The 54827-nt window shown below is 36.7% G+C and carries 46 protein-coding genes and 2 pseudogenes; 38 read left to right on the top strand and 10 right to left on the bottom strand.

Features of this window, described 5'->3' with window-relative positions:
* The 4 genes from K1I56_RS08120 to K1I56_RS08105 form a co-directional block, all read right to left on the bottom strand.
* Window positions 1–871 (bottom strand): site-specific integrase (locus K1I56_RS08120; protein WP_223325719.1); only part of this gene is annotated, 871 nt, incomplete at its 3' end.
* Window positions 872–940: 69 nt separating this feature from the next.
* Entirely contained in the window at window positions 941–1201 is a 261-nt protein-coding gene (locus tag K1I56_RS08115; protein WP_003013637.1) for a helix-turn-helix transcriptional regulator, read from the bottom strand.
* Window positions 1202–1434: 233 nt separating this feature from the next.
* Window positions 1435–2781, bottom strand: coding sequence for a hypothetical protein (locus K1I56_RS08110; RefSeq protein ID WP_003010082.1), 1347 nt, complete (start codon window positions 2779–2781; stop codon window positions 1435–1437).
* Between the two features lie 151 nt (window positions 2782–2932).
* Window positions 2933–3898: a phage integrase N-terminal SAM-like domain-containing protein gene (locus tag K1I56_RS08105; protein WP_155199301.1), complete on the bottom strand. Its 966-nt coding sequence runs from the start codon at window positions 3896–3898 to the stop codon at window positions 2933–2935.
* A 787-nt stretch (window positions 3899–4685) separates the two neighbouring features.
* Between K1I56_RS08105 and K1I56_RS08100 the strand changes: the two genes are divergently transcribed.
* Together K1I56_RS08100 and K1I56_RS08095 are read left to right on the top strand one after the other, a co-directional pair.
* Window positions 4686–6034 (top strand): IS3 family transposase gene (locus K1I56_RS08100; protein WP_129299871.1). Its coding sequence is split into 2 segments (ribosomal slippage): window positions 4686–5127 and window positions 5127–6034, totalling 1350 coding nucleotides; the frame shifts between segments, so codons are not numbered across the junction.
* A gap of 81 nt (window positions 6035–6115) precedes the next feature.
* Complete coding sequence (locus tag K1I56_RS08095) at window positions 6116–6535, top strand: hypothetical protein (RefSeq protein ID WP_049489383.1); 420 nt, start codon at window positions 6116–6118, stop codon at window positions 6533–6535.
* 68 nt (window positions 6536–6603) lie between these two features.
* Here the strand turns inward: K1I56_RS08095 and K1I56_RS08090 are convergent, their stop codons facing one another.
* Window positions 6604–6930 carry a helix-turn-helix domain-containing protein gene (locus K1I56_RS08090; RefSeq protein ID WP_003010093.1) on the bottom strand — a complete coding sequence of 109 codons (327 nt, stop codon included), beginning with the start codon at window positions 6928–6930 and terminating at the stop codon, window positions 6604–6606.
* 160 nt (window positions 6931–7090) lie between these two features.
* On the opposite strand from K1I56_RS08090, the gene K1I56_RS08085 reads away from it, so the two are divergent.
* The 13 genes and pseudogenes from K1I56_RS08085 to K1I56_RS08030 all read left to right on the top strand — a co-directional run bounded on the left by K1I56_RS08085 (window position 7091) and on the right by K1I56_RS08030 (window position 21827).
* Window positions 7091–10921, top strand: a complete 3831-nt coding sequence (locus K1I56_RS08085) for an SEC10/PgrA surface exclusion domain-containing protein (protein ID WP_223325718.1) — start codon at window positions 7091–7093, stop codon at window positions 10919–10921.
* Window positions 10922–11062: 141 nt separating this feature from the next.
* Complete coding sequence (locus tag K1I56_RS08080; protein ID WP_003004846.1) at window positions 11063–11434, top strand: hypothetical protein; 372 nt, start codon at window positions 11063–11065, stop codon at window positions 11432–11434.
* A 207-nt stretch (window positions 11435–11641) separates the two neighbouring features.
* Window positions 11642–12578: pseudogene (locus K1I56_RS08075) on the top strand (IS30 family transposase).
* Between the two features lie 469 nt (window positions 12579–13047).
* The gene (locus K1I56_RS08070; protein ID WP_023919397.1) at window positions 13048–13908 is read left to right on the top strand and encodes an Rgg/GadR/MutR family transcriptional regulator; all 861 of its coding nucleotides are present in this window, start codon (window positions 13048–13050) and stop codon (window positions 13906–13908) included.
* Window positions 13909–13986: 78 nt separating this feature from the next.
* A complete protein-coding gene (gggA, locus tag K1I56_RS10035; protein ID WP_023919395.1) occupies window positions 13987–14094 on the top strand; it encodes a streptosactin in 108 nt (35 codons plus the stop codon).
* Window positions 14095–14151: 57 nt separating this feature from the next.
* Complete coding sequence (gene gggB, locus K1I56_RS08065; RefSeq protein ID WP_223325717.1) at window positions 14152–15351, top strand: streptosactin maturase GggB; 1200 nt, start codon at window positions 14152–14154, stop codon at window positions 15349–15351.
* Window positions 15344–16885, top strand: a complete 1542-nt coding sequence (gggC, locus tag K1I56_RS08060) for a streptosactin export ABC transporter GggC (protein ID WP_023919391.1) — start codon at window positions 15344–15346, stop codon at window positions 16883–16885. Before gggB ends, gggC begins: the two co-directional genes overlap by 8 nt.
* A 176-nt stretch (window positions 16886–17061) precedes the next feature.
* Window positions 17062–17213, top strand: a pseudogene (locus tag K1I56_RS08055) (IS630 family transposase); the annotation flags it as partial.
* Between the two features lie 92 nt (window positions 17214–17305).
* Window positions 17306–18178, top strand: a complete 873-nt coding sequence (locus tag K1I56_RS08050; protein ID WP_023919388.1) for a helix-turn-helix domain-containing protein — start codon at window positions 17306–17308, stop codon at window positions 18176–18178.
* 203 nt (window positions 18179–18381) lie between these two features.
* The gene (locus tag K1I56_RS08045; protein WP_155167719.1) at window positions 18382–18519 is read left to right on the top strand and encodes a hypothetical protein; all 138 of its coding nucleotides are present in this window, start codon (window positions 18382–18384) and stop codon (window positions 18517–18519) included.
* Window positions 18520–18664: 145 nt separating this feature from the next.
* Window positions 18665–18958: a hypothetical protein gene (locus K1I56_RS08040; RefSeq protein ID WP_023919386.1), complete on the top strand. Its 294-nt coding sequence runs from the start codon at window positions 18665–18667 to the stop codon at window positions 18956–18958.
* A gap of 6 nt (window positions 18959–18964) precedes the next feature.
* The gene (locus K1I56_RS08035) at window positions 18965–21166 is read left to right on the top strand and encodes an ABC transporter permease (protein ID WP_023919384.1); all 2202 of its coding nucleotides are present in this window, start codon (window positions 18965–18967) and stop codon (window positions 21164–21166) included.
* Window positions 21167–21170: 4 nt separating this feature from the next.
* Window positions 21171–21827, top strand: coding sequence for an ABC transporter ATP-binding protein (locus K1I56_RS08030; protein ID WP_023919382.1), 657 nt, complete (start codon window positions 21171–21173; stop codon window positions 21825–21827).
* A 906-nt stretch (window positions 21828–22733) separates the two neighbouring features.
* Here the strand turns inward: K1I56_RS08030 and K1I56_RS08025 are convergent.
* Complete coding sequence (locus K1I56_RS08025) at window positions 22734–23633, bottom strand: tyrosine-type recombinase/integrase (protein WP_023919380.1); 900 nt, start codon at window positions 23631–23633, stop codon at window positions 22734–22736.
* Between the two features lie 94 nt (window positions 23634–23727).
* Here K1I56_RS08025 and K1I56_RS08020 point away from each other — a divergent pair, with 94 nt between their 5' ends.
* Genes K1I56_RS08020 through K1I56_RS08010 form a run of 3 tightly spaced genes read left to right on the top strand, consistent with a single transcriptional unit; the run spans window position 23728 to window position 25717 of the window.
* Entirely contained in the window at window positions 23728–24291 is a 564-nt protein-coding gene (locus tag K1I56_RS08020) for a hypothetical protein (RefSeq protein ID WP_023919373.1), read from the top strand.
* Window positions 24292–24348: 57 nt separating this feature from the next.
* Complete coding sequence (locus K1I56_RS08015) at window positions 24349–24726, top strand: TIR domain-containing protein (protein WP_023919374.1); 378 nt, start codon at window positions 24349–24351, stop codon at window positions 24724–24726.
* A 10-nt stretch (window positions 24727–24736) separates the two neighbouring features.
* Window positions 24737–25717 (top strand): caspase family protein, encoded by a 981-nt coding sequence (locus K1I56_RS08010; protein WP_023919376.1) that lies wholly within the window; start codon window positions 24737–24739, stop codon window positions 25715–25717.
* A 22-nt stretch (window positions 25718–25739) separates the two neighbouring features.
* Here K1I56_RS08010 and K1I56_RS08005 read toward each other — a convergent pair whose 3' ends face one another.
* Window positions 25740–26981, bottom strand: coding sequence for a hypothetical protein (locus tag K1I56_RS08005; RefSeq protein WP_023919378.1), 1242 nt, complete (start codon window positions 26979–26981; stop codon window positions 25740–25742).
* 244 nt (window positions 26982–27225) lie between these two features.
* On the opposite strand from K1I56_RS08005, the gene pezA reads away from it, so the two are divergent.
* The 5 genes from pezA to K1I56_RS07980 are packed head-to-tail and all read left to right on the top strand — an operon-like array spanning window position 27226 to window position 33057.
* Window positions 27226–27702 carry a type II toxin-antitoxin system antitoxin PezA gene (gene pezA, locus K1I56_RS08000; protein WP_046165028.1) on the top strand — a complete coding sequence of 159 codons (477 nt, stop codon included), beginning with the start codon at window positions 27226–27228 and terminating at the stop codon, window positions 27700–27702.
* A complete protein-coding gene (gene pezT / locus K1I56_RS07995) occupies window positions 27702–28487 on the top strand; it encodes a type II toxin-antitoxin system toxin PezT (protein WP_223325716.1) in 786 nt (261 codons plus the stop codon). The genes pezA and pezT overlap by 1 nt, the downstream gene beginning before the upstream one ends.
* On the top strand, window positions 28477–30516 hold the full coding sequence (locus K1I56_RS07990) for an ATP-dependent nuclease (RefSeq protein WP_003010113.1): 2040 nt from the start codon (window positions 28477–28479) through the stop codon (window positions 30514–30516). The genes pezT and K1I56_RS07990 overlap by 11 nt, the downstream gene beginning before the upstream one ends.
* Window positions 30498–32420: an ATP-dependent helicase gene (locus K1I56_RS07985; protein WP_003010115.1), complete on the top strand. Its 1923-nt coding sequence runs from the start codon at window positions 30498–30500 to the stop codon at window positions 32418–32420. Before K1I56_RS07990 ends, K1I56_RS07985 begins: the two co-directional genes overlap by 19 nt.
* 46 nt (window positions 32421–32466) lie before the next feature.
* Window positions 32467–33057, top strand: coding sequence for a hypothetical protein (locus tag K1I56_RS07980; protein ID WP_003010116.1), 591 nt, complete (start codon window positions 32467–32469; stop codon window positions 33055–33057).
* A 670-nt stretch (window positions 33058–33727) separates the two neighbouring features.
* On the opposite strand, the gene K1I56_RS07975 is transcribed toward K1I56_RS07980, so the two are convergent.
* On the bottom strand, window positions 33728–34606 hold the full coding sequence (locus K1I56_RS07975) for a LysR family transcriptional regulator (protein WP_223325715.1): 879 nt from the start codon (window positions 34604–34606) through the stop codon (window positions 33728–33730).
* A gap of 121 nt (window positions 34607–34727) precedes the next feature.
* Window positions 34728–35078 carry a helix-turn-helix domain-containing protein gene (locus tag K1I56_RS07970; RefSeq protein ID WP_223325720.1) on the bottom strand — a complete coding sequence of 117 codons (351 nt, stop codon included), beginning with the start codon at window positions 35076–35078 and terminating at the stop codon, window positions 34728–34730.
* Window positions 35079–35438: 360 nt separating this feature from the next.
* On the opposite strand from K1I56_RS07970, the gene K1I56_RS07965 reads away from it, so the two are divergent.
* Together K1I56_RS07965 and K1I56_RS07960 are read left to right on the top strand one after the other, a co-directional pair.
* Entirely contained in the window at window positions 35439–37064 is a 1626-nt protein-coding gene (locus K1I56_RS07965) for a malolactic enzyme (protein WP_223325714.1), read from the top strand.
* A gap of 83 nt (window positions 37065–37147) precedes the next feature.
* Window positions 37148–38095 (top strand): AEC family transporter, encoded by a 948-nt coding sequence (locus K1I56_RS07960; RefSeq protein WP_049518049.1) that lies wholly within the window; start codon window positions 37148–37150, stop codon window positions 38093–38095.
* A gap of 348 nt (window positions 38096–38443) precedes the next feature.
* Here the strand turns inward: K1I56_RS07960 and K1I56_RS07955 are convergent, their stop codons facing one another.
* Window positions 38444–38647, bottom strand: a complete 204-nt coding sequence (locus K1I56_RS07955; RefSeq protein ID WP_009732209.1) for a CsbD family protein — start codon at window positions 38645–38647, stop codon at window positions 38444–38446.
* 310 nt (window positions 38648–38957) lie between these two features.
* On the opposite strand from K1I56_RS07955, the gene K1I56_RS07950 reads away from it, so the two are divergent.
* From K1I56_RS07950 to K1I56_RS07890, 13 genes are all read left to right on the top strand, one after another.
* Window positions 38958–39554 (top strand): rhomboid family intramembrane serine protease, encoded by a 597-nt coding sequence (locus K1I56_RS07950; RefSeq protein ID WP_223325713.1) that lies wholly within the window; start codon window positions 38958–38960, stop codon window positions 39552–39554.
* Between the two features lie 137 nt (window positions 39555–39691).
* The gene (locus tag K1I56_RS07945) at window positions 39692–40813 is read left to right on the top strand and encodes a VanZ family protein (protein WP_223325712.1); all 1122 of its coding nucleotides are present in this window, start codon (window positions 39692–39694) and stop codon (window positions 40811–40813) included.
* A 281-nt stretch (window positions 40814–41094) separates the two neighbouring features.
* On the top strand, window positions 41095–41361 hold the full coding sequence (locus tag K1I56_RS07940; protein ID WP_003004214.1) for an ACT domain-containing protein: 267 nt from the start codon (window positions 41095–41097) through the stop codon (window positions 41359–41361).
* An 18-nt stretch (window positions 41362–41379) separates the two neighbouring features.
* Window positions 41380–42717 carry a PFL family protein gene (locus K1I56_RS07935; protein WP_223325711.1) on the top strand — a complete coding sequence of 446 codons (1338 nt, stop codon included), beginning with the start codon at window positions 41380–41382 and terminating at the stop codon, window positions 42715–42717.
* A gap of 81 nt (window positions 42718–42798) precedes the next feature.
* On the top strand, window positions 42799–43488 hold the full coding sequence (locus tag K1I56_RS07930; protein WP_223325710.1) for a histidine phosphatase family protein: 690 nt from the start codon (window positions 42799–42801) through the stop codon (window positions 43486–43488).
* A gap of 123 nt (window positions 43489–43611) precedes the next feature.
* Complete coding sequence (locus K1I56_RS07925) at window positions 43612–44313, top strand: histidine phosphatase family protein (RefSeq protein ID WP_223325709.1); 702 nt, start codon at window positions 43612–43614, stop codon at window positions 44311–44313.
* The gene (locus K1I56_RS07920; RefSeq protein ID WP_317627950.1) at window positions 44297–45076 is read left to right on the top strand and encodes a M15 family metallopeptidase; all 780 of its coding nucleotides are present in this window, start codon (window positions 44297–44299) and stop codon (window positions 45074–45076) included. The genes K1I56_RS07925 and K1I56_RS07920 overlap by 17 nt, the downstream gene beginning before the upstream one ends.
* 168 nt (window positions 45077–45244) lie before the next feature.
* On the top strand, window positions 45245–46279 hold the full coding sequence (gene hrcA / locus K1I56_RS07915; RefSeq protein ID WP_003013962.1) for a heat-inducible transcriptional repressor HrcA: 1035 nt from the start codon (window positions 45245–45247) through the stop codon (window positions 46277–46279).
* A 24-nt stretch (window positions 46280–46303) separates the two neighbouring features.
* Window positions 46304–46828, top strand: coding sequence for a nucleotide exchange factor GrpE (gene grpE, locus K1I56_RS07910; RefSeq protein ID WP_317627951.1), 525 nt, complete (start codon window positions 46304–46306; stop codon window positions 46826–46828).
* A 244-nt stretch (window positions 46829–47072) separates the two neighbouring features.
* Complete coding sequence (gene dnaK, locus K1I56_RS07905) at window positions 47073–48896, top strand: molecular chaperone DnaK (RefSeq protein ID WP_013904674.1); 1824 nt, start codon at window positions 47073–47075, stop codon at window positions 48894–48896.
* A 214-nt stretch (window positions 48897–49110) separates the two neighbouring features.
* Window positions 49111–49743: a DJ-1/PfpI family protein gene (locus K1I56_RS07900; RefSeq protein WP_223325706.1), complete on the top strand. Its 633-nt coding sequence runs from the start codon at window positions 49111–49113 to the stop codon at window positions 49741–49743.
* Between the two features lie 158 nt (window positions 49744–49901).
* Window positions 49902–51035, top strand: a complete 1134-nt coding sequence (dnaJ, locus tag K1I56_RS07895; RefSeq protein ID WP_003004734.1) for a molecular chaperone DnaJ — start codon at window positions 49902–49904, stop codon at window positions 51033–51035.
* A gap of 161 nt (window positions 51036–51196) precedes the next feature.
* Entirely contained in the window at window positions 51197–54718 is a 3522-nt protein-coding gene (locus K1I56_RS07890) for a family 20 glycosylhydrolase (RefSeq protein ID WP_223325705.1), read from the top strand.
* The last annotated feature ends 109 nt before the right edge of the window (window positions 54719–54827 follow it).

The raw sequence follows: 54827 nt of genomic DNA, 5'->3' as shown, positions 1-54827 counted from the left end.
TCTTCCAAGAATTTAACAAGTCGGTAAGTTCTTGTGGAATCGAAAAAATCGTCTTTTTATTCCCTTTAGTTGACTTTCGATTTTTATATCGATCTAAGGCTTGAAGCAATTGAATTTGTTGATTTTTGAAATCAATATGTTTCCATTGCAAAGCGTAGCTCTCTGACTTTCTATCTCCTAAAAAGAAGGTAGTATAGAACAAAACATAGTCTTTGAATAGAATTTTTTCAGTCTCCAAATCCTTTTCAAAAGCTGTAAACCATGCTTGAAGTTCTTCTTGAGATAGATATAAATCTTCATCTTTTTTAGATTCCTGTAACTTGATTTTCTTAGTGGCTTTGATACGGCTTATAGTTTTTGATAGGCGATTAGTTTCGATATACTCTAATTCTTCTGCCCAATCAAAGATAGAGTTAACGTAGCTCCTGATAACTTTGAAATTTGCATATTCTTCAGCCTTTTGAGTCAATAGATTTAGTACAACTTGCTTATTTTGATTAAGAAAGTCTATTGAATAATTCCCAAGTAAGGGTAAGATGTGTTTTCTAAAAGCAATTTCTGTTCCAACTATGGTTGCTTGAGAAGGTGGTTTAGCAGTAGAAGTAGTCTGACCTGCTTTGTAAGATTCCCACCAAATGTTTTGGTAGAATTCTGAAAATAGCATTGAACCGTTGTTTTCTAACAAAGCTGATTCACCATTTAGGATTCTATCAATCTTATTTTGTAATTCGAGTTCGTATTTTTTAGCATCGCTCCTTTGTTTGAATCGTTTTTCTATCACTTTTTTATCAATTCCAAGAGAAGATTTGACTTCTTCAGGAATGTAGATACGTAAGCGATAAGTTCCATTTTTAGTTTTTGAAATTGACATAGTATTCTCCTTTTTGAAATGAGCTAGAAAAATACCGTGGCTTAATTATATCAAACCACGGTTATAATGCTACTGATTTTGTAACCAGCGATTGATTTCTGTTTTATCAAATCGAACGGTTTTTCCAACTCGAATAACGGGTAATCCCTTTTTTATCCAAGAATCCAGTGTATTGTTTGAAATTCCTAGATAGTCACAGGTTTGTTTCTTATTTAAAAAAGGGCTGTCAAAATGACTATTGTGCAATTTGTTTTTAATTTCTTGTTCAATTAGATTGCCTATCAACCGTTTAATTTGATGAATTTGTTCATCGGGTAGGATAACTTGCATATTGCTCACCTTTCTTGAGTAATCTTTAATATTGTGAGATAATAGCAACAACAGAAATAGTTGTGCTATTTTTGTTGATTTTTGGGGTTATCAATGTTGGTTTGGACGCTAGAATTGATAACCTTTTTATTTTCCGCTGATTCATTTTTTTCCTCCTTATGTACACCACCTTTGTGTACATATTTTTAAATGCTTGCTGAAATGCAGGCGTTTTTGGGATTATCTACTCTATTTTAATTATCTAAAATAGCGATAAATTTTTTCTTTGAAAATCTCTCTTTAAGTTTACAATCAACTTGATATTCAATATTTCTTTTCATTTTTTTAATTGTTTTTTCAAAAGTTTTAAGTTTTTCTTTCTTAGAAAAGTTCTTAAATCTTATTTTATGGAAAATAACTGACGTAGAATTGGTATGAAAACCTAGACCAGTATTACGAGCGTCTTCTAAGCTTATAAACATTAAATTAATAATATCTAGAACTTGCCACGAAACCATTGGGGGTGATTGACAGTTTTCTTTTTGAAATGTTTTTAATAACGTTCTTTTTGTTCTAGCTTTATTTTTAATAAAAGTTGGATTCATGAAAGTTATAATTTCTTCATCGATCATCAGTGGTTTTAATTCCTCACTACTATAATTTTCTAACTCGAGAATAAATTGAGGAATATATCTTTGAGAACTATAGTTTGAAAAAGTGTCGTGCAGTTTTTTTTCACATTCTTTTATTGAACTTTTAATAGCTTTGATATATTGCAAAGAAGCCAACATTAAGTGATTCTCTAAATATTCTATTATTTTTTGATCTGTTAGATCATTGATTGTATTTAGACCCAATTCCTGTTTGATCTTTTGATTTTTTAGTGTTAATTCAAATCTTTGAACATCGACGTTCTCTAAACTAGAATTTTTTCTTCTGATCTGACGATTAACCTTAGCTTTTTCAATTTTGTTGTAAAGTACATATGATGCGTCTTTTCTACTTTTGCAAGTGAGAATTGAGTACTCACTATTATTTTTTTTATTCTTATGCTGAATAAAATTCGGGCTCCTTCCTAAAGATAGACATTCTATTAAAAATCGTCTTACCTGTAAATGTGGCTTCTTCTCAAATGAAACAGTAAATGCTAGTTCGATTAATTTGAAGATAGCATCTTTGTACGTAATACTAATTCCATATTCATTTTTAATCAATAGGATTGCATTTGCTAACCTTTGCTTTATTCCGTGAATACCGACTGTTCCGAAATTTAATGTCGGATTAATTAATTCTATCCTAGCATATTCTTTCTTATATCCCGATTCATCAAAAGAAATAGTAAGTTTACCAAATTTTTCAGATTTAATTTCTATTTGAAGAAGTTTGTGGTTAGAGTTGTAGAATACTTTTGTATCTTTTTTACTATTAATAGTAGTAAAGTTGAGAATGTCAATGTTGAAATCAATGAGAGATAATTCACATTTGTCGATTCCCCAAAAGTTAGATTTTTTTGAAAAACACTTTTTAATTTCTTTCTCATTTTCCAACATTTTTGCTTCTTTTTCTAGTTTTTGTATGGATGAACTTTTATTGTGAATCATATTTTTAAATTTCCTTTCTTTTTTTCATAAAATATCACTAATAAATTTGGATAATATTGGATAATAATAGTATGCCGCAAAAACGTTCCAAAATTGTTTTTTTCCGTTTTTTTTTCTTCATTTTTCATTTTTTAGTCGAAAATGAGATACTTTAAAGAATATAGTTAGTCACTGTGACGGATAGACGCCAGTGGGAAAGATGGAAGACCGAGACAGCCATCAAGGCTAAACGATTATATTTTGTAGGCAGTGCTGAATTTAAGGCTTTTTTATAGTTTGATCCACGAATTTTATAAGGTTCATCTCTTAGTTCATTAATGAAGTTTTTCTTTTGTTTCTCAAATTTCTTTAATGATTTATCCCTTAAATTTTGGTGGCCAACCTCCCAACGTTCTATTAAAAAATTTTTTAAATTCACCTTGAAATTAGGATTATCTTGGAGTTTCTTCAAGTAGAAGTAATAACACTCTCTTGCATGTTGGGCTCTCATCCCATGTAGATTGATTAGATTATTCATTTCTACATCTGTAAAGATATAATCATCCTCTTGTTTATTTTTAAAGGTGTCGAGGACGACTGGAACATCTTGAGGAAGAATAAGTTGAGGTTGAAATTTTCCTCCCTTTCCACGCTGAACTAAAACATAGTAATTTCCATTATTATCTTTTCGAATATCTTTTCCTTTTAATTTTTTTAATTCGGATCTACGAATCCCAACTGCCCGCTGAAAATTAACCAGCCGAGAGAAGCGAGAGTCTGTTTCTTGATGCTTACCTTGTGAGTTTTTTGATTTTACACGACCTCGGATAATTTTGTCACTGGAACGCTTGTCTTTTCTAATTCTATTCATGTTGATATCAACTGCTTTGCAAATAGGTGCTAAATAAGTATGGATGGTAGCAACAGAGTATTGTTTTGGATCATCGTTTAGATCTAGTTGATATAATTGAATCACTTCTTCTGTAATATCTGAAATTTTCTTAATATTGTGTTCTTTAGCCCACTTTGTGAATCGAGTAATTGCTCTTTTATAGCTTGTCCTCGTTCGATTGTTTGTGATATTTTTTGAAGCTGCAATAAATAAATCGTGCTTGAGAGAATTCCTTTTTCTTGGCATTATACATTCCTTTCTAAAATAATTACATATTATTGTTAAACTGCCTCCCACCCTTTTTTTAAAAGCTGGGTATGCTTTTGATACTTCCCATCGAGGCTAACTCTTGAAGTTTAATGTTTGCGATAGATTTTCAGTACTCACCGTGATCTATGTTTGGAAGGATCATAAAGATGTCATTGCTTGTTCGAGCTTATAAAACTTTTCTATTTTACTTTTTTTTTACATTATTCTTTTGCTTACTAAACTAGTTATTTTTTTAGTATTTACTTTTATTTTTACCTTTTTTATTTTACCTTAAACACGTTTTTCTTTACTTTTTTATCTACTAAATGGTTATTCTTTACTTCATGTTATTCAGTAGAGAATAACCATTTAGATTTTCTTTCTTTTTTTCTTAGTTTTTTCCTTTGCAATGACTAGCATATGAGAGATAAGTACGTTTACCGTGCCCAGTAACAAACTTTCTCATCATATGACTAATGGCTCTACTTGCTCAATTTAATTTACAATAATAGTATGCCATATTTTGATAAAAAAAAAGATAGAAGAAAAACATCGTTATTTTAGGAACGGAAATGTTGTTTTTATTTTTACAAAAAAATGGCATAATAATAGTGAAGAAAAAAAGGCAGTGGTGAACTGTCTTTTTTTTTGTTCCTTAAAAAAGGGGGTAGCAGATGCTCAAGAACAATCGTTTAATAATATTAAAGAGAGTAAGGCCACCGTGAAAATGAACCGCACCCCAAAAGTTAGACAGAAAAAATCTAACTTTTGGGGTGTTTTTATTATGAAATTGACATATAAGGATAAGGTTCAGATATATGAACTTAGAAAACAAGGGCGAAGCTTCAAAGAGCTTTCAAATATATTCGGGATAAATATTCCTAATCTTAGGTACATGATTAAATTGATTGATCGTTACGGTATAGAGTTCGTCAAAAAGGGGAAGAATCGCTATTATTCTCCTAAATTAAAACGAGAAATCATTGATAAAGTTCTGCTTGAAGGTCGTTCACAAATAAGGGTGTCTCTAGATTATGCTCTCCCAAACCAAGGAATGCTTCCAAATTGGCTGGCACAATACAAGAAAAATGGGTATACTATTGTTGAGAAAACAAGAGGGAGAGCACCTAAAATGGGACGCAAGCCAAAGAAAAAACCTGAAGAAATGACAGAGTTAGAACGTCTTCAAGCAGAAAATGAATTCTTGAGAGCGGAGAATGCTGTTCTAAAAAAGTTGAGAGAACTCCGATTGAAGGAGGAAAAAGAGCAAGAAGAAAAACGGAAATTGTTCAAGGATTGGTAACAGAGTTTTCTTTAGATATCCTTCTAAAGATTATTAAGCTTGCCCGTTCAACTTATTATTATCACTTAAAACAGCTGGATCAAAGCGATAAGGATGATCAAGTTAAAGCTGAAATTCAGTCAATTTATACTGAGCATAAAGGAAATTACGGCTATCGTCGCATGACTCTAGAATTACGAAATCGTGGCTTCGTAGTGAACCATAAGAAGGTGCAGCGTCTTATGAAAGTACTTGGTTTAACGGCTCGAATTCGCCGTAAACGGAAGTATTCTTCATACCAAGGAGAGGTTGGCAAGAAAGCAGATAACCTTATTCAACGTCAATTTGAAGCAACCAAACCAATGCAAAAGTGCTACACAGATGTGACAGAATTTGCCATTCCAGCAAGCAGCCAAAAGCTTTATTTATCACCAGTTTTAGATGGCTTTAACAGCGAAGTTATCTCCTACAATCTTTCTACTTCGCCGAACTTAGTACAAATGAAAGCTATGCTAGAACAAGCCTTTACAGCGAACCATTATGAAAATACAATTCTCCATAGTGACCAAGGATGGCAATACCAACACGATTTCTATCATCATTTTTTAAAGAATAAGGGAATCCAACCATCTATGTCACGTAAGGGAAATAGCCCAGATAACGGTATGATGGAATCTTTCTTTGGCATTCTTAAGTCTGAAATGTTTTATGGTTATGAGAATACGTTTCAGTCACTTGAGCACTTGGAACAAGCTATTGTCGACTATATTGATTACTACAACAACAAACGAATTAAGGTAAAACTAAAAGGACTTAGTCCTGTACAATACAGAACTAAATCCTTTGATTAAATTAATTGTCTAACTTTTTGGGGTCAGTACAAAATTCACGAATGAAAAATCTTTTTTTAATAATAATCGGAGGAAAACAAAATGAAAACGTATAAAAACCATGTGATTAATTTAACTCAACAATATCTTACAGAGTTAATTAATCACAATGAAGAAATTAATATTAGAATGTTTTATTCAACATTTGATGAGGATCAGTATATTTCAATCTTGAATGATCAAGATCAAGAAGTATCATTCAATTTTGTAAATGATAGTATTGAAATTGAATTAATTGATCCGTTGTGTGAGAAAATTTTGATTACATTTGATACTGTAGAACAAACAGCCAAAACCCATCAAGTAATTAAATTTCTCTTAGATTTGTTTTTTAAATTCAATTGGCATGAATCAGTTGCAGCGTTATCAGTTGCAGATTTCTGGGAATTGATCAAGAATTACGAGGTAGATAACCTCGATATGACGTTTGGTTACCCAAGAATCGCATATTCTAATAGCTAATAGCCATATTTTTAGGCACAAAAAAAGTGGGAAAGGAATCGTTTTTTTACTTATCCTTTTCCACTTTTTTATTTTGTCTCGTTAATAATTGTATTAATAGCTGAAATGACTTTATTTTGTTTGTACTCTGGTAAAGATTTGATAGTGTCAATAAGCTGTGCTAAATCAGTACTTTCTTCTTTAAGTGTTAAATCAAAAAAGGTTTGTAGATCAACATTTAACGCTTCTATAATTTTCTCAAGCGTACTAATTTTTATATTGGGCTCTAAATTTTCTAACTTATACGCGTAATTGGTGCCAAGATCTGCTTTTTCTTCTAATTGTTCCTGAGTCATTCCTGACTGGGTCCGCAGAATCCGTATTCTTTTGCTTATATACTTTTGTAATTTTGACATTTGTAACCTCGTAAGACTATTTTACAGTCTTAGAAGGTTAGATTCTAGTTCTTAAAAGGTTGGATACAACTTTACAAAGTTGATAAAATGTAGTATAATTCGGGTGTTTATAATTAGATAGTGATAAATTGCTCAATACTTAATCATAAAGGTGGGAATTATGAAAAAGAAAACGATCAAAGCAACTGTATCCGCTGTATCAATAGCTGCGGGATTTTCTGTTGTACAAGCGGATGAAGTAACTGCAACTCAGCCAAATGAGTCAACATTAAGTGTTGAATCGACGTCTCCTTCGTCTACAAATATAAAACAAGTAGACGGGGTATTTGTCCATAATGGAATTGCAACTGTAACGAAAACGCCAACTTCTGAAGTTGTAGAAGAAGCAAGAACGATCAAGGAAGAAACGGATCAATCGGTTTCAAATCAAGAAAGTGCATTAGAAAACGCTAAGGCTTCGGAAGCAACCGCTGCATCAAAAGTTTCCGATGCAAATGTTGACTTAAAGAATGCTGAGGCGAATAAAGAATTAGCTACGCCTGAAAAAATTGAAAAAACGAAGAATGAAATATCAGAAGTAAAAGCTGATATTGAGAAAAAGGAAACATCACTAAAAGATGCATCTGATAAAGTTCTAGAAGCTGAGAAAGAACGTAATCAGCAATCAGAAGTTATTAAAAAAGATCAAGATAAAATTTCAGAGCAAGAAAAGAAAGTTTCGACAGCTGAGGAAGCAGTAGCAACTGCACAAAAAAATCTTGATGGTACTGGAGCATCGGAAATCATTGCTGAAAGAGACAAAGCAAAAAGTGATGTAGCTGAAAAAGAATCAGCAGAATCAGCAGCGAAAGAGGCTTTGGGAAATGCCATTAACGAAGACAAAAATAAGGCTGAAGAACTCAGTAAAGCTTCTGCTGATGAAAAAACGCAACTTAGTGCTAGTCAAGTTTCTGCTAAACAATTAGCAGATGCTAAAAAGGTTGCAGAAGAAGCAGCGAGTGCATTAGTGAAGGCTCAAAAAGAGAAAGAAACTGCTCAGAAGGTTTTAGACGGTACAGGCGTCGAAGAAATAGTAGCAGAACGTGATGCGGCTAAGAAAAATTTAGATGCTAAAACAGCAACTGAAAATACAGCGAAACAAGAACTTGATCGTGCCAAAGAAGCGGACGATAAAAAAGCTACTGCACTAAAAAATGCAAAGTCTGTTGAAGCGGATCAAATAAAGAAAAGTCAAGAAACAGCAGCAAACTTGTCATCTGCTGAAGAAAAACAAAAACAAGCACAAGAGAATCTAAAGAAAGCTCGAGAAAATAAGGTTTCAGCGCAAAGTAATCTTGATGCTTCTGAATCACAACTTGCCCAAACAATCGCAAATCGTGATAGTAAAGCAAATGATTTAGCAAATAAACAAAATAGTAAGATTAGTGCAGAAGAAGAGCTCAAAACAGCTAAAGAAAATGATGCTAAAAAAGCTTCGGAAATTTCAGCTTTAACTACTAAGAAAAACCAAGAAGAGGCTAAAGTAAATGAAACTTCAAATGAGCTAGCGAGTGCAACATCAGTAGCTCAGGAAGCAAAAGAGAATAAAGAGAAGGCTGATCAAGCAGTTGAAACGATTAATAAACAAATTGCAGCAATTAAAAATCTCACTATTCCTCAATTGCCTCAGGATGTCATTGATGCCTACAAGGCTTATCTTGCTGATGACTCAGACGCAAATAAAAATGCCTTAAACGACGTTATTCAAAAATGGTTCAAAGATAGTAAATATGATTTTGGAACTGCATTAACAGAATATTCCCCTGAACACCAAAATATATTCATAAAGGAATGGTCAAACAAGGATATTGTTTTGCCGATCGATGATTCAGTCGTAGATTTAGACAATTTAACTGACAAGCAAATTGAAGCTTTGAGCCAATATTATGCACTTCTCGCCAACAATCTGCAAGACCAAGTTTGGGGTAGTCATCATTATATTGTCACTGAAGAATCTGTTCAGGGTGTCAAAAACATTGCAAAAGCCTATGCTGAAGAAAATAAACCATATAGCACAAGTCACAGCGATACTGCTTTAGCGAAAGATGGATTAGATTCCATCGTATGGACTGGAGAAAACATGAGCTATGATAATACTTTGCTTGGTTATGGTGCGTATTATTCAGAAGCTAAAGAAACTCGTAAAGCAACAATGTCTCAATTGTATCGTGAGGTATATGATGCTGTAATTAGTTTTATGACAAATGATGTTCATGCTTATTTTGGACATATGAAACTTATGATTGGGCAGAAAGCTCCTACAAATATTCGGGCAATTGGAGCTGCAAATAGTTTCACACCAAGTGGTGTTGGACGCATGCACTTTATTGAATTCAAAGGTCAAGATGCACATCTTGAATATGTTAAAGATGAACAAACTGGTGAATACCATTTTGTAACTGTTGACGATTATTATGATAAAGGGATTGCTAAACCTTTAGCTACTCCATTTGATACTTCAAAAATGGAAGATGAATTAACAGCTGCTAAAGCTAAGCAGACTACAGCAAATACGGCAAATGATTCTGCACAGAATCGTTTGAAAAAAGCTAAATCAGAAAACGATAAAAGTACAAAAGCTCTCAAAGAAACGACAGCAAAATTAGATGCTCTGGAAGCTACTCCTGACCAAACACCTGCCGCTACTATTAAATTGGAGAACGCTACACAAAACTATAATGAAGCACAAACCCAATTTAATAAGGCTCAAAGTGCACTTGATCAATTAAATGCTGATATTCAAAGCAAGCGTCAATCTTTAGCAAGTGCAAAAGATAATTTAGACCAAGCTACAAAAGCAGAAGTAAAAGCTAAATCTGATCTTGAAAAAACAAAACTAGAAAATCAAAATGCGAATCAAAATCTGAAACAAACTCAAAAACTTGTAGAAGAATTAATGTCAGTTCCTGATCAAACTCCAAGTGCACAAAAGAAATACGACACTGCGAAACAACTAAAAGAAGAAGCTGAAACAAGATATACCAAAGCTCAAACTGCTTTGGATAACTTAAATGCAGACCTTAAAGTTAAGCAAAAAGCATTAGAAACTGCAAAAGAGGAGCTTGAAAAAGCAAAAATAGCAGATAAGACTGCAAGAAAAAATTTAGATGAAGTAACTAAAATTCATGAAAAACATTTGGCAGCCTTAACAACTACACGTCAAACGATTGCAAGATTAAATTCAATCTCAGATAAGACACCTCTTGCACAAAAGAATTTAGATGAAGCTTCTCAAAAATTGATTGCTGCCAAAACTCGTTATGTCAAAGCACAAACAGCAGTTGATAATCTTAATGCAGATATTCAAACAAAACAAAAAGTTTTAGCAGATGCGCGTGCAGAATTGGATAAAGAACTTAAAGTTCTTTCAGATCTTAAAGCTAAAAAAGCTACGGATGAAGCAGAACTCAGAAACCGTCAGAATAAAGTTGAAGAGTTAAAAGCTAAAGAAAGTCAAATTAAGAATGAAATTTCTAAATTAAAGACTAACTTAGTTGCTTTAGAAACACTTTTGGATCATCTTGAAAATGCAGATGCATATTTGATGAAAGCAAAAGGAGCATATGACAATGCAGTTGAAGAGCACCGTTTAGCACTTGAGAATGTAGCAAGAGAGGAAGCTAAACTTAAAACACTTCTACAAGATCAATTGGATGCAACTGCCCAATATGAAGCTGTTAGGGAAGCCTATTTAAATACTCGTACAAGACAAAGCGAAGTATTTAACGATAAAGTAGATCACAAGATGATTTCTCTTAATCCTGCGTTAGAAAAGAGTATATCAGAAAATACTTCTAACGAACAAGTATATAGCTATGCTGGAAATCAAGCTAAATATGCTGCAAATAGAGCCTTGCCTAATACAGGTTCAATTGAGAATTGGTTAGTGTTTGCAATGGGAATTGTTCTTTGTAGTTTTGGTATTTCAGTATCACGGAAACAGCGTGATTAATAAAAGCTGGTAAGTATTTCTTATTGTAGTAATGAATAAAAGTTTATCATTCAAAATTTGATTTTTTACTAATGATTTTAGTGAAACTAGGTATATGAAAAAAATAATTAATATCTTTAGATATTTATAGGAGGAAAAATAATGAAAAAAATTATTGCTTTAGTTGTTTTAGTACTTGCGGTTGCCGGTGGGGTATTCTTTTTCTTGAATCAAAATTCAGGACCAGAGAAGCAAATTATTGGTACTTGGTATGATAGTAAACACGATTCAACTATCGTTTTCAATAGCGATAAAACACTAGAAGTAACAAATAATAAAGACGAATCTAGAGATGGAACTTGGAAAATCGCTGGAAAATATGTCAAATTAAAGGTTTCTAGTGCAGCGAGTGCTAAAGCTGAATTACCTGGAAAAGATGAAAAAGAAGTAAAATATTTAAAGATTCAATTTAATTCAATTGAAACTGTTAACAGTGATTTTCGTGTAGCAGACGGAACTTTTGAAAAACAGTAATATAATTTAAGTATCTATCTTAAATATAGTTAGAAGATAAATAATAAAAGGATTTGGAATTAATGTTATTGTTAACATGATTCTAAGTCTTTTTTATTGAGATTTTATCAAATGATAAATTGTAAAATATAGTGCAACAAAAAAACTCATAGCGTTTCATTGGTGTAAACTGTAAGTAACCGCACAAACAGAACCCGAGGAAAAACTATGAGCTACTCCCATCTTACCATAACCGACCGAATAAAGATAGAAACTTACTTGGATTTAGGTTTAAAATCTTGCCAAATTGCAAGTAAACTTGACTTTCATAAGTCTACCATTTCAAGAGAGTTAAGACGATGCCAAAATGGTTACTACGCCGTCTTAGCACAGGAACAGTACGACCACAGGGCTAAGCAAAAGGGTCGGAAGTCTTGTTTGACACCAAAGTTGAAAAAGGAAATTGAGAAGGGGTTAAAAGCCTCTTGGTCACCTGAACAGATTTGTGGTCGCTATCAGCTTGAACAAAAGCCAATGGTAGCTTTTAAAACCATCTATAACTGGCTCTATGCTGGTTTGATTGATCTGGATTTAAGCGTCCTGCGCCGAAAGGGAAAAAGTCGACAGCCCAAAGAAACACATGGGGCATTTAGGATTGGCACGTCGATTGCCAAACGTCCTAAAGAGGTCAGGAATCGTGAGACTTTTGGCCACTGGGAGCTCGATACTGTGGTGTCTTCCAGAGGCAAAAGTAAGGGCTGTTTAGCGACCTTTCTAGAGCGAAAAACTCGTTTTTACTTAGCTTTCAAGATACCAGATAGAACAGCCCAAGCCATGTTTTCAGCTATCGAACAACTTTGTAGGCTATTTCCAAAAGAGGCTCTTAAAACCTTCACTTCAGACAGGGGGAAAAGAGTTTGCCTGCTATCCTCTGGTGGAGAACTTAGGAATTCCCTTTTTCTTTGCGGACGCCTATTCTTCCTGGCAGAGAGGAAGCAATGAAAACGCAAATGGCTTACTAAGAGAATATTTCCCAAAGAAAACAGATTTAGCCGTTATCTCTGATGAGGATTTGAACAAGGCTTTATTTGATATCAATCACCGACCACGAAAATGTTTAGCTTACAGAACTGCTTGTGAAGCTCTAGAGGATGAGTTCAAGTAAATGTTGCACTTATTCTTGCAATTTATCATATAAAAAAGACCCTTAAAATAATTGATTTTAAAAAGATAGTTTTCGTTAGGTTAATTTATTTGCACGTCAAACACTATAAAAAGAGAGTGGGACAGAAATCGGTAATTCGTTAGAATTCGATTTCATCGTCCCACCTCCGCACAGTTGAGTAGGGCTGTAAAAGCTGATGAAATCAGCGTAGTAGAGCCCACTCAACCACTACGTATTGCTGACAATCCAAAGACAATTGAGAGGCTAGGACTTTTGTCCCAGCCTCTTTTTATAAGAGAGTGAAATTATCCAACTCCTATAACTATGATTCCTCCAAGTATTACTAAAGATAAGTAAAAAAATAATTTTTTATTCATAATAGCAACCTCTTTTCTTTTTCTCCTATGATATAATGTTATTCAAGATATTGTAATAAATTCCCTTATACACAATTTAAGAGGTACTTTAAATGAAATACGGAAAAATTTTTAAAAAATTTAGAGAATCAAGAGGACTGTCACTAAAAGATGTTTCTAAATGTGGAGTATCAAGTTCTCACCTGTCAAGGTTTGAGCATGAAGAAGCTGACTTAACTATTACAAAATTCATTTTAGCACTTGAAGCAATTAATATGCCAATTGAAGAATTTATATACGCAGCGCGCGATTTTCATAGAGATGACTTTAATGAATTGTTAGAGAAAATTCGTTTATTAGTAGCAAAGCGAGATATCGTTGGTATGGAAAATTTACTGATTAGTTTGTTGGAAAATAAAAAGAAGAAAGGCCCTTTTTATGAGCTAAATACGATTTTGGTTAAGATTCGTTTACAGGACTTATCAGGAAAGATCTATGTGACAGATCAAGATATTAGTTTTATCAGTGAGTACTTATTTTCTGTAGAATACTGGGGGTGTTATGAATTGTTGTTGTTTATGAATACATTAGATGTTTTAAATCATGAAACTATGATGGTTTTATCAAAAGAAATGTGCCATCGCTCTGAATTTTATAGAGATATTCCAAATAATCGTCGTTTACTATCGACCATGTTGTTAAATGCCTATATAACATGTATTGAACGAAACGAGCTAATAGATGCTCTTTATTTTGAAAAACAACTAAAATTTTGTAACTTCTCAGAAACTGAAATTTATGAAAAACTAGTGTTTCATTATGCGAAAAATTTGTACGATTTAAAGAAAACTCATAATCAATATGCTTTAATTGAGATGAGAAAATGTATCGCAACAATGAAATTAGTAAATAGTCAACAGTTAGCATGTACGTTTGAACATCATTTAGAACAAGTGTTGAACGATTTAGAATAAATTGTGTATAAGGGAATTTTTTATAGCGCTCCTAAAATGGTAATATGATATCTATATAAAACATAGGAGGTGAAAATAATGGAAGAACTACAAGTTATTAACCTTGAAGATCTTTTAGAGTTTGATCAAGGTTATGTTGTTAATAATAACTGTGGACCAAGTCATTCTTGTGGTGGCGGTCGATAGTTTCTTCCGAGGTGGGGAAAAATTTCCCCATCTCTGTTTTCATTAATGAGGATTGCTATGATTAAAAAAATTGATACTGATTTTGGTACATATTATTTTGATTCCATTTCTTTTACTTTGTCTTCTTCACCTGAATATAAAAATACGTCTAATACTTTGGATAATCTTGATGATGGAATCTTGAAGAAAGTTGTAATAAATATTTCAAATAGCTGTAATCTATCGTGTTCGTACTGTTATGCTGATGGTGGAAACTATGGCATGGACAATCGAGTAATGGATTTTGATACTGCTGATAAGATAATTCAGGAAATTGTAAGTAAGGGAATAAAACAAATTAATCGATTAATACTTTTTGGAGGAGAGCCTTTTTTAAATATTGAGTTGTTTGTATATTTTATTGAGAAATTATCTAAATTTTTAAATATAATAAAAGTTGAGACTGTTACTAATGGTACTGTTTTGAATCATCGAGTAAAGCATATGTTAAATAAATTTCATCCATTTTTAACAATTAGTTTAGATGGACCAGAGGTTGTTCATGATAGGTTAAGGGGAAAAGGAAGTCACAGAAAGACTCTGAGATTCATTAAGTATTTAAAAAGTATTGATTATGATAATTTCGAAATTGCATCAACGTATACTCGTATTCATCAAAAAAATGGTATTAGTAGAGAAGCTATTTTCAAATATTTTACTGAGATGGATGTTCATTTTAATGTTAATGATGTCTTCAGTAAAAATAAAGTACTTATTGTTAAAGAAATGGAAAAAAGTTTATCGGAAAGAAAAACTTTTATAGATACATCTATTCAGAATGTAATTGATTGTAATGAGAAAGCATTTATTAGCCCAATCTTATACGATGTTTTAATATCTATGATTTACAAGAGTACAAACCATACTTTCTGCGATGATATTGATCCTTCCAATACAATTACTTTTGACGTAGATGGAAGTAAGAAGTTGTGCTTTAGATTCTGGGGGAGTCATAATAGTCCAAATGTTGAAACATTTAATAATAAGGATAATTTTTCTAAGTGTAAAGATTGCTGGTGTAGAGGTATGTGTATAGAATGTGTTGCCAATGTAATTGATGGTTATTCCACTGTCATTAACGAGAATGGAGAATTCATAGAATGCCACAAGCCAGAACTTATGGAATACTGCATACAACAAATTATATACCTTTCTAGAGATAAAGAGCGACTATCTAAGTTGGTAAATAATTTCAGGAGGTTTATACGTTATGCTTAGATCTTATGTAACCAAGAAGCACTTATTCTTCTATTTTGTGGCGATTATGATTACTTGGCTGGAGGCTATCATTACACCAGCTTTGATTCAGTATATTGTCTCTAGTTTTACCAATCACCAGTTGCATTTGCTATGGCAAGTCTTGGTTTGGGGGATTATTGGAAATTTGATTCTCTTGCTGGGTTTGGCGGGGAAACGTTATTACTATGCACGAGTACTGACAGACTTCAAGTTGGGTATTAAGAAGGATATCTTTCAGACTTTCTTATATAGTCGTCGGATTGCGGATGAGGAAGTTTTGTCAGACTTGGAAAATGATGTAAAACAGCTAGAAGATAATTATATTGAGTCGACTGTTATTATCATTTCTTCTTTGGGATTTACAACCGTCTCTATCTGTTATGCTCTTTGGACTAATTTTTATCTTGGCTTGCTCTTTATCGTTTTTTATTCGATACCTACTCTTTGTAGTGGAATTGGCTCTAAACGTTTGGATGAAATTACGAAGGAGAAGTCCCTAGCGAACCAAGTCTATGTCTCTCAAGCAACCAATATGATCGCAGGTGCTCGTTCCATACGGTATTATCGGGGACAAAGTTTGTTTTTCAAATTGTTTTCTAAAGATTTGCATAAGACTCTAAAGGAAGAAATCGCCTATGAGAAGCAACGGACAATAAATAGTCTCTTTATCAATGGAATTGATGCTTTTTGCTCGGTCGCGCCTATTGTCATTGGTGGTTTCATGACCTATTATAACTACCTATCTGCAGCCAGCTTTGTAGGGATTTACCTAGTATCGTATAATATTGGCTATCAATTTCAGGAGTTGTCTTATTTTATCAATACTAGAAAATCAGCTAAGTCTCTCTGTGATAAATATCAAAAATTGCTGGGAGTGGGCTTTGAAATGCCTTCTGTTCTCGAAGGTTCTGTCTTTCCTATCCAGTTAAAGCAAGTAAGTGTAGTGCGTGATGGTCAAGAAATTCTAGCCCCTTGTGACCTAACTATTGAGGAAGGCGAAAAGATTGCTATTATCGGAGAAAGTGGGTCTGGGAAAACCACCTTACTGAACCTAATTTATGGTGAAATTAAGCCCAGTCATGGTCGGATTCGCTACCATGGGCAAGAGCTAACCTCGGATGAACTTTATCAGGCAGGAGCCTACATTCTCCAGTCTAGTCATATCTTTGATGGTTTGAGCCTAGAGGAAAATATTGCTTTGGGACAAGAACTGGATTCCGTAAAGATGGATGAAATCCTGCGACAAACTGGTTTGAAAGCTCTTCAAAGCAAAACCCCTAGTAACCAGACTCTGTCGGGCGGTGAGAAGCAGCGGTTAGAAATTGCACGTGCTCTCTATCACAATCGCCAATTTATCCTAGCTGATGAAGTCAAAGCCAATCTGGACCTTAAAAATCAAGAGAAAATCAGTCAACTTCTCTTCTCGCTCCCTCAAACACTCGTAGAAGTGATTCATCACTATAGTGAAGAGGACTTGAAGCGCTATGATAAGGTGATAAAACTGGAGAAATAGGTGGAGGTATAGGTATCAGAAAGGAGTGGCAAGTTCTCTCTTTTTTGTAGGTTGGATAATAAAAACTCTGTCTAAAAATATCAGTACAATAACATCAAACTAGGGATGTAGCTAGTGAAAGTCCTACAGTAAGGAGTTGAAATATGAAATTCCATGAATTTGGGGATAAGAATTTACCTCTTGAGCAAGTCTGGGCAGAGATTCGGAAGCGAGGGTTCAAGAACAAGATGTTTAAAACTCTCAATGAAGTCATTGATAAGTTGCAAGAAGTGATTAGGAGCTTGCATTGGACAGTACTATTGTTCATAGAAGTTGGATTAGTTTTTGATTTTAGGTGAGTATGAATAATTGAAAAATAAAAGTCATAATGTTATAATTTGTGATATAAAGATAAATATTACATAGAATAGAGGTGGCCATATGGGGAAACTATTGGCGAGCCGAATGCGTAGTCGGAGAAAAGAACTGAATTTGTCTCAGGTTGAATTGGCTGCTGGTATCTGTGAACAGGCCCAAATCAGTAAAATTGAGCGAGATGCAGACTATAGTCCTGGCTCAGACTTAATATATGCCCTTGCAAAAAAGCTAAATGTATCAATGGACTACTTTTTTGACGAGGATATCCATGTCGAATCGGAGTTTTTGACTCAATTTCGTGCTGTATCTAAGAAATTCTTAGACTTACGAGATTATGATTCACTAAAATATATCTATGAGTTAGAAGCTGCGAAGACAGTAAAACTCCCTCTCTCCGATCAGTTATACCTTCAGTGGATAGAGGCTATTGTGTTGTTTAACCATGACCTTAAACAGAATGAAGCGATCAAAAAATTAGAAGCTATTTTGTCAAAATATAGCGAATATGATTGGGAATATTTGAATATCTCAAATAGTTTATTACACTTTTACTTTCAGACGGATGAACTCTCAAAATTTGAAGAAGTCTATAATCGCATGACCAATCTTTTTAAGAGTGTTAAGGTTCGGACAATTGATGAACTTGAAATTCTGATTAAATGTCGGTATAACTTTTGTCGGTATCTATGGTTAAACCAGCAAACAGAGAGAGCGATAAGTGAGACTTTTGAAACGATTGGTATTTGTCTCAAAAATAATAGTTTCTACTGTTTAGCTAATCTTTACTGTTTACTTGGGAATGTTAGTGAAGGTTTTGCCCATAAAGATGCCGTTAAACAGTACTTTGTAACAGCGCAGCGTGCATACCTGCTAGAGGGAAATGATAAGATGGCTTTAGACCTTGAGCGTTTTATCAATGAAACATTCCCAGCATAATTGTTATAGACAACTCAGTCTTTACTGTGTTGTTTTTTATATGCATTTATTATAACATCTCTCATGAAACGAGTTATTTCTACGGTTAAAATAAACATATTCATAATAAAAAAATAAAATAAAAAAATCTTTATAAATACAATTGACAAATAATTTTCTGCGTGATAGAATACAATCAAGGAATATGAAAGGGGTTGCAAGATATGAAGAAAGCAACTAAAAAGTTTGTTGTCGCAGTTTTATTAGCGGGTTTATTAGTTATTGTTGGTAAACCATCGATAAATCCCGCTCCCGCCCCTTTAGGCTTTGATCCTGGAGAATTATATTCTGTAAAATTTTAAAATATGAATTGTAAAATTTTATGAATAAGCTGGTAGTATTACCAGTTCAAAGAAAGGATAGTTGCCAATGTACTAAGTTGTCATAAGTTACTAAAAAAGAGTTGTAATTGTTAGTTTTAGTCAAAAATGAAATGGAGACTATGTTATGAAGAAAAGAATTAAGAAGATTATTTCAACATCGTTACTTGCTCTTACCCTAGCTGGTGCAGGTGGTTCAATCGCTTCTGCCGCAACAGTTTATTATAAAGGTTCTGCCGTTTATTGGAACTATGGTCGTACAGTAGGACTTTGGAGTTACTCACACGTTCAATCTGGTGTGTATGAACACGCAGCAAGTGCTAACGGAGGTTTCTCAGGTTGGAAACGGCCAGGAATTGAAGCACGTGCATCTAGATATATTGGAAGTGGTACAGCACAATGTTACTGGAATTGTAGGTAAGCGCCTATGACATACAAAAACATGTTATTAGGTAAAATGAAGTACTTAATCCTGTTTTTGATTGCCATTCAGAGCGTACTACTTGCTCTGATGGCAATTTTTTTTACAGGTGTTCAGTATGAGGAGGCATGGCAAAGTTATAACCGTAATTCTAGGACAGTTACAGTTTATCTTCAAAGATTATCTGAAGAACAGTCGCAAAGTGTATACCAATACTTTTTGGAACAAAGTGACTTGTCTATTTGGACGAAACGTACTACAAATAGTAGTAGGGATGGTTCAATAAATAGAATATATTTAGATGTTCTTGGCAATCCTGAAGGTTTTTCAGATTTTACAAACGGTGGTAAAATAATTTTATCACGCCAACAAATTTCAGATTTATTATCCCATAGTGACAATAACTTGACTATTGGACTTGATAAGGGAACTGATAATATGCTCTATGAATTACCGAGCTTGTTATTTACAACCCCTGTTGTTATTAATCGGTTAGACCATATTTTTCAAGAAACAAATACAATAAACGGGATATATCATATCAATGGTCTTCAGGACAACCTCTCAAGAGAAACGTTTTTATCAAATCTCTCATCCATTACTGGGATTTCTGTTGAAGACTTGATTAGAGAGAGTTTTGGCAGTAATACTGTTGAGGGAATTGTGCCAATCGTTTTAGCTGCTAGTATTGCAGTAAATGCTATGGTTCTTCTTGTTCTTTTCCTAATATGTGTTTTACAATCCTTTAAACATTTTGGGACATTGATACTACTTGGATGGGATAGGAAGGAGTTGTGGTCTGCCCTCTTCAAGGATTCTCTTCTGTTTTCTATTTATATTGCACCTGTTTCCGCACTAGCAACTTGGTTTTTGTCAGGTTGGGCTAGTTTTGGATTATCATCATTTGTGTTAGTCTTTGCGGGTACAAGTCTTTCAATCTTGTTACTATTGCTAACATTAATTATTCCAAGTATTGTTGTTTATTTGGTTTCTCCATTAGCTGCAATTCATAAACGGTTACCAATGAAACCATTAATGGCAACCAGTTTGTTATTCTATACTTTAGTAGCTGGTTTATTAATAGCAGTTAGTCATTCCTTAGATGCGCCAATGAATCAGTTCATTGATAATGTCAAAGTAGCTAGGGAGTGGAAAAGTGTCGAAAATATGTATGTTATTTCGGATTTTGTAGAAGGGGATGATATAGGAACCTACTCTGGTAATACAAATTCATTAGAAAGCAGCATGTATCACTTTTACCAACGAATTTCAGAGATTCCAGGTGTTTATATTGCTCAGGGAGAATATCTCGGGCAAGAATACCTTGATACAATCTATGGTACGTATCAAAATGTTCCTAAAAAACCATTTTGGTATTTAACCTATTCTTATAATTACTTATCTGAACTAGGAGTTGAGTTAAGTAATGAAGAATTATCCGAAATACGTAATGGTGCCAGATTGTACCTTATTCCTGATACTCTAGGTTCAGCGGATGTTGAAACCATGAAGGCTTATTTACAAGAAGTTGTTCGAGTAAAACCAGGGGATATAGGGACTAAGTTTACAGAAAATCCAAGATTTTTATTTAGAACCTATCAGCCATCTAAGTCCATTTTTACTTGGTCAAGATCAATCGATCGAGGTGTAACTAGTGAAGAACCTGTTATTTTTGTAGCAGCTCCTGAAAACTTGTACTTCATGGAATCAGCAAACCTATCTGTGAGTGGATATGACGGAATTTTGAAAGTTCGTGATAAGGAAACAATGAATCAGGTAAAATCAATTTTAGAAAATGAGTTCCCTGATTTATCAGACAATGCACTGAAATTTACAACGGTTAAGAATTATATCAATGGACTTCAGAAAGATCTCGGCTATACTTTCTACCTATTTGGAAGTATCATTGCTATTATTGTCTTTACTATGATGGCTATCTTTTGGAGTTTTGTCTTGATTTATCGCTTGCTTTTCGAAGAAAAACTGTATGTACAATACTTCATGGGCTTTTCTCCTTGGAAGAGGTATAGCGGTGTTCTTTCTCTTGTCGTTGGTGTTTCTGCGATAGAACTACTTGTTTCTATCTTACTAGGTTCTAAGTTGGGAATAGTTTTAACACTAGTTACATTTGCTTTCCAATTATTACTTCTTTACTTCAATCTATTCCGTAAAGAAGTAGAAAGTCTCATACAATCGTTTAAGGGGTGATTTAATGTCTATGATTTCCGTACAAAGTGTGTCAAAAAAATTTGGGTCACGTGAGATTTTAAAAGACTTAAGTTTTGATGTTGAGGAAAATGAATTTGTAGCTTTAGTAGGGCCATCTGGTTCTGGAAAATCTACGTTACTTAATATGATTGGCCTTTTGGATAATATTGATAGTGGTAAGATTTTAATCAACGGGAAGATCTTACCAAAAGTGAATTCGCGTTCTGCGGTTAACTATCGAAAGAATGTTATCAACTATCTATTTCAATCAAATGCACTCATCTCTACATCCAGTGTAAAAGATAATCTCATGCTTGCTATGAACTTTACTAATTTCTCTAAGGAAGAGAAGGAGAAAAAGATTAAAGAAACCTTGCGGTTTGTTGGTTTGGAAAATAGACTAGATAGCAAGGTCAATGAATTATCTGGAGGTGAGCAGCAGAGAATCGCCATCGTGAGAGCTATTCTAAAACCAGGTGATATCATCTTGGCAGATGAACCAACAGGTTCATTGGATCCTGATATGGCTCAAAAATCATTTGACTTAATTCGGTCGTTGAGAGATCAGTTTGGAAAAACAATTCTAATCGTCACACATAATTTAGACCATGCGAAACAATGTGATCGAATTGTCTCGTTGAAATCAGCTTTTGTAAATTAGTCTACTCACTTACAACTGAGATAATCATTTTAGTCTATAGAACAATGAAGGAAGTGGAAGTTTAAGGATGAAAAATTTTGAATACTATATGACACAACCGCCAAGTTTGTACAATCATCTAGAGTTATAAACTGATCTAGTGGTTGAAAATCATATTGATGACATCCTTTGTCTGCATATAATTTTCAACAATAAATTAGAAGATATGGTTGTTTTACATCCATTTCAAAAGAAAACTGTCCCTATCCCACATTGTTTTAAAGGCGAGACTGTGACAGTCTTAGATGACGATGAGGTTACGTGGCATTTGTTAGAATTTCAAGATTTTAGAACTTGTTTGACTCAGTGATTCAGCATGGAGTTCACTAAAATATAAGAAAAAGAATTTTATCAGGAAAAGTATTCTACTATATGTATAGTGGAAAATCGTAAAAAAGCAAAGACGAAGTAATTACCTCGTCTTTGCTTTTTTAGTATAATGAACACCTTCATGTCAATGAAGTCAATATCGGATGGCAGCCCTTTGGAGTAATCAAAAATGCCCAAATTAATTAAAACTTGCGCATCTTATTAATTTTACAAATTGGGTATTACTACTTTATGTCACCCTTTTTCAAATATATTATACAAAAAAATGAAAAGGTTTACAAGAAATTGACGGTTATAGGAATAATTCTCATCACTTTGAACATTAAAAAGGAGAGAACCGATTTAGTCCTCTCCAGATTGTAACTTTATATCAACCCACTACAGTTGACAATGAGCCAAGGATCAGTCGATATCATCTCTATGGGGCAAGCAAGGCAAGTACAGACACAACAGGGAATCCCTTTGTCTATAACGGCAAAGCCCGTGACGATACTGGACTTGACTATTCAGGATAGGGTTACCTCTATGAAGGTAGCCCTATTTTTTTGACTGTGAATGAATCGAAGCAATGGGATTACACAGAGTTAGAATTTCTTTTTGCTTTGACTGAGATACATGAGTATAGATTTGTGTGACTGAGATAGAACTATGTCCAAGAATTTGTTGAATGTATCGAATATCTACATCACTATCTAGAAGCATTGTTGCGAAACTATGTCTAAACATATGGGGGGTAATAGGTGTAGTTAAGTTATGTTGTTTAACAAGGGTATTTAGAATTAAACGTACACTTTGCTCTGACAATGGTTTGAAAGAATATTTTCCAGAGAATAGGTAGTTACTGGGTTGAAAACAGTAGTTATTTATATATGTTTCTAGTAAGCTAAATGTTATTTGATCTCCTAAAAATAGGATACGTTCTTTCTTACCTTTTCCCATAATATGGAGAGTCCTATTTGAAAGATTAATATTTTTAAGATGAATATGACAAAGTTCGGAAATCCTAATACCAGTTGAAAGCAATAGGGAAATGATTAGCAAATTTCTTTCAGCTTTTTGTTTTTGATATTTAGTTTTTGAATAGGTAATTTTCTGTTCTAGATGTAAAAAAATACTTTTCAAAATATCATAAGGAATCGTTTTAGGTAATATTTTTTCCGTTCTAAATTGATAACGTAATTGATTAAAAGGATTCTCATCAACTAAATTATGATATTTTAAGTAGCTGTAAAACACCTTCAAACTAGCAATTTTGCGACGTAATGTATTAGATTTAATATTGGATTTCGTCAAATGTTCAACATAGGTTTCCACACTGCTGTAATTTGAATTGTAAAATTGCAAAAGATCATTTTTGTAAGCTCGAATCGTATGTGAACTCAAGCGTCTATGGGTTTTGCAGTAGTCTAAGAAAGTAGAAATATGTTTATAATCCATGAATAACTCCTTTATCAATAATCATGCTATTATATACTTATTTGAATGCTTTGTATAGTGATAATAAATAGTTATCGGTAGGAGATTGATGAATATGACAAATAAAAAAATAAGAGTATTTTTAAGCAGACCTAATCCATTTACGAATGAGCAACAATACTTTATAGATAAACTAAAGAGTACTCTAGAGAACTATAATATAGAAAGCATAACTCTACAAGCAAAGGATTATTCTCCCTATGAATCATTATCTGCTTTAAATGAAATGATAAAAAGATGCTATGGTATGGTTATCTTAGCTTTCGGTCATACGTATATTCAATCTGGAGTTTTAAAAAAGGGAGCAATTCAAGATAAAAAGTTTTTTGAATCTGACGAACAGTCGTTAGATGGGAAATGGATTACTAGTTCGTTTTGCCAAATTGAAGGTGCTATGGCGATCTCAAATAATATTCCTATTCTAATCATTAAGCAAAAAAATTTGCGAATTGATGGCATTCTAAAAGATGATAAAAAAATTGTATCTGTATCAGATTTTTCATTGGATGATAAGACACAAATTGACTCTTTCTTCGAACAAATTTTAGAGAAAGAAATATATTGTTGGAAAAAATCATTGGAAGAAATATTTAATACAATTGAGGGAAATATCGTATAGCATACTTTCTAATGTGATATAATACAAACAAAAATACTTTTAAAGGGAGGTATTTAGATGAAAAGAATCTTTATAAGTTTTGCCATTGAGGATGAAAATTTACGAGATTTTCTAAGGGGCCAATCAAGAAATACAAACTCTCCATTTGAATTTGTGGATATGTCTGTTAAACAACCTTGGGATTCTCAATGGAAAACTAAATGTAGAACAAGAATTAGAGGGTGTGACGGTATGATTTCTATCATTACTAGGAATACCAAGAAAGCAGATGGGCAAATTTGGGAAATGAACTGTGCTATAGATGAGGGGATACCACTACTTGCAATTTATGGGAACAAAGATCATATTGGTGCGACGATTCCAAATGAATGTGGCTATCTTCCTGTAGTAGATTGGAATTGGGAAAAGATTAGCGCTTGGATAAAACAATTGTGAGGTATAATTTATGTTAAAAAACAAGGCATTAATTGTTGGTATCGATGCATATTCTCAGGCTCCGTTAGGGGGGTGTACTAATGATGCAGAGGAGATAGCGAAATTATTGGAGGAGAACGAGGATGGTTCCCCTAATTTCAGTGTTAAGCTAAAACTTAATATACAAACAAAAGCAGAGTTATTGGAGGACCTTCATTCTTTATTTAAAGAAGGAGAATCTGACATTGCACTCTTTTATTTCTCAGGACATGGGACAGATGAGATGGCTGGTCAAATCGTAACACCAGATTTTAATGGCTATGATATGGGAATTTCTATGAATGATATACTTCGACTAGCAAACACTTCAAAAAGTCGAAATAAAATTATCATCTTAGATTGTTGTTATTCTGGAAAGTTAGGAGATTGTAGTCCTATAGACTCATCGAATACCATGATTGGAAAAGGTGTTACTATTCTAACAGCCAGCGATCGTGATGAGGTTGCTATTGAGGATGGAATAACTGGTCATGGTGTGTTTACTGAATTACTAATTCAGGGGCTAAAAGGTGGAGCAGCAGATGTTAGCGGGAATATCACTCCTGCTAGTTTATATTCTTTTGTTGATCAGTCACTTGGAGTATGGGAACAAAGGCCGCTATTTAAAACAAATATAACAGGATTTTTACCTATCAGAACTGTTGAAGCTAAAGTATCAAAAAAGGTGCTACGAAAACTTCATCAATATTTTCCAGAAGCTACTTCAGAATTTCAATTAGATCCATCATTTGAATTTACCAATACTCCTGAAGTAACTCATGAATATAAAGAACCTTTCGCAAAAGAAGAAAATGTTGGTAAATTTAAAGAGTTACAGCTTTATGAAAGCGTAGGTTTGATCGAACCTGTTGGAGAGGAGCATATGTACTTTGCTGCTATGAATAGTAAGTCTTGCCGTTTGACACCACTAGGTTTACATTATTGGAAATTATCAAGAGATAAAAGATTTTAAAAAGGGAAGTGAGCAAAATTGCTCATTTCCCTTTAATTATTTTTAGAGTTTCATGATAATCATGCTTTAGCTCTTTACGACCTGAGCTTACCGTCTCTTCTTGCCTTTTTGTAACAGGCTTAAATTCAATAATTGATTCATCAGTACCAAATGCAATTAGGGTCAAATCTTTAATGTTTTCATTATACCAAGTATTGTCAAGATCAGTTTCTTCTCGTTTGAGAAATTGTAATTCTGTTAAGCAAGTTTTAGCAAAATGAACAGCAGAGTAGTAATACTCTTTTATTGATTCAATATCTTTTGATATACAATATTGTTTTAACAAAAGTGCACAGTAGTTTCTAGCACAATAAAGATTCCCACTTTCAAAGTTTGAGCCATTTTTGTAATATCTTCTAGCTTGTTCTAAAAATTTGCATTCTTTAGTTAGGCCAAATATTTGTTTATTTATTGCTGCAACAATACCCAGTAAGTTTTCGTTTGTCGATGTAGCTAAATCTATGTTCTCATTAACGTATGATAAGGTTAAAAGCAAATTTTCTAGGGACAAATCTTTTTTATAGCTACATAATAGATATTGAGAAAGTATATCTTCATCAAAGGATAAGTTTAAAACTTGAAGGTACTGATTTTCGGCTTCTTTAAACAGCATATTTTCCTTCAAATTTTCAGCTTTTTCAATCATTGTCCTTATAGATGCTCCTGCTACATGTACATTTTTATCTAATTGAACTAATGGTTTAATCTTATACAAATTGAAATCAAATACAGGACTATCAATATAATCGGTATTGGATTCTAGGCAAGAAATTAATATATCTTCTAATTCATCTTGCAGAGATTTTCTATAGTTTTCATCCGATACTATTTTCTTTCTATGATATCTTAATTGAGGATTCATTGAAATATCAAAAAATGGGTATTTGCTAATAGTTAGTTCTTCACAAAGTATAATTGTAGATTTTGGCCTCATTGCATGCCGAAGTCCCAACTCATAAATTGCATTTTGATTTAAAGTGCTTATATCAGCAATCACAATATCAGCTAAAAAAATAGATGTTATGAAGTTTTTATTAATAGCTAATGAAGTTGGAACTTCATCTCCTCGATATGCTTGTGTGGAGTAGACTGATTTTAAATGATTTCGAGATAATACAGGCTTTATAAACTTAAAATAAACATCGTCTAAATTCAGTTTGACTAAAGTTCCAGGAATTTTTTTAACCCCATATCCCATGACTACAAAGCATGTTTTATTACTCATCAATCATTCTCCTACCGATAACTATTTATTATCACTAGTATACCATAGATTCCTATCTCTAATATGTTTTCAATTGTAGCTTTCTTATTTTTTATACTCTCAAAGACTTTTGAACAGCCTTATAGTGATTTTTTCTTCAATAATTGAATGTGTGACATTTTATCTCTCAGCCATAACAACGCACCATTTTTGGTGCGTTTCTAAATTTTGTGCTATAATAGAAATAAATAAAAGGAGGACCTTCATGATCGGAGAAAATATTAAAGCGTTACGTAAAACACATGATCTAACCCAGCCTGAGTTCGCAAAGATTGTTGGTATCTCTCGAAATAGCCTAAGTCGTTATGAAAATGGAACAAGTTCAATTTCGACAGAATTAATAGATCGTATCTGCCAGAAATTTAATGTTTCCTATATCGATATTGTAGGAGAGGAAAAGATGCTCACGCCAGTGGAAGATTACCAGCTCACTCTGAAAATTGAAGTGATTAAAGAACGAGGGGCGAATATCTTAGCGCAACTTTATCGTTTTCAAGATGAACAAGGAATTGCATTTGATGATACTTCTAATCCTTGGGTTCTAATGAGCGATGATTTGTCTGATTTGCTGAACACGAAGATTTATCTTGTGGGGACTTTTGATGAAGTAGAGCGATATAATGGCTATTTGGATGGCATTGAACGGATGCTAGAACAAGCTACTCATCTGGTGGTGGCTTAATGAAACTAGAAGAATTTAGTCAAGATGATTTTGAACGAGCATCCAGACGACTCGTTCGTTCTTTAACTCGTGGTAAAACAACTTCGTCTCAGCCCAAGGCTATCTTGCTAGGTGGACAGAGTGGTGCTGGGAAAACAACGATTCATCGTATTAAACAAAGGGAATTTCAAGGTAATATCATTATCATTGATGGAGATAGTTATCGCTCTTTTCATCCGAACTACCTTGGCTTACAGGAAAAGTATGGAAAAGATAGTGTGGATTATACCAAAGTATTCGCGGGACAAATGGTTGAATATCTCGTAGATGAATTGAGTAAACAAGGTTATCATTTGTTAATCGAGGGCACCTTGAGAACAACAGAAGTTCCTAGAAAAACGGCCCAATTATTGGCAACTAGAGGTTACCAAGTCTCACTTGCACTGATTGCGACCAAGCCTGAATTGTCCTATCTCAGCACTTTGATACGTTATGAAGAGCTCTATGCTATAAATCCTAGTCAAGCCAGAGCAACTCCTAAAGCACACCATGATGGAATTGTAGAAAATTTGGTTGAGAATTTACGGGAGTTGGAAAAGGATCAGCTTTTTAGACAAATTCAAATTTATCAAAGAGATCAATCGTGCGTTTATGATTCGCAAGTAGATCAAACCTCAGCAGCAGAAATTCTACAAGAATGCCTCTTCGGAAAATGGAGTAAGGTGGAGGAAGAGATGTTTAAGATGGGGCAGGAACGGTTGAGAGAATTAATGGAAATGAAAAAAGGGATAATTGATGGAAATTAAAAAAATCTATATTCAACATTATCGTTCATTAAACGATTTTTCTTTAGAGTTAAAAAATGATTTATCCTTAATTGTGGGTAAAAACAATTGTGGCAAGACTTCGGTTTTATCTGTGTTAGAAAAAATATTCAATAAAAATTCCAATCGCAATTTGGTATGGGAAGATATTAATTTAAATCATAGGAGGGAAATCTTTGAGAATATAAAGAGAGTCTCTGATATTCCTGATTCGGAATTATCGTCTATTTTAGGGATTAATCTTCAAATTTGGATTCAATACTCAGAATTAGATTCTTATCAAAATATCCAAGGATTTATGATGGATTTAAATCCCGAAAATAATTTTATTATTCTTGAATTTTCGTATATAATTCCTACTCAAAAGCTTCGCGAGATAAGTAGTTTGACTTGTGATTTTGCAGATGATTTTTCAAAATTTGAATCATTTATGAAGAAAAATCTGAATAAATTTTTCGAAATACAGATTTATTCACGTGGATATAATCCTATTACTCAAGCAATGACAGAAGAAAAGTCTGATTTACATGAAATGAAAGATGTTCATAAAATTATTAAAGTAAGAGGGATTAGTGCTAGTCGAGAAGTATCTAATAAAGAAAATAACCATTCATTATCTAAGACATCAAATCGATTTTATAAATTAAATAATGGCGAAGAAATTAACAGTAAAGCAAATAATTTACTGCAATCTGCTATTTTAAAGGCAGATGAAACTTTAACCAGAGCATATAGTGGTGATGATAGCGTCGAAGGAATTTTTACTTCAGTCTTTGAACGCGTCAAAAGATTTGGTGGAAATGATAGTGAAGCAGAATTAGCAATTCATTCATCACTATCTGAGAAAGATATTTTAAGCAATAATACGACATTGTATTATAAGCATGACGATAGTCTATTACCTGAAACATATAATGGTTTGGGATATTTAAATTTATATGGAATTATTTTTGAAATTGAAACTTTAATGGCAGATATAAAAAGCGAACCTGCTGATATTAACCTAATATATATTGAAGAACCAGAATCACATACACATCCACAATTACAGTATATTTTTATCAAGAATATTAAAGATTTGCTAAAGGAACACAATGATGAACTAAAAGAAAGTGGAGATTTTAGTTGTATTCAAACTTTAATTACAACTCATTCCTCTCATATAGTTTCTGATTGTAACTTTGATGATCTAATTTATTTTAAACGTGATAACGGTACAGCAGTATCAAAGGCTTTTAATTCATTGAAAGAAGAATATGGTGATGAACAACTAGGATATAAATTTGTAAAGCAGTACCTTACTCTCAATAGTAGTGAATTATTTTTTGCTGATAAAGTCATTTGTGTTGAAGGTGATACAGAAAGGATTTTAATTCCTACGATGATGCAAAAGGTAGATACAACCAATCCAATAAATCAAGCTTCTAATACAATGCCATTGCTTTCTCAAAATATTTCAATCATTGAAACAGGTGCCCATTCACAAGTGTTTAGGAAGTTATTTGATTTTTTAGGAATAAAAGTATTGATAATTACGGATATTGATCCAGCAAATAAAAATGAAAATAATCGCTTAACTTCTTGCTCAGCAGTAGATGCTACCTCTACGACAAATGCTTCAATTAAAAATTTTTTTGATATTTCTGGAGATGAAGTTTTTTCAATAGTAGCTCAAAAGAGTTTGGCAGAAAAAATAACATCAGATGGTAGAATTCGTATTGCATATCAAATTCCCGAAGATGAAAATGGTTATCAGCCTGCTAGTTTTGAGGATGCTTTTATCAGTTTAAATAAACAATTCATTATTGATCAAAAAGCTGGTTTTATTCAATTTGAAGCTTTAAAAGACTTTGATGATAGTGAAATAGAAGATTTCTATAAATTTGCTAGGGATAAAGTAAACAAAAAATCTGCATTTGCATCAAGTTTATTATATTTTGAAGGTGAAGAAAATACTTGGAAAGTACCTAAATATATTTCGGAGGGATTATTATGGTTGAGAAAACAGTAGAACCAGAGGTAGAAAAAGTATTTGAAGTAATAAAACAAGGTCAAAATTTTATCCTTGAGGGTGGTGCTGGGAGTGGGAAAACTTATTCATTAATTTCCATTATTGAAAAAATATCTATGGAAGAACCAAAAAAATCGATTGTATGCATTACTTATACTAACAATGCTGTTGCAGAGATTAGATCTAGAATCATTAATGATAATTTACGGGTTTCAACTATTCACGATTTTATATGGCATGTCATTAAAAATTTCCAAAAAGAGATTAAAGAATGTCTTGTTGAGTTAATAAATGATGATGAACAAATTCTATTCGTTGCTCCAAAGGAAGTATTAGGTGAGGAACTTATTTCGCTTGATTACTTTGATAGTGTTCGTGTTGAATATACTGAATGGTATTCTATGAGCATAACTGAGCAAAATAAAGTTCAAATAAGTCATGACCATGTTCTTATAGTTGCTGAAAAAATGTTTTCTAAATATAAGAAGTTGAGTGATATTTTAAAGGATACTGCAAACTATATTTTTGTTGACGAGTATCAAGATACGAGTCCCTTAGTTGTAAAAATTTTATTAGAGCATCTCAGAAAGAGTACTAGAGATAATATTGTAGGTTTTTTTGGAGATTCAATGCAGGCTATCTATGACTCAGGAGTGGGAAACATAGATTCCTATGGTCTTGAAAAAATACAAAAAAATCAAAATAGACGTAATCCACGAAAAGTTATTAATTTAGCAAATAAATTTAGAAGCGATGGATTAGTTCAGATTCCTTCTAGTGATGTAGCGGCTCCAAACATGAATAATGGTAATGTAATTGAAGGAACGGTGAAATTCATTTATGGTGATGGTATTACCCACCTTGAAGATCTTAGAAATAGCGAACTATTTAAAGAATTAGAGTTTGATATACCACAGAAAACAAAGGAATTGCGATTAACACACAAACTTAATGCAGAAACGGCTGGGTTTTCTAAACTATTTGAATTGTATAGTTCTGATTTGCTTGTGAAATTAATTACAGATATGAAGAAAAAATTTAATGCAAGTGAGTTAGTTGATAAAGGAAAAACTTTTGAAGAATTAGTAGAAGAAGCTCAAATTGTTGTTAGAAAGGGTGGTCCATTAATAATTGATATTGTCAAATCTATTCCAGAACTTTTAGCCATTTACGAAGAAATTAAGACATTTTCATTTGAAGAAGTGATTAGTAAGAGTAAAGTTAATAAAGATTCTTTATTGGCCTATAAATTTAATGGTTTAAGTAGTAGATATGAGGCGGGTACAGATAGAGATAGGATTCTTCAAAGATTAGATCTAATCTTTGAACTAATAGAACTATATAAAATAGGTAAGCATAACGAATTTTTGCGTATTACTTGCTTTAAAATAACTTCGTCCGCTGATAAAATTAATCTATCTAAAATTATGGAAGAAATCTCTGATAATGATATTACAATTGGAAAAGTCATAAAACTTGCAGAGAGAACTGGATTAATTTCAAAGGACGACTTATTTACTAATTTTATAGAAAATAAGGGCTATTATTTATGGTTACGCCTTGAGAAATTACCATTTCAAGAATATGTAAATAGTATTGCTTATCTTAGAGAATATGTATCTGTCATAACTCAGCATAAGGTTAAAGGCAGTGAATATGAGAATGTCTTAGTTTTGTTAGATAATGGAAGATGGAATCAATATAATTTTAATTCTATATTTGGTAAAGGTTCATCTAATGAGAAGGTTCAAAACAGAACTAAGAAACTATTTTATGTTACAATCACTAGAGCAATGAAAAACTTAATTGTTTATATGCCATGTAATGACCAACAGATTCTTGAAAAAGCTAAAGATTATTTTGAACAGAGTGATATTGTTGATGTTCTGTCATTAGTTGATTAGTAAATAAACTTTAACAATTGTTGAACTGAAAGTTGAAGGAGCAATTATGATTACATTGGAAAATGATTTACTTGAATTTGATATTACAGGAATTTTAGGCTATGAAATCAATCAACATATTGATTTTTATAATACTGGAGTAGAAGAAGCTTATGTGGCAATAAAAAATAAAGATGACAGTACAGCACTGTCCATTTTAAGAATATTAAAATCACAACTAGATATGGAGTATAAGTATTTTGATTCTAAAAGGTTTTGGGATTTTGGTCAATTAAATGATGCTTACAGTTATGTTGATGGTATAAATAGAGCTAGTCGAGCATTGGTGGGAGCACCCAATTATCGAAATATGAAATCTATGCTCTATGACATTCAAGATTATATGGCTAGAACAAGATTTGACGATGATAGGTATTATGGAAATGTATTCGCTTTAGCTGTTGACAAATATTTAGATGAGATGACAACCTCGGAACGTCATTCGCGTTTTGGAATATTCCTTCAAGGGATTAGAACGTTTTACCATCGACCAGGAAAAGGCACAGCAAAACAATGCCTTACTCTATCTAAAGGTCTCGCTTATAAAGATATAGAACCTTTTATCTTCGTAGAGTATATTGAGAGATATTTGAGATAATTTATAATGCACTCCGTATATCAAATGTACAAAACAATAACAATTCAAATGGTGTGAACTTTTTGGTAAAATCTAGCTCAATTTGTGTATTTTTAGGGTAAAATTCACACCATTCAAATGAAATATATTCAAATTAGATGAAATTATTCTTTCTGAAAACGTGGGAAAACATTGATTTTAAGCGGATATTGAAACTTATTCAAATAAAAGTGTTTCCAACCAGGTCTTAAGAAAGCTCGTAAAGCTAGCCAGTTCTCTAAACGTTAATTCGTTGCTGGACAGCACAATACAAACGAAAACACTTTGCAACTTGCAAGGTGTTTTTTTGTTTGAGAACTGGCGGTGCGCAATTAGGATAGCTCTAGCGACTTTAGTCGCATAGAGATATGCTATGCACAGTTGCCCCAGGAAAACAAGCGAAGCGATGTTTAATTGGATGGCAACCACTGCACTCAAAACATTCATTCGAAAGAATGACTATACTTACACAGAGCACCTTTCGGGGTGTTCTTTTTATTGACATCTTGTAGATTTATAATTAGGAATCTCCTTGAAGGGTATCAGGTAAATGAAAAATTCGACGATCATATCCTATTTCTTCACGCTTTAGTCTAAGACCTATAATGTAAAAAACTCTAGCTATCAGGTAGTTGATAGTTAGAGTTTTTTTCTATTCATATGATCTAATGAGATTAAATAAGGCTTCTACTTCTGATGACAGTGTAGCTGATTTGAGATAAGCGTAATAAACTGTAAATGTTATCTGGTCCTCCGGTATTAGAGGGATTTTTATTAAATCATCATCTTCATCAGAAAGTGCGATATCAGCCAGTAAACTAACGCCAATCCCTTTCTTTAAAAGTTCTTTAATGATGACAATGTCGTCACTCTTAAAGAATATTTCTGCCTTGTTTTGATACTTTAGATTAAGTAGTTCAAAAGCTTTCAGGTGAACAAAGTGTTCGTCTAAAAGTATAAAGGATTGATCTACTAAATCTTCAAAAGTGAGGGAAGCAGCAGTAGCAAGAGGATGGTTCTTAGATAAAACGACATACAGTTCTTTATGAAAGAGTTCATGTGTCTCTATTGAAGGATGATTGAGTGGTTCAATCAAGCCGAGTAGGCTTGCATCAAGGTCTCCCTTGAGGAGAAGATTTAATAACTCTACGGAGCCACCGCGGATAGGGCGTACCTTTTTTAAAAAATCGAATTTATCTTTTTCGTTTAAGGCAGCAAAGAGATATTGAATGATAATAGGAGGGAATCCTACAGTAGAGTATTGTGCCAAGGAGCGATTAATTTCTTTGCGAGTAGAAATAAGCTCAGGTAAGATCTTTTCTGTATGCTTTAGAAGGATTTGCCCTTGAGGAGTGAGTTTAAAGGAACGATGTGAAGGATCATGGTGAATCAATTTGCAATTAAAAGATTCTTCTAAGCGCTTGATGGCATAAGAAATAGATGGTTGGCTGACTTTGTGTTGTTTTGCTACTTCCGTATAGGATTGAAGCTGGCAGAGGTCATAAAAATATTGTAGATCTTTTAAATTCATATGGGCTCACTTTCATTAATTGGAGAAAAATTGGAAATCACCAGATAAATAAATTTTATCCGAATCCTACAATTTGACTATACGAGTATTCGCTGGTTAAAATGTAAGTGAGTCAGGAATCTCAAAGATTATCTAAGATACTTTCAAAAATGACCAACATCTTTTCTCGTTTATCAATAGGGAGCTGTTTAATCTTCATGTTGATTCTTTTGAGTGAAAGACTGTCAGTCTTATCAGAGGTTGATTCAAGACTATCAAAATTGAAAAATTCCTCTGGGGTCATCTCTAGGGCGTCAATCACTTTTTCAAGACTGTGAATGGTCAGATTCACATTTTGGTTTTCGAGTTGGTTGATATACTTAAGCCCAAGTCCCGCTAGTTCCGAAAGTTCTTCCTGGCTCATTTTGTTTTGTGTTCGAAAATATTTCACTTTTTGGGAAATATAGTGTTGTAAATAGTTTTTATTTGTCATATAAATAGAATACAAGTTTTGCATGACAAAAAAACACATTAAAAAGTACAAAGTATTGTTTAATAAACTTATATGATATTAATTTTAATTAGGATTGCCAATTTGTATGATTATTTTGCTATACTTGAAAACTTTTAGTAAAGAGTGCTCATCGAGAGTTTCATGACTTCAGAACTTTATAAAATATAACAACTTGAAGTATCATCAATAATAGTGTTTTAAGTATAAAAGAGCTTATTAGAAAATTGTTCTCGTAGACTCATTATAACATATGCGGATACAATCGTATTTTTTAAACAACAAAGTTTTCCGAACAATTCATTTTAAGTGGTATAATAGAAATAAAAAGGAGGTTGCACTATGACTGCACATGATATTTTAAACAACCCTTTCCTCAATAAAGGTACTGCCTTTACCTTAGAGGAGCGAAAGGAACTAGGTCTTATTGGTTTACTGCCACCGTATGTTCAAACGATTGAAGAACAAGCAGCGCAAACTTATGCGCAAATGCAAACAAAAGCCAATGATTTGGAAAAGCGTCTTTTCCTAATGGAAATTTTTAATACCAACCGGACTCTTTTCTATTACCTCTTTTCTCAACATTTGGAGGAATTCAATCCAATTGTATACGATCCAACCATTGCAGATACCATTGAAGGCTATAGTGACCTCTTTGTAGATCCCCAATATGCGGGATATCTTGATATCAATCATCCTGAAAATATTGAAGCCACTTTGAAAAATGCTGCTGGGGATCACGAGATTCGTCTCATTGTTGTAACAGATGCAGAAGGAATCCTTGGAATCGGTGACTGGGGAACAAATGGTGTCGATATTTCTGTCGGGAAATTGATGGTCTATACGGGTGCTGCTGGAATCGATCCTTCTATGGTCCTTCCTTTAGTTATCGATGCAGGGACTAACCGTGAAGAACTTCGTAACAATCCTAATTACTTAGGAAATCGTCACGAACGGGTTCGCGGAGATCGTTACTACGACTTTATTGACCAATTTGTTCAAACAGCAGAACGTCTCTTTCCTAAACTCTACCTTCACTGGGAAGACTTCGGCCGCTTGAATGCTGCCAACATCCTTGAAAAATACCGGAAACAAATTCCAACTTTTAATGATGATATTCAAGGTACAGGAATCGTTACCCTAGGTGGTATCTTTGGTTCACTGGATATTAGTGGTGAAAAATTAACAGATCAAGTTTATCTCTGCTATGGTGGTGGTACTGCGGGTGCAGGAATTGCTTCTCGTGTTCTTCGTGAAATGGTGAGTGAAGGTCTTTCTGAAGAAGAAGCCTATAAACGTTTCTTTATGGTTGATAAACAAGGTCTTCTCTTTGATGACATGGATGACCTAACCCCTGAACAAAAACCGTTTGCTAAGAAACGTGCTGATTTTAGTAACGCAGACAAGTTGACTGACCTGCTTGAAGTAGTGAAAACTGTGAAGCCAACCATTCTTGTAGGAACTTCAACACAACCTAATACCTTCACTAAAGAAATAGTAGAAGCTATGTGTGAAAATACAGAACGTCCGATGATTTTCCCTTTGTCAAATCCAACCAAACTAGCAGAAGCTAGTGCCAAAGATTTGATTGAATGGTCAGATGGTAAAGCTTTTGTCGCAACAGGAATTCCTGCTGATACAGTTTCTTATAAAGGTGTCGACTATGTGATTGGTCAAGCCAATAATGCCTTGATTTACCCAGGTCTTGGTCTAGGTATGCTGGCTTCTGAAGCAAGTCTTTTGACTGATGAAATGATTGGAGCAGCGGCTCATTCATTGAGTGGTATTGTCAATCCAGGCCAACCAGGAGCTCCTGTCTTGCCACCGTTCAAGTATGTAGCAGAAGTTTCTATTAAAGTAGCAGAAGCAGTCGCTAAAAAAGCGCAAGAGCAAGGTCTTGCACGCGCTAAGGAAACAGATATGGCCAAAGCAGTTCGTGATTTGAAGTGGTATCCAGAGTATAAATAAGTAAATTTAATTGGGGTGTACGAGTGCGGCTGGATGCCTCGTACGCCTTTTGCTGTATGTCCTATTATATAGAAAGGGAGACTATGGAAATCTTTATAACGTCAATTCAGAGTATTGTACCCATTATCGTCATCATCATTCTTGGTTATTTCTTGCAAGTCCGCGGTTGGTTCCAAGAGAGTTTCGGAAATGACTTGTCTAAACTTATTATGAATGTGGCCATGCCCGTTGCAATTTTCACCTCTGTTCTTAAATATTTGACTTTAGATAAGCTGATTAGCTTGTCTGGCGGTTTGCTCTATACGTTTATCGCCTTCATTCTTGGTTACCTAGCGGCCTTTATCGCGGTGAAAGTTTTTAGAGTGCGCCCAGGACGCCGAGGAACCATGATTAATACCTTTGTCAATGCCAATACCATATTTATTGGTTTGCCTTTAAATATCGCTCTGTTTGGAAATCAAGCCCTTCCTTATTTCTTAGTGTATTATATTACAAATACAGTATCTACTTGGACATTAGGTGTCTATCTGATGACGTCTGATAGTAAAGAAGGGGCTTCAAAACAGGCTCAAAAATTTAATTGGAAGAAGCTCTTCCCTGCTCCTTTATTAGGATTTCTCGTAGCCCTCGCCTTTTTAGTGCTCCGTCTTCCTGTTCCAAGTTTTGCGGAAAGTACCTTGACCTATATTGGTAGTTTAACAACGCCATTATCACTTGTCTATATTGGTATCGTTCTAGCGAAGGCAGGACTTAAGACGATTCGCTTTGATAAGGATACCATTATCACACTGGTTGGTCGTTTTATCCTTGCACCGGTCATCATGCTCCTAGTTTTGAAATTCTTCTCTCCAAATATGGTAGCACCAGAATTTAGGACCTTTATGATCCAATCAGCAACACCTGCTCTAGCGGTTCTTCCTATTCTTGCCAATCAAGGAAAAGGTGATGTTGAGTTTTCAACGAATGTAGTGACTCTAAGTACGGTTCTATTTATCGTTGTTATTCCAATATTACAAACTTTATTAGGATAAGAAGGAAGAGGATAGGATTTAAAGTTTTGCGTTAAGAAATTTCACTATTTTAAATACATCTATTCCTATTTCTTGAAATCAAAATCGGCAGAAACTCTTCGGATGTTTCCTATCAAGCGCTTTTGGAAAGTCCTAAAAGCCAGACTTTTCAAACTAGGATTGAAAAAAGCTCGTAAAGTATCACAATTTAGTAAACGTTATTCGAAAGAATGACTATACTTACAAAGAACACCTTTCGGGGTGTTCTTTTTGTATACCGGAACTGAATTAGAAATAAACAAAAAACCACCCTATCTTCCCTAGTCAAATAGGACTGTAGAAAATAGGGTGGTTTTAGAACTTTAAGGATTATTTATCGTCTTTGTGAAGGATATTCTTCACGCCCTTGATAGCTCCTTCAACAGCTTCTTTTGCATCTTCAGCAACTTCTTTAGCTTTTGATGCAACTTTTTCAGCAACGCCTTCAGCTTCTGTTTTTGTGTCGCCGGTTACTTTACCGAGACCTTCCTTAACAGAACCTTTAACTTGGTTTAATTTATCTTCTAATGACATAGCGCCACCTCCGTTAAGTAAATAGTTTTTTAATCTGAATTGAAGACAGTTCATTTAAAAAATTAAAACTGTTTAGTTCAGATTAATATAAGTATATACCCTCTGAAATGGAAAGTCAAATATCCGCTCCGGCATTCTAATAATAGGGATGAGGTCTGAATATTGATCGACTAATAGGTCACGACTTTCAGGATTTCCAGCAAAGATAACGAAAGAAGCCAAAAACTTTTCTGTCTCCAATAAAATAAATGGTATAATGGTCGTGAATGGATACATCGTAACGCTATTTTTTGAAAAAGAGAAGAGAAACATGAAAAGAATCCTCAAAACCTACCCCGTTGTCAGTACTTTGTCTTTAACTTGTTTGTTGCTCGGCCTGTTGACTTCCTTTTATGGGGATGCTATGTACGACCTATTGGCCTTTCATTCAAAACCGGTTTATTATTGGCAGTATATGAGTGGAACCTTGATGCATGGAAGTAAAGGAGCCCCCCTCTGGTTTTTATGGGTACATCTATTTTTAAATGGGCTCATGATTCTACCTTTTGGCGGACTACTGGAAAGGAAAAGAGGCTCCAAACATGTCTTGCTTGTTTTTGTGACGGCGGCAGCTCTCTCTTCCATCGTTTTTCACCTTTTAATGCAAGGGCAGGACATTCAGGCAACAGGGATCTCTGCTGTAGGATATGCCTTTGTAACGGGAGGAGTCCTGATCCTACCAAATATGTGGAAAGAGTATTCACTCTCCGTAAAACTGTTTTATCTATTCTTAGTTTTTCTATCTGGCCTCATGCTCTTACCGGCCATCACCGGCTGGATCTCGACTTGGCTGCACCTTTCAGGGATTGCCAGTTATCTATTGGTCTTTATTGGAAGTAACAGCTTGAAGGGGAGAAGTAACTATTAAGCTGGCTCTTAAGCGAGATTTTCATCCTGCTTCCTTGACTCTTCCATCACTGCGCCGTATAATATTCTATATCAATGAAGAAATCACCTTTTGTCATTGTGCAAAGGGTGATTTTATAACGAAAAAAAGGAGACACAATGGGCTATATCTCTACTATTAAGACGGCTGTTCAGCTCTTTCCTTTCCTGGCATTTTTGCTGACCTTGCCCTACATGATTTTGAATTACCGAAAATATGGCTCGGTCAATAAATTGCGGGTGCTGATTTTCTATTCTTTTATGCTTTACTTGATGACGGTCTATCTGCTGGTTGTCTTGCCTCTGCCGGATCCTAGTAAGATCCATACCAGCTACTCGGAAATGATCAATCTTTATCCCTTTGCTTTTGTGGTAGATTTTTTCAAGGAGAGCCCCTTTGATCTAGCGCAGGCAAGCACTTGGCTTCAGGCCATCAAGCATCCAACTTTTTACGTGCCTGCCTTTAATGTCCTGATGTTGATTCCTTTTGGGATGTATCTACGCTATTATTTCAAGTGTGGTTTTAAGAAAACGATTCTTCTGACAGTCCTCTTTAGTCTCTTTTTGGAGCTGACCCAGTTATCAGGTCTCTACTTTAGGTATCCGGGTCCTTACCGCCTAGCAGATGTCGATGATATCATTCAAAATACCACTGGTGGTGGAGTGGGCTACCTGCTTGGTTGGTTTCTAGTTTGGTTACTGCCAACACGAGATGAAATCGACGAGCATTCTTTCCGAGTGGGGACGAGAGTATCTGGTCTTCGGATGGGTCTTGCTTTCATAATCGACTTTGTGATGGTATCTATTCTCTACGAATTGATTGGGCGTTTAGGGACGATTCCTTATGTGGCGGTTTTAGCGGTTTACTTTAGCTTGCTTCCTTTATGGCGGGGCAAAACCTTGGGAATGGCTTTGCTGAAATTCCGCCTGCATTTTGAAAAGCAAAAATGGCTTCGCACCATCTGGCGGGGGATCCTAGTAGTCGGCTATTTCTATCTGATTCCTCAGGGATTGTTCTATTTGATTTCGTTCTTGAACAGCGATTTGACGGATAATTCCCTCTTAACCCTATCCATGATTTTATTGCTCTTCTTTGCACTTTTATTGTATTTGATTCTGACTCTTGCCATCGTCTTACTTAATCGTCGCTTTCCGTTTGACCGTTTAGCTGGAGCTGAGTATGAGAGTACGGTGCGCGTGAAGAAAGAGATCTTAAAGGATGAAACTGAATCGTCAAAATAGAGAGTGGGACAGAAATCGGTCATTCGTTAGAATTCGATTTCGTCGTCCCACCTCCGCACAGTTGAGTAGGGCTGTGAAAGTTGATGAAATCAGCGTAGTAGAGCCCACTCAACCACTGCGTCTTGCTCGACAATCCAAAACAATAAAGAGGCTAGGACTTTTGTCCCAGCCTCTTTATTGTTTTATACACATTTAAAATATCCGAACGTTCCTAGTTGAGAAGGGCGATTTTAAGGGGAATGTGCTACAATGGAAGCAAATAGATAGAATGGAGCAGTGAAATGAAAGCAATTATTACAGTCGTTGGAAAAGACCAAAAAGGAATCGTAGCCGGTGTCGCAACGAAAGTGGCAGAATTGGGACTCAATATCGACGATATTTCTCAAACTGTATTGGATGAATACTTTACCATGATGGCGGTCGTATCATCGGATGAGAAAAAAGATTTCACACAGCTTCGTTCAGAGTTGGAAGAATTCGGTCAGTCTCTTCATGTCAAAATCAATATCCAGAGCGCAGCGATTTTTGATGCCATGCACAATTTGTAAGATAGGGGTTGAGAATTTATGGACATTAGACAGGTAACAGAAACCATTGCCATGATTGAGGAGCAGAACTTTGATGTTCGGACCATCACCATGGGCATCTCCCTTCTAGATTGTATTGATCCAGATATCGATAAGGCAGCAGAAAAAGTCTACAATAAGATTGTGACAAAGGCCAAGGATCTTGTGGCTGTTGGGGATGAGATTGCGGCAGAACTTGGTATTCCTATTGTCAACAAGCGGGTTTCGGTCACTCCGATTTCCATTATCGGAGCAGCAACCAATGCGACAGATTATGTGCCCTTTGCCAAGGCATTGGATCGTGCGGCTAAAGAGATCGGAATTAACTTTATCGGTGGCTTCTCAGCCCTGGTTCAAAAAGGCTACCAAAAAGGGGATGAAATCCTCATTAATTCTATTCCTAGAGCTCTTGCAGAGACAGATTTTGTCTGCTCTTCAGTCAATATCGGATCGACCAAGACGGGGATCAATATGACCGCTGTCCGAGACATGGGCCGTATCATTAAAGAAGCTTCCCAAGCGGATCCAATGGGGCCTGGTAAGCTCGTAGTCTTTGCTAATGCTGTAGAAGATAATCCCTTTATGGCGGGAGCCTTTCATGGTGTCGGTGAAGCGGATGTCGTCATCAACGTCGGCGTTTCCGGTCCTGGTGTTGTCCAACGGGCCATTGAAAAAGTTCCTGGTGCAAGCTTTGATGTCTTGGCTGAAACAGTCAAGAAGACAGCTTTCAAGATTACTCGTGTCGGGCAACTGGTTGGTCAAATGGCTAGTGAACGTCTCGGTGTGGAGTTTGGAATTGTGGACTTGTCTCTCGCGCCAACACCAGCTGTTGGGGATTCGGTTGCCCGTGTCCTTGAAGCCATGGGGCTTGAAGTGGTTGGAACCCATGGGACTACAGCAGCGCTCGCTCTGCTCAATGACCAAGTGAAAAAAGGCGGCATCATGGCTTGTAACCAAGTCGGTGGGTTGTCAGGTGCCTTCATTCCAGTCTCAGAAGATGAAGGGATGATTGCAGCGGTTCAATCGGGTCATATCAACCTGGAAAAATTGGAAGCCATGACGGCTATCTGTTCCGTCGGTCTGGATATGATTGCTATCCCAGCTGATACTCCAGCTACGACCATTGCGGCCATGATCGCAGATGAAGCTGCTATCGGGGTAATCAACCAAAAGACAACAGCGGTTCGCATCATTCCTTATGGCAAGGAAGGCGATATGTTAGAGCTTGGAGGACTTCTTGGGTCTGCTCCGGTAATGAAGGTCAACAAAGCTTCGTCAGCTGATTTCATTGCCCGTGGTGGTCAAATTCCAGCTCCGGTTCATAGCTTTAAAAACTAAGAGAAATCTAGTATAATAGTAGAAAATAGAAAAGTCTGTGACGATAAAACTCCAGACTTTTTTCTTGCAAAAGGAGACAAGATGGCTAAAACAAGATTATTTGTGATTCGTCATGGGAAAACCATGTTTAATACCATTGGCCGTGCTCAAGGCTGGTCCGATACACCCTTGACAGCAGAAGGAGAACGAGGCATTGAGGCTCTAGGGATCGGCTTGCGTGAGTCTGGCTTGGACTTTACCCGAGCCTATTCCAGTGATTCAGGTCGTGCCATTCAGACCATGGGGATCATACTTGATCAATTGGGGTTAAAAGAAAAAATTCCTTATCGCTTTGACAAGCGGATTCGCGAGTGGTGTTTCGGAAGCTTTGATGGAGCCTACGGTGGTGAGCTCTTTCACGGTGTCGTGCCGCGCGTGCTGGATGTAGAAGATTATAAGACCTTGACCTTGGAAGACTTGGCCAATGGCATCTGCCAAGTGGACACAGCGAATTGGGCTGAACCTTGGGAAGTTTTGAAAGGCCGAATCTTAGAAGGTTTTGAAGCTATTGCCAAAGAAGTAGAAGAAAATGGTGGAGGCGATGCTTTGGTGGTCAGCCATAGTTGGACCATTCAGACCCTGGTCTGCTTGATCGAAGGAAAACCAAATCTTAATCTGCCTCTTTCAAATGGTAGTGTTACCCTTGTAGAATATGAAGATGGCGCATTGACGGTTAAGGTGTTTGGAGATAGCAGTTACCGTGAAGTCGGTGAAAGCTTGCAAGAATCCTAGTCCGTCGTAAAAGGCTGACCTTTTGGTCATAGCCTTTTCTTTCTCTCAAAACTTGTAAGAGCTTTCCTACTTTCTTTTTGCAAAAAATGATATAATGAAAGAGATACATACGGAGGTAATACAATGACAAAAACCAGATTATATATTGCTCGTCATGGAAAAACCATGTTTAATACCATTGGGCGAGCACAGGGCTGGTCAGACACTCCGCTGACAGAAGCAGGAGAGCGTGGGATTCGAGAACTCGGTCTTGGTCTCAAGGAAGCTGGTCTTTCTTTTGAAGAGGCTGTTTCGAGTGATTCTGGACGCACCATTCAAACCATGGGGATTATTCTTCAAGGACTCGGTCTGACAGGTCAGATTCCTTATCGCTATGATAAACGCATTCGTGAGTGGTGTTTTGGTAGCTTCGACGGCGCTTATGATGGCGAGCTCTTCATGGGGGTTTTACCCCGTGTCTTTAAGGTCGAGGATTTTCATCAGTTGAGCTTGATGGAGTTGGCAGAAGGGATTGTTGAAGTCGACACCACTGGTTGGGCTGAATCTTGGGGTGCCTTGAGTGGTCGGATCAAAGAAGGGTTTGAAGCCATCGCAAAAGAGGTGGAAGCAGCTGGTGGTGGAAATGCGATTGTTGTCAGCCACGGCATGACCATTACGACCTTGATTTATCTCATTGATCCGAAAGCTGTCGAAGAATTGGTCTTGGACAACGGAAGTGTAACGGTTTTAGCCTATGAGGATGGTGCCTTTCATATTGAAAAGATTGGAGATATGTCCTATCGTAAAGTTGGAGCAAAACTCTTAGAGGATGGCCATGACAAATAAGTATAGACGCGCAAGAAAAAAACGTAAGAAACGGTGGCCCTACCTATTGAGTTTCTTTCTTCTTGTGATCCTTGGATCAGGAATTGGTGCTTACTTGGCTAAACCAAGCTTGTTTTCAGGGATTCAGTTTTGGAAGGCAAAAAAAACAGCTGTAACGACTCCCTCTTCTTCTAAGAAAAAGAAAGAAAAATCAGATTTACCAGCTGTTTCGACAAAAGACTGGCAGTTGATCTTGGTCAATCGTGACAATGTGAAGCCAGAGTTGAACCCACAATTGACAGATGTAGATGCTATCAAAGTGGATAGTCGGATTGTAGAGCCAACTCGTCAATTTCTAGAGGCGGCTCGAAAAATTGCCCCAGAAGAAACCTTGATATCGGGTTATCGAAGCGTGGCGGAACAAACAGAGCTCTATAATGAGCGTGTTGCGCAATTAGAGGCTAGTGGTCTTTCGCACGAAGAAGCTGAAAAGCAGGTACAGACCCAGGTACAGGTTCCTGGTGCTAGTGAACACCAGACGGGGCTTGCGATCGATATGAGTGTCGAAGCTGGTCAAAGTGATGAGTTGGGCTTGCAGCTGGCTGCCATCGCACCGCAATATGGCTTTGTCCTTCGTTACCCAGATGGGAAGAGCAACATCACAGGTGTGAATTTTGAGAATTGGCATTTCCGTTATGTTGGCGTAGAAAATGCCCAGTATATGGCCAAACATCAGCTAGTATTGGAAGAATATATTCAACTATTGAAAAAGGCTGGAAAATAGGAGGAGATTCTCTTTTTCTAGGTCTTCAGAATGATTTTTAGCACTCTTGGAAAAAGAGTGCTAATTTTTTGGATTTTTTTCTTGACTTTCTTTTGAGAGGGTGTATAATAGAATCATGATTTAGCACTTGAGTGTTTAGAGTGCTAAATACGAAAGAGAGGTGAGGTCATGGTTACAGAACGTCAAAATGAGATTCTAAATCTTGTCGTCGATATCTTTACCAAGACCCGCGAACCAGTCGGTTCAAAAGCACTGCAAGATGTCATTCAATCTAGTAGTGCTACTATCCGAAATGATATGGCTGCCCTCGAAAAGCAAGGTTTACTAGAAAAAGCCCACACTTCGAGTGGTCGAATGCCCAGCCGAGCTGGTTTTCAATATTTTGTTCAGAACTCGCTGGATCTAGAGTTGATTGATGAACAAGATGTCTACCAGGTGGTGAAAGCATTTGATTTCGAAGCCTTTAAGTTAGACGATATCTTGGATGCTACGGCTAAATTATTGGCCCAGATGACGGGCTACACCGCAGTCATTCAGGATGTTGAGCCGACGCGGCAGCGCTTGACTGGTTTTGAGATTGTTCCCTTATCCAACCACGATGCTTTAGCGGTTCTGACCTTGGATGAATCAAAGCCTGTCACTGTACAATTTGCCATTCCAAAGAATTTCTTAACCAGTGACTTGGAAATCTTCCATCAGCTGGTTCAAGAACGCTTCATTGGAAATACGGTCTTGGATATCCATTACCGCCTGCGGACGGAGATCCCACAGATTGTCCAGCGCTATTTTAAGACGACAGACAATGTCTTGGATCTGTTTGATTACGTCTTCTCGCAACTGTTTCAAGAACTGGTCTTTGTAGAAGGAAAGGTTTCATCTTTAACCTACGCCGATCTTCAGACCTATCAGTTCTTGGATAATCCCCAACACGTAGCCTTGGAGTTGCGAGGGGGAATGCCAGAGGACCAAATGACCCAGATCCTGGTTGCGGAATCCCAAGAGAAGGCCTTGAAAAATGTGACAGTGATTAGTCACAAGTTCTTAGTTCCTTATCGTGGGATGGCCCTCATGCATGTGATCGGTCCCGTAGAGATGGACTACAGGCGTGTGATAAGCCTGGTCAATGTTATCGGCCGAGTACTGGTCATGAAGTTGACGGATTACTACCGTTACCTCAATAGCAACCATTATGAAGTAAATTAAGACCAAATGAAAGGGGTGTATGCCTTGACAGAAGATATCAAAAAAGAAGACGTGAAAGAAGAGGAAGTTGCCCAAACAACTGAAGAAGTTGTAGAGGAGTCCAACCAACCTTCTGAGTTAGAAGAAGCACAAGCGCGTGCCGAAGAATTTGAAAACAAATACCTTCGTGCTCATGCAGAAATGCAAAACATTCAGCGCCGTGCTAATGAAGAACGTCAACAATTACAAAAATACCGTAGCCAAGATTTGGCAAAAGCGATCTTACCATCACTTGACAACCTCGAACGTGCCCTTGCCGTAGAAGGATTGACAGATGATGTGAAGAAGGGCTTGGAAATGGTCCAAGAAAGTTTGGTACATGCTCTGAAAGAAGAAGGAATCGAAGAAATTCCAGCGGACGGAGCCTTTGACCATAACTACCACATGGCCATCCAAACCTTGCCTGCAGATGATGAACATCTAGCAGACACCATTGCACAAGTCTTCCAAAAAGGCTACAAACTCCATGACCGCATCCTGCGTCCAGCCATGGTAGTTGTTTATAACTAGGCTACCTTGTCCGAAACGACACTAAACTATGAAAGAAAGATAAGACGCAAGCCGGAGGCTTGCAAGGAAGATATTTCCCGCCGTGGTGAAAGTTTCAGTAGCTTGTGCTACTGAAACAGGGGATTTTTGAGACAGTAGGCTCAAAAATAAGTGATGAAATCCCGAAGGGAGTTGCTCACATCCCCACCACTTAAGGGAAATATCAAAAAGAAAAAAAGAGAAAAAACAACGAGGAGAAAAACATATGTCTAAAATTATCGGTATTGACTTAGGTACAACAAACTCAGCAGTAGCAGTTCTTGAAGGAACTGAATCAAAAATTATCGCAAACCCAGAAGGTAACCGCACAACTCCATCTGTTGTGTCATTCAAAAACGGTGAAATCATCGTTGGTGATGCCGCAAAACGTCAAGCAGTAACAAACCCAGATACCATCATCTCTATCAAATCTAAGATGGGTACTTCTGAAAAAGTTTCTGCAAACGGTAAAGAATATACACCACAAGAAATTTCAGCTATGATTCTTCAATACTTGAAAGGTTACGCTGAAGATTACCTTGGTGAAAAAGTAACGAAAGCAGTTATCACAGTTCCTGCTTACTTCAACGATGCGCAACGTCAAGCAACTAAAGACGCTGGTAAAATCGCTGGCCTTGAAGTAGAACGTATCGTCAACGAACCAACAGCAGCAGCCCTTGCTTATGGTTTGGATAAGACTGATAAAGAAGAAAAAATCTTGGTATTCGACCTTGGTGGTGGTACATTCGACGTATCTATCCTTGAATTGGGTGATGGTGTCTTTGATGTATTGGCAACTGCAGGGGATAACAAACTCGGTGGTGACGACTTTGACCAAAAAATCATCGACTACATGGTTGAAGAATTCAAGAAAGAAAATGGTATCGACTTGTCAACAGACAAGATGGCGCTTCAACGTTTGAAAGATGCAGCTGAAAAAGCGAAGAAAGACCTTTCTGGTGTGACTTCAACTCAAATCAGCTTGCCATTCATCACTGCAGGCGCTGCTGGACCTCTTCACTTGGAAATGACCTTGACTCGTGCGAAATTCGACGATTTGACTCGTGACCTTGTAGAACGTACGAAAACTCCAGTTCGTCAAGCCCTTTCAGATGCAGGTTTGAGCTTGTCAGATATCGACGAAGTCATCCTTGTCGGTGGTTCAACTCGTATCCCTGCCGTTGTAGAAGCTGTTAAAGCTGAAACTGGTAAAGAACCAAACAAATCAGTGAACCCTGATGAAGTTGTGGCTATGGGTGCTGCGATCCAAGGTGGTGTGATCACTGGTGATGTCAAAGATGTTGTCCTTCTTGACGTAACACCATTGTCACTTGGTATCGAAACAATGGGTGGAGTCTTCACAAAACTCATCGACCGCAACACTACAATTCCAACTTCTAAATCACAAGTCTTCTCAACTGCAGCAGACAACCAACCAGCCGTTGATATCCACGTTCTTCAAGGGGAACGTCCAATGGCAGCAGATAACAAGACGCTTGGACGTTTCCAATTGACAGATATCCCAGCTGCACCTCGTGGTATCCCACAAATCGAAGTAACATTCGACATCGATAAGAACGGTATCGTGTCTGTTAAAGCCAAAGACCTTGGAACTCAAAAAGAACAAACTATTGTGATCCAATCTAATTCAGGTTTGACAGACGAAGAAATCGACCGCATGATGAAAGATGCAGAAGCAAACGCTGAAGCAGATAAGAAACGTAAAGAAGAAGTAGACCTTCGTAACGAAGTAGACCAAGCTATCTTTGCGACTGAAAAGACAATCAAAGAAACTGAAGGCAAAGGCTTCGATGCAGAACGTGACGCAGCTCAAGCAGGATTGGATGATCTTAAGAAAGCTCAAGAATCAGGTAACCTTGAAGAAATGAAAGCGAAACTTGAAGCCTTGAACGAAAAAGCACAAGCATTGGCTGTTAAACTCTACGAACAAGCTGCAGCAGCGCAACAAGCCCAAGCAGGAGCAGAAGGCGCACAAGCAACAGGAAACGCAGGCGATGACGTCGTAGACGGAGAGTTTACAGAAAAATAAGATGCAAAGCCCGTTAAAACCTCACAGTGAAAATAGGAAATCTGACGCAGAAACTTTAGTTTCTAGAAAGATTTATCTTTTTCACCAAGAGGTTAGGGCGTGCTCAATTCAGCATTACTAGTTTGATTTTTAAAACTTAAACTAGTAAGTATAAAAAGAAATCCAGAGGTTGCAACCCAGCCTCTGTTTTTCGGTAAAATAGAGGATGTTGCGTATGAAAAAAGTACTTTGTATCATTTATCCTAATTTTTCTCTTTATGAGATAACTGCTTTAACGAGTACTTTAGCTCTGTCTTTTGATAGTACGATTGATTATGCCGCTTCAGATCATTCGATAGTGGTCTCTGAGGATGGCTTGCCCTGTCAACCAACGAAAACACTAGATCAAATCCGTATAGAAGAGTATTCTTGCGTGATTTTGCCAGGAATGGTCAACATAGGACCTGCCCTACAAGATGAGAAATTGATTTCGTTCTTGAGGGATCTTGGTGAGCAAGATATCCTCATTGCAGCCATTTCTTCAGCGCCTCTTTTATTAGCGAAAGCAGGTCTGTTGAAGGACACGAAATTTACAGGTGGAATATGGCAAAACTTCTTTGACTATTTTGAATTTCTTCTACGTGAAAATTTCCAACCGAAAGTCCTTGTGCAAGATAAACAGATCATTACGGCTATCGGTTTTGCCCATCAAGAGTTTGCAAGGAAAGTGATTCTAAGTCTAGGGTTGGCAGAGAATACGGACAACTACTTTAAGGAACAGAACGAGTATGCTGAAGAGGATTTGATATTTACTCTATCGGACCAAGAGTTTGATCAAGTGAAGCGAAGTATAGAAAACACCCTCTAAAGATGTACATGAAAATTATAGAAAGGAACAAAGAGTGTTCGTAACTGAACACGGGCTACGGACGGTGCCAAAAAGATAGTTTTTTCTAGGACGCAAGCGTCCGTCGTCAAAACTCCTATTTTGGCTGTGTCCGTTTAACGCCCTTTGTATCTTGAATTATGAACAATACTGAATTTTATGACCGTTTGGGCGTTTCAAAGAATGCATCTCAAGATGAGATCAAGAAAGCCTATCGGAAATTATCTAAAAAATATCACCCAGATATCAACAAGGAGCCTGGTGCTGAGGAAAAGTACAAGGAAGTTCAAGAAGCTTATGAGACTTTGAGTGACGAGCAAAAACGGGCTGCTTATGACCAATATGGTGCTGCGGGTGCCAATGGTGGCTTCGGTGGCGGAGCAGGTGGTTTTGGTGGCTTTGATGGTGCTGGTTTTGGTGGCTTTGAAGACATCTTCTCTAGCTTCTTTGGTGGTGGTGCAAGCCGCAATCCGAATGCTCCTCGCCAAGGGGATGACCTCCAATACCGCGTTAATCTCAAGTTTGAAGAAGCGATTTTTGGTGCGGAAAAAGAAGTCAAGTACCATCGGGAAGCTAGCTGTCATACCTGTCATGGTTCTGGGGCTAAGCCAGGCACTAGTCCGGTGACCTGTGGACGCTGTCATGGTTCTGGAGTCATCAATGTGGATACGCAAACCCCTCTTGGGATGATGCGCCGTCAAGTGACCTGTGACGTCTGTCATGGTCGTGGTCAAGAAATTAAAGATCCATGTACGACTTGTCGTGGAACAGGTCATGAAAAACAAGCTCATAGCGTGAACGTCAAGATTCCTGCAGGAGTTGAAACAGGTCAACAAATCCGCTTAGCTGGTCAAGGAGAAGCTGGCTTTAACGGTGGACCTTATGGTGACTTGTATGTTGTTGTCAATGTTGAGCCGAGCGATCGCTTTGAACGAGATGGCTCAACCATCTACTACAAGTTAGACTTGAACTTTGTTCAAGCAGCTCTTGGAGATACGGTCCATGTGCCAACTGTTCACGGAGATGTCGATTTGGTCATTCCTGAAGGGACCCAAACCGGTAAGAAATTCCGCCTCCGTGGAAAAGGGGCTCCAAGCTTACGTGGTGGTGCTATGGGGGATCAATATGTATCTGTCAATGTCGTCACCCCAACTGGTTTAAATGACAAGCAAAAAGAAGCCCTTCAAGCCTTTGCGGAAGCAAGTGATTTGAAGGTCAACCCAAAGAAAAAAGGGTTCTTTGACAAGGTCAAAGATGCTTTAGATGATTTATAAGAATGAACGAGTTTCCTTTTGAGTAAGGAGCTCGTTTTATTTTGGATCGAATCCAAGAACTTCCTCTCCTAATTAAAGAATAATGAAGACCGTCATTGAATTTATTAAGATATCGTGGTAAAATTAAGAAAGCGATTACAAAGACAATTTAGGAGGTCCTGATGAAATCACATCAACCACGTTATGCGATTCGCAAGTATGCAGTAGGAGCTGCTTCGGTGCTAATAGGATTTTTTGCTGGTGCTCATGTTGTAGCTGCAGATACGTCGAGCGTTACAGACAGTCCTTCAACGACAGTTCCAACTCAGCCAAGCGAGGGTGAGTCAACGATTCCTCTTAATGAGGAAGCTTCTCAGCCAGCAGTAGAAAAACCATCGGCTCCCGCTCCAATCGTTGATCAAAGTCAACCGACACTGCCTGATCGTGAATTGCGGGTATCAGATCTTGACCGTTTGATTCGCGAAGAAGCAAGTTCTGTCGCAGAGTCGGATGTGGCAGCTCAACCAGCGACGGAAACGCCTGCTAAAGATCCTGATCAGGAAGAAAAATTAGCCAAGAAAAAGATTGTTTCGATCGATGCCGGTCGCAAGTACTTCTCACCAGAGCAAATCAAGGAAATCATTGATGAAGCTAGTAAGACGGGCTATACAGACTTGCATCTTCTAGTTGGAAATGACGGCTTGCGCTTTGTGCTGGATGATATGTCTTTGAAAGTGGGAGATACTTCTTATTCTAGCCAAGCCGTGACAGATGCGGTTGAAAAAGGGACAAAAGCTTATTACGATGATCCGAACGGGACAGCCTTGACCCAGGCTCAAATGGATGATATTTTGGCCTACGCCAAATCGAAGAAAGTGGGCGTCATCCCAACTATTAATAGTCCAGGTCACATGGATGCGATTCTGACAGCCATGGAACAATTGGGCATCGAAAACCCTCACTTTAATTACTTTGGCACTAAAAAATCAGCTCGGACAGTTGATTTGGATAACCAAAAAGCCTTAGACTTTACCAAAGCCTTGGTAGACAAGTATGCGGCTTATTTCAGCGGCAAGGCAGACATTTTCAATATTGGTTTGGATGAATATGCCAACGATGCCACAGATGCCCATGGTTGGCAGGTTCTCCAAGCCAGCAAGCATTGGCCAGGTGAAGGCTATCCAGAAAAAGGCTATGAAAAATTCATCCAATATGCTAATGATCTAGCAGCTATTGTGAAAAAACACAAGATGAAACCAATGGCCTTCAATGATGGAATCTACTACAATGGCGATACTTCCTATGGTACTTTTGACAAGGATATCATTGTGTCCTACTGGACAGGTGGCTGGAATGGCTATGATGTCGCTTCTTCAAAACTCTTGTCTGAACTAGGTCATCAGATTCTTAATACCAATGATGCTTGGTATTATGTGCTTGGACGGGACAAGGCTGGATCTGGTTGGTACAATCTTGATCAAGGTCTCGAAGGAATTTCCAAGTCAGCGATTGATGTGGTTCAAAAAAATGATGGAGCTAAGGTACCTTTCATCGGTGGCATGGTAGCTGCCTGGGCAGATACGCCATCTGCAACCTACAAAAAAGACCTTCTCTTTAAGCTCATGCATGCTTTCGCGGACAAGAACGCGGACTACTTTGTAGCAGATCCTGAAGTCGTCGAAAAAGCTCTTTCAGAAGCTCCAACTGATTTGGATCACTATACACCGGAATCTCTAGTAGCCTTTACGGCAGCTAAAAAAGCATTAGAAGGGGCAGGAGCAGACACGACTCGAGCAGAGGCCAAAACCTTGATCGACCATCTCAAAGCAGCTCAGGATGCTTTGGTGTATACAGAAAGCTACGCGAAAGAAGTTGCTGCAAAAGAAGCAGCGGAAAAACTTGCCATGAAAAAGGTCATCTCGATCGATGCGGGCCGCAAATACTTCTCACTGGATCAGTTGAAACGGATCGTCGACAAGGCCAGTGAGCTGGGTTATTCTGACTTGCACCTCCTGGTCGGAAACGATGGTATGCGCTTCGTGCTCGATGATATGACGGTGGAAGCCAATGGAAAAACTTATGCTAGTGATGATGTGAAAAAGGCCATTTTAGAAGGCACCAAGGCCTATTACGATGATCCAAATGGTCAAGCATTGACCCAAGCGGAAATGGATGAACTCCATGCTTATGCGACTGCGAAAGGAATCGGCTTGATTGCGGCAGTCAATAGTCCTGGACACATGGATGCTTTGTTGGTGGCCATGGAAAAATTGGGCATTGAAAATCCACAAGCCAGCTTTGATACGGTTTCAAAAACAACCATGGATTTGACCAATGAAGCAGCAGTCAACTTTACCAAAGCCTTGATTGGCAAGTACATGGACTACTTCAAAGACAAGTCTAAGATCTTTAACTATGGAACAGATGAATATGCCAATGACGCTACCAGTGCGCAAGGTTGGTACTACCTCAAGTGGTATGACCTCTATGGTAAATTTGCGGAGTATTCCAATAGTCTTGCAGCTATGGCGCGTGAAAAAGGCTTGCAACCAATGGCCTTTAACGATGGCTTCTATTATGGAGATGAAGATGATGTTGCCTTTGACAAGGACGTCTTGATTTCATACTGGTCCAAAGGATGGTGGGGCTATAACCTCGCATCTCCACAGTATTTGACAGATAAGGGGTATAAATTCCTTAATACCAACGGAGACTGGTACTATGTTTTGGGAAGAACACCTGAAACGGGTGGTGGTTATATTGAAAAAGCGATTGCCAATGCAGCTGCTACTCCATTTAGACAACTCCCAAGTACAACATATCCTGAAACATCTTTGCCGATGGTCGGTAGCATGGTAGCTGTTTGGTGTGATACCCCAAGTGAAGAATACATCGAAAAAAATGTCTTTGATCTCATGGAAGCTTTTGCCAACCACAACAAGGACTATTTCAAGGCGGACTTCACTACTCTTAGAAAAGCAGTTGCTACGGTGCCAACAGATCTAGCCATTTACACACCAGAATCGCGCGCAGCACTTGCGAAAGTCTTAGATAACTTGAATTGGAATGTGAGCCGTGCTCATCAAGATCAGGTGGATCAAGAAGTGGCTGCTCTGACTCAAGCCCTTGCGGGGCTCAAGCCAATCACGCAAGTAGGTAGCTTGGCTGAAAATGACGTCAAAGCCCTAGTGGAAGACAAACCAAGTCTTGACATCGTGGAGAAAGAACCTGATTTTGACCTTGTGGAACGGACCAATCCAGATCTCGCTAAAGGAGAACGCAGAGTGATCCAGGCTGGGGTTAAAGGGCAAGGTCTTGAGTATGTAGAGGTTTCGGCACTTGATCAAAGTCGAAAAGTGATCGCTACAGAAGTTGCTAAAGAGCCAGTTGCAGAAATTGTTGAAGTCGGTACCAAAGAGGTTGTGACTCCAGCAAGCCCTTCAGTAGAAGCACCAGTGAAGTCAGACGTGCTTGTAAATAAAATGGTTCCAGATCCTTCAACGCCTCAAGTGGTCTCGAAGAATCAACCAGTAAATACCCCAACGCCAATTCCAGCAGCTGTGGAAAAAGAGGTTCGTTCAGAAACAGGAAACTCTCACAAGCAACTTCCAGAAACAGGAGTGGAATCTGCACTTGGACTCGCTTTACTAGGAGCGATCTTAGGAGCAGCAGGAATGGACTTGAAAAATAAAAAAAGAGACTGAGACTTAGTTGACTTGTAACAGGTCGAAGTTAGGAGAGTGGGACAGAAATCGGTAATTCGTTAGAATTCGATTTCGTCGTCCCACCTCCGCACAGTTGAGTAGGGCTGTA

This window comes from Streptococcus parasanguinis (assembly GCF_019929185.1).
Lineage (GTDB): Bacteria > Bacillota > Bacilli > Lactobacillales > Streptococcaceae > Streptococcus > Streptococcus parasanguinis_O.
The sequence above is the reverse complement of the archived record's forward strand: the minus strand, read 5'-3'. Positions and strand labels throughout refer to the sequence as shown.

Coding starts and splice junctions, on each gene's coding strand:
- K1I56_RS08115 (WP_003013637.1), bottom strand. CDS start 1,201: ATGCAAGTTATCCTACCCGATGAACAAATTCATCAAATTAAACGGTTG.
- K1I56_RS08110 (WP_003010082.1), bottom strand. CDS start 2,781: ATGATTCACAATAAAAGTTCATCCATACAAAAACTAGAAAAAGAAGCA.
- K1I56_RS08105 (WP_155199301.1), bottom strand. CDS start 3,898: ATGCCAAGAAAAAGGAATTCTCTCAAGCACGATTTATTTATTGCAGCT.
- K1I56_RS08095 (WP_049489383.1), top strand. CDS start 6,116: ATGAAAACGTATAAAAACCATGTGATTAATTTAACTCAACAATATCTT.
- K1I56_RS08090 (WP_003010093.1), bottom strand. CDS start 6,930: ATGTCAAAATTACAAAAGTATATAAGCAAAAGAATACGGATTCTGCGG.
- K1I56_RS08085 (WP_223325718.1), top strand. CDS start 7,091: ATGAAAAAGAAAACGATCAAAGCAACTGTATCCGCTGTATCAATAGCT.
- K1I56_RS08080 (WP_003004846.1), top strand. CDS start 11,063: ATGAAAAAAATTATTGCTTTAGTTGTTTTAGTACTTGCGGTTGCCGGT.
- K1I56_RS08070 (WP_023919397.1), top strand. CDS start 13,048: ATGAAATACGGAAAAATTTTTAAAAAATTTAGAGAATCAAGAGGACTG.
- gggA (WP_023919395.1), top strand. CDS start 13,987: ATGGAAGAACTACAAGTTATTAACCTTGAAGATCTTTTAGAGTTTGAT.
- gggB (WP_223325717.1), top strand. CDS start 14,152: ATGATTAAAAAAATTGATACTGATTTTGGTACATATTATTTTGATTCC.
- gggC (WP_023919391.1), top strand. CDS start 15,344: ATGCTTAGATCTTATGTAACCAAGAAGCACTTATTCTTCTATTTTGTG.
- K1I56_RS08050 (WP_023919388.1), top strand. CDS start 17,306: ATGGGGAAACTATTGGCGAGCCGAATGCGTAGTCGGAGAAAAGAACTG.
- K1I56_RS08045 (WP_155167719.1), top strand. CDS start 18,382: ATGAAGAAAGCAACTAAAAAGTTTGTTGTCGCAGTTTTATTAGCGGGT.
- K1I56_RS08040 (WP_023919386.1), top strand. CDS start 18,665: ATGAAGAAAAGAATTAAGAAGATTATTTCAACATCGTTACTTGCTCTT.
- K1I56_RS08035 (WP_023919384.1), top strand. CDS start 18,965: ATGACATACAAAAACATGTTATTAGGTAAAATGAAGTACTTAATCCTG.
- K1I56_RS08030 (WP_023919382.1), top strand. CDS start 21,171: ATGTCTATGATTTCCGTACAAAGTGTGTCAAAAAAATTTGGGTCACGT.
- K1I56_RS08025 (WP_023919380.1), bottom strand. CDS start 23,633: ATGGATTATAAACATATTTCTACTTTCTTAGACTACTGCAAAACCCAT.
- K1I56_RS08020 (WP_023919373.1), top strand. CDS start 23,728: ATGACAAATAAAAAAATAAGAGTATTTTTAAGCAGACCTAATCCATTT.
- K1I56_RS08015 (WP_023919374.1), top strand. CDS start 24,349: ATGAAAAGAATCTTTATAAGTTTTGCCATTGAGGATGAAAATTTACGA.
- K1I56_RS08010 (WP_023919376.1), top strand. CDS start 24,737: ATGTTAAAAAACAAGGCATTAATTGTTGGTATCGATGCATATTCTCAG.
- K1I56_RS08005 (WP_023919378.1), bottom strand. CDS start 26,981: ATGAGTAATAAAACATGCTTTGTAGTCATGGGATATGGGGTTAAAAAA.
- pezA (WP_046165028.1), top strand. CDS start 27,226: ATGATCGGAGAAAATATTAAAGCGTTACGTAAAACACATGATCTAACC.
- pezT (WP_223325716.1), top strand. CDS start 27,702: ATGAAACTAGAAGAATTTAGTCAAGATGATTTTGAACGAGCATCCAGA.
- K1I56_RS07990 (WP_003010113.1), top strand. CDS start 28,477: ATGGAAATTAAAAAAATCTATATTCAACATTATCGTTCATTAAACGAT.
- K1I56_RS07985 (WP_003010115.1), top strand. CDS start 30,498: ATGGTTGAGAAAACAGTAGAACCAGAGGTAGAAAAAGTATTTGAAGTA.
- K1I56_RS07980 (WP_003010116.1), top strand. CDS start 32,467: ATGATTACATTGGAAAATGATTTACTTGAATTTGATATTACAGGAATT.
- K1I56_RS07975 (WP_223325715.1), bottom strand. CDS start 34,606: ATGAATTTAAAAGATCTACAATATTTTTATGACCTCTGCCAGCTTCAA.
- K1I56_RS07970 (WP_223325720.1), bottom strand. CDS start 35,078: ATGACAAATAAAAACTATTTACAACACTATATTTCCCAAAAAGTGAAA.
- K1I56_RS07965 (WP_223325714.1), top strand. CDS start 35,439: ATGACTGCACATGATATTTTAAACAACCCTTTCCTCAATAAAGGTACT.
- K1I56_RS07960 (WP_049518049.1), top strand. CDS start 37,148: ATGGAAATCTTTATAACGTCAATTCAGAGTATTGTACCCATTATCGTC.
- K1I56_RS07955 (WP_009732209.1), bottom strand. CDS start 38,647: ATGTCATTAGAAGATAAATTAAACCAAGTTAAAGGTTCTGTTAAGGAA.
- K1I56_RS07950 (WP_223325713.1), top strand. CDS start 38,958: ATGAAAAGAATCCTCAAAACCTACCCCGTTGTCAGTACTTTGTCTTTA.
- K1I56_RS07945 (WP_223325712.1), top strand. CDS start 39,692: ATGGGCTATATCTCTACTATTAAGACGGCTGTTCAGCTCTTTCCTTTC.
- K1I56_RS07940 (WP_003004214.1), top strand. CDS start 41,095: ATGAAAGCAATTATTACAGTCGTTGGAAAAGACCAAAAAGGAATCGTA.
- K1I56_RS07935 (WP_223325711.1), top strand. CDS start 41,380: ATGGACATTAGACAGGTAACAGAAACCATTGCCATGATTGAGGAGCAG.
- K1I56_RS07930 (WP_223325710.1), top strand. CDS start 42,799: ATGGCTAAAACAAGATTATTTGTGATTCGTCATGGGAAAACCATGTTT.
- K1I56_RS07925 (WP_223325709.1), top strand. CDS start 43,612: ATGACAAAAACCAGATTATATATTGCTCGTCATGGAAAAACCATGTTT.
- K1I56_RS07920 (WP_317627950.1), top strand. CDS start 44,297: ATGGCCATGACAAATAAGTATAGACGCGCAAGAAAAAAACGTAAGAAA.
- hrcA (WP_003013962.1), top strand. CDS start 45,245: ATGGTTACAGAACGTCAAAATGAGATTCTAAATCTTGTCGTCGATATC.
- dnaK (WP_013904674.1), top strand. CDS start 47,073: ATGTCTAAAATTATCGGTATTGACTTAGGTACAACAAACTCAGCAGTA.
- K1I56_RS07900 (WP_223325706.1), top strand. CDS start 49,111: ATGAAAAAAGTACTTTGTATCATTTATCCTAATTTTTCTCTTTATGAG.
- dnaJ (WP_003004734.1), top strand. CDS start 49,902: ATGAACAATACTGAATTTTATGACCGTTTGGGCGTTTCAAAGAATGCA.
- K1I56_RS07890 (WP_223325705.1), top strand. CDS start 51,197: ATGAAATCACATCAACCACGTTATGCGATTCGCAAGTATGCAGTAGGA.